The sequence below is a fragment of the Micromonospora sp. NPDC049004 genome (genome assembly GCF_040649315.1).
GTDB lineage: Bacteria > Actinomycetota > Actinomycetes > Mycobacteriales > Micromonosporaceae > Micromonospora.
On the sequence record NZ_JBEZFG010000001.1, the window covers coordinates 855,431 to 913,101 of the forward strand.

The window sequence follows — 57,671 nt, forward strand, 5'->3', positions numbered from 1 at the left end:
GGCCGCCGTCCCCGCCGCGGTGCACGCGGCCGTCGAACGGCTCGGCGGGCTCGACCTGCTGATCAACAACGCCGGGGTCGGTGGCCCCGCCCCGGCCGAGCTGCCACCCGACGAGGTGGTCCGCCAGCAGTTGGAGGTCAACCTGCTCGCCGCGTGGCGCACCACCGCCGCCGCGCTGCCCCCGCTGCTCGCCGCCCGCGGCCGGGTGATCTTCGTGGCCAGCCGGATGGCGGTGCTGCCGCTGCCGCTCGCCGCCGCGTACGGGGTCAGCAAACGGGCCCTCGTCGCGTACGCCGACGCGCTGCGCCACGAGGTGGGCACCCACGTCGGAGTGAGCGTGGTCTACCCGAGCATGGTGGCCTCACCGATCCACGACAGCACCGCCGAGGCCGGGCTGTCCCTGCGGGGAGTGTCCCGCCCGGAGCCCGTCGAGGGTGTCGTCGCGGCGATCCTGCGCGCCGCCACCGCCCGGCGGGCGCCCCGGGACGTGGCGACCACCCGACGCGGGCGGCTGGAGATGGCCGTCGGCCGGCACGCGCCCGCGCTTGCCGACCGGCTGGTACGCCGTACCCTCGCCGCCCGGCTCGCCGCCGGTGACCTGGACGCCGCGCCGCTGGCCGCCGGGATGCTGCGTCGCCACCGGGGGCGGTGACCGCCGGATCAGGGGGTGGCGATCGCGGCGCGGGAACGGTCGGTGGCGATGCGCACGGCCAGCGCGGCCAGGGCCGTGCCGGTCACCCAGCGCTGCACCCGCAGCCACACCGGTCGGCGGGCGAAGAACCCCGCGAGGGTGCCGGCGCTGAGCACGATCAGCGCGTTGACGCTCAGCGCGACGGTGATCTGGGTCAGGCCCAGCAGGAGGCTCTGCGCGGCCACGTGCCCCCGCGCCGGGTCGACGAACTGGGGCAGCAGCGACACGTACAGGATGGCGATCTTCGGGTTGAGCAGGTTGGTGACCAGGCCCATGGTGAACAGCCGTCGCGGCGGGTCCGGTGGCAGCGGCGCGGGCGTGAACGGCGACCCGCCGCCCGGGCGCAGCGTGCGCCACGCCAGCCACAGCAGGTAGCCGGCGCCGGCCAGCTTCACCACCGCGTACAGCGTCGGGACCAGGACGAACACGGCGGCCAGGCCGGCGACCGCGGTGGCCAGGTAGACGCCGAACCCGGCCGCCACCCCGAGCAGCGAGATCAGCCCGGCGCGGCGGCCCTGCGCGACCGAGCGGGAGACCAGGTAGACCATGTTCGGGCCGGGCGTGAGCACCAGCCCCAGCGCCACCAGGGCGATGCCCACCAGCGCACCAGTGCCGATCATGACGTTGCCCCCGTTCGCCGTCGCCTGAAGCAGAACCTAGACCGACCGACGAGCGCGGCCCAGGACCACCCGACCGATGGTGGCCTGCGAACCGGTCACGCGGGCGCAAACCGCCTCCCGGGAATGACCACCCGCGTGAACGCGCTGACCTGTGGACGTGTGTCGCCGGCCGGAGGCGGCGCGTTACGGTGGCCAGGGGAGGTGCCGCAGGGTGACCGAGGCGTGGGACGCGGCCGTGGAGGCGCAGATCCGGGGAGCCGTGCAACGCGGCGAGTTCGACAACCTGCCCGGCATGGGCAAGCCGATCCCCGGGCGCGGAACCGCGTACGACGAGTCGTGGTGGATCAAGAGTTTCCTGGAGCGCGAGAAGCTGCCCAGCGACCTGCTGCTGCCCACCCCGCTGCAACTGCGTCGGCGCATCGAGCAGGTCCCCGACGAGGTCCGTGGCCTGCCCACCGAGCAGTCCGTGCGCGACTTCGTGGGGCAGCTCAACACGCAGATCGTCGCCTGGCTGCGCAACCCCGAGGGGCCCCGGGTGGCCGTGCGGCCGGTGAACGCCGACGAGGTCGTGCGTCGCTGGCGTGCCGAGCGCGCCCGACCCAAGGTAACGGCCACCGGCACCGACCCGGTGGCCGTCACCGACCCGGCCATCGCGCCGCCCCGCCGGGCCCGCCGGAGCTGGTGGCTGCGCTGGCGCCGTCGGGGCTGAGAACGGATCAGTCCAGCGCCGCGCGCCAGACCCAGGACGTGCGCCGTGGGTGCCCGGGCAGCTCACCGCGACCGGTCAGCCACAGCAGCACGTCGGGCGCGACGCCGGCCGGGGCGTCCGGAAAGAGGCGCCGCAGCACCAGCGCGCACAGTCGCGGCGACGGCTGCCACGACACACCGAGGCCGACGGTGATGTCGTAGGTGTGCAGCAACGTCTCGGCCACCCCCATCGCGGCGAAGCCGGCCGGGTCGCAGGGGCCGAAGTGCCAGGCCCGCGCGTCCGGCGCGGCGGCGTCGACGGCGACGGCGAGCAGCTCCGCGCAGGCGCGCGCCACGTGGAGCACCCGCGCCGGGTCCGCGGTGGGGGAGACCCGCAGGTCGTACGGCAGGTAGCTGTCCTGGGCGAGGCCGGTGACCTGACCGGCGTACGCGAGCAGGTCATGCGCAATGTGCGCCGCGGTGGTCCAGCAGCTCCACGTCAGCGTGCCCGCGGGCACCGACCAGTCCCGGTCGCGGTGCGGCGCCAGCGCCCGCGTCATCTCGTCGGCCGCGTCGCGCAGGTCGGCGCCGGTCACCGCTGACAATCGTGGCCCCGGCGGCCAACCCCGTGAAGGGTCGATGCGTGCAAGAATCCATCCTCGCGATCGGGGGGAGGCGGTCACCATGTTGCCCAACCTGGTGGTAGACACGACCATACTGCCGCCGGCGGACCGGTTCGAGTTCTGGTACGCCCTGGTCGCCCAGGAGACGGTGCCCGTACACATCACCAGCGCACGGCTGGACGACTTCGTCGCGTACGCCCAGGCCATCGACCTCGGCCGCATCAGGTTGACCTCGCTGCGGTACCCCTCGCTGAACGCCAGCCGGCCCGCGGGGCTGGTCCGCCAAGCGGAGGCGGACATCTACCAGCTCACGCTGCCACTGACGGGTCGCAGCACCCTGGTCCAGGACCGCACCGAGACCACGCTCGTCGCCGCCAGCCAGTTCACCCTGCTGGACACCGCGCGCCCGTACATCGCCCGGCACCATACGGACGGCCCCGGTCTCGCCACGACGATCACCGTGCAGATCCCCTACTCGGCGCTGCCGTTGCCGCAGGATCGGCTGCGCCGTCTGCAGGCCACGCCGGTGCCGTCGCACCTCGGCGTCGCCGGGCTGTTGGTCCACCATCTGCGGAGCATCGCGGCGCATCCGGAGCAGTACGAGGCAGCGCAGGCCGAGATGCTGGGCGGCGTGGCGCTGGACCTGCTCGCCGCCACCCTCGCTCAGCACCTCGACACCGAGGACACCCTCTCGCCGGAGACCCGGCACACCGCGTTGCGTGCCCGCGTCGTGGACTTCATCGACCGCCATCTGGGCAGCGCCGAGCTCAACCCGCGGAGCGTCGCCGCCGCCCACCACATCTCGCTGCGATCGCTGCACCGCCTGTTCGAAGCGGAGGCGACGACTGCCGCCGAGCTCATCCGCGCCAAGCGTCTGGAGCGGTGCCGGCGGGATCTCGGCAACCCGCTGCACCTGCGGCACCCGGTCCACGTCATCGCCGCACGCTGGGGATTCACCGACAAGGCCCACTTCAGCCGGCTCTTTCGTGCCCGCTACGGACGTTCACCCCAGGCGTACCGGATGGCCATGCTGCGCCGGGAACAGTGACCCACTCGGCGGCCTTCCTGCGCACCGCCGGTGGGCGGCTAGCGTCGCCGGCGATCGGTCGGGTCGTCCGCCACGAAGTCACGGACAGCGGCGCGGATGCTCTCGCCGTACGGGTCGTCCGGTAACGGTGCCAGGTGTTCGCGGGCTCGGGCCAGGTACTCCCGGGCCGGGCCGGGATTGCCCAGCCGCCGGTGGCAGTCGGCGAGGTTGAGGTACAGCGACGGCAGGAACGCCTGCACCTGGAGCGAGGGCAGGTGCCGCTTGACGCGTTCGTCGGTCAGCGCGGACACCGCGGCCAGGGCCCGTTCGTCCCACCTCAGCTCCGCATCGAGGGTGTCCTGCAGGTCGGCGAGGTGGTGGGCCAGGGTGCAACGGTGCAGGGCGTCACCGGCGGGGCCGATCTCGTCCCACAGCGCGGTGAGCAGCTCACGGGCCTGGACGGGTGCGCCGGTATGGCCGAGCTGCACCGCCTCGATGATGCGGGTCATGGTCGGATCGGGTGTCGGCTGGTCGTTCACGTCGCCGATGCTCGGGCCTCGACCGGGTCGAGGGTCAAGCGGGCGACGCGGTTCAAAGAACTGGACGCGGTCAGGTACGGCTTGTAGCTTGCAGGTGACCGCGACACCGCCCGAGGAGGTGAGACCCATGAACGCTCGTTCGATGTGGGTGCTCCCCCTGCCGTCACGGTTGGGCGACTGACGTAGACGTCGCCGGGAGCGCCTCTCACCACAAGGCACTCCCGAAAGGCCATTTCTGTGCCCTCCTGCGTCACCGCCGAACCCACCACTGGCATCTTCGATGTGATCATCGTCGGCTGCGGGCCGACAGGTGCCATGCTCGCCGCCGAACTGCGCCTGCACGACGTGCGGGTCCTCGTCCTGGAGAAGGAGACCGAACCGCCGTCGGCCGTCCGTATCGTCGGCCTGCACATCCGCAGCCTCGAGCTGATGGCGATGCGCGGCCTGCTTTCCCGGCTGCTCGACCATGGGCGCAAGCGTCCGGCCGCCGGCTTCTTCGCCGCCATCAACAAACCCGCACCCACCGGGCTGGACTCCGCGTACGCCTATCTGCTGGGCATCCGGCAGCCGGTCATCGAACGTCTGCTCGAAGAACACGCGATCGCCCTGGGCGTGCAGGTCCGGCGCGGCCGGGCGGTCACCGGTCTCGCGCAGGACGACGACTGTGTGACAGTCGAGCTGTCCGACGGGCAACAGCTGCGGACGCGCTACCTCGTCGGTTGTGACGGCGCGCGCAGCGCGGTGCGCAAACTCCTGGGCGTCGGTTTCCCCGGCGAGCCCGCGCGAAACGACACGCTGATGGGCGAGATGGAAGTGGGTGTGCCGTCCGAGGAGATCGCCGCCGCGGTGGCCACGATCCGCGAGACCCAGCACCGATTCTGGGTCCGTCCCGTGGGTGTCGGCGTCTACAGTGTCGTGGTCCCCGCTGCGGGCGTCAGCGACCGTGCGCAACCGCCCACGCTTGAGGACTTCAGACACCAACTGCGGGCCGTGGCCGGAACCGATTTCGGCGTGCACTCCCCGCGCTGGATGTCCCGCTTCGGCGACGCCACCCGGCTGGTCGAGCGGTATCGGGTCGGGCGGGTGCTGCTGGCCGGCGACGCCGCCCACATCCACCCTCCCATCGGCGGGCAGGGCCTCAACCTGGGCGTCCAGGACGCGGTCAACCTCGGCTGGAAGCTGGCCGCGCAGGTCCGTGGCTGGGCGCCGGACACACTGCTGGACAGCTATCACGCCGAACGTCATCCGGTCGCCGCGGACGTGCTGGACAACACCCGCGCCCAGACCGAGCTGCTGTCCAGCGAACCGGGCGCGCGGGCCGTACGCCGGCTGCTCACCGAACTCATGGACTTCGACGAGGTGAACCGCCATCTCCTCGACAAGATCACCGGGGTCGCGATCCGCTACGACATCGGCGACGGCCCCGACCTGCTCGGCCGCCGCCTGCGCGACGTCCAGCTGCGGCACGGCAACCTCTACGCCCACCTGCACCGGGGCCGTGGCCTGCTGCTGGACCGCACCGAACGCCTCAGCGTGGGCGCCTGGTCGGACCGGGTCGACCACCTCGCGGACCCGACCGCGGACCTGGACGTTCCGGCACTGCTGATGCGCCCCGACGGTCACGTCGCCTGGATCGGCGACGACCAGCAGGACCTGGACGACCACCTGTCGCGCTGGTTCGGCGGGCCCGCCGACTAGGGTCGCCGACTCTGGCTAAAGACCGGCGTCGCGCCACGCGGCGGCGGGGTCGGGCGCTCGGCGTCAGTCCAGGACTGGCGTCGAGCGCCCGTCGTCCACGGTGTACGTGCCCGCGGAGATCACGCCGAGGGCCGTGGGCGTCAGGGTCAGTGAGACAACGCCGCCGGGCAGCACGCGCGCGCTCTGGTCAGAGGCCGCGAACGTCGCGGGCGCCGATCCGTCCGGGAACAGGCGTTTCCCGGTTCCGACAACGACCGGGTACTGCAGCAACCGGTAGAGGTCGACAAGTCCGGCCTGGTGCAGCGCCTGCACGAGCCTCCAACTGCCGTGGACCTGGAGCTCGCCTCCCGGAAGCTCCTTGAGCCGGCGCACGGCGTCGACGATGCCGGTGCGCAGGATCGTCGTCGGACTCCAATGGGCCTCCTCGTCGGTCAGCGTCTCGCTGACGACGTACTTCGGCAGACTGTTCAGTTTGGTGGCGATCAGGTTGCCGGGTTCGGTGACCTTCGGCCAGTACCCGCCGAGCAGGCCGTAGCTCGTGCGGCCGAAGAGGAACGCGTCGGCCGCACGGAACCAGCCCTCGACGACCTCGTTGGTGTGCGTGGATGCATGGGGGACGAGCCAGCCGCCACGGTCGAAGCCGCCCGAGCGGTCCTCGTCGGGAGCTCCCGGCCCCTGCATGACTCCGTCGAGGCTGACGAAGACGTTGACACTGAGAAGCACGGTTCTCCTCCGCATTGCGAGTCGGTGGCAGCCGCCGGGGTGACGGCAGACGGAGGCTAGCTGCCCGGCCGGCGACCGGTCTTGTACAGGAACGACATCGTCGGTCCGTCGTGCGTCCGCAGCCCTCGCGCGGTGTGCCCGACGTAGCGCCGCAGCGCATGTGCCAGGTGAGCCTGGTCGAAGTACCCCAGCGCCTCGACGACCGCGCACCAGTCGAGACCGTCGCGCAGCATGGTGGCCGCGGCACTCGCACGGTCGATCTGGGTCACGGCGGTCCGCGACAGGCCGGTGATCGCGCGGTGCTGCCGCTGGAGGGTCCGCGTTGACCGGTGACCATCGGGCTGTTCACTCTGCAAAGGCGACGGCACCAGCAGCCCTGCGTCGCGCAGGCACCGGACGAACTGCTCGACGTTGTCGTACGTCGGCGCTTCCCAGTCCTCGCCGCCGATGACCACCCGACCCGAGTCCGTCGCCGGGAAGGGCACGTAACCGTCGACGATCGAGGCCGCGGGATGCGGCCGAAGGACGGCGCCGAGCGTGAGTCGGATCCCGAGGAACTCGGCGTCCGGCGGAACCGGCGCGGTCGTCGCCCGTGTCTCCGGTCCGCGCAGACTGGCGAGGACACGCCCCTGCGTCCGCGTAATGATCAGGTGGCTGCACGTGCGCGCCGTCGACGTCATCGTGTCTGCGGCACCGCTGCGCGTACGCCACACACGGTCGACGATGCCCGCGTCCGCATCGGTTTTCGCGATGCTCGAATCGCAAGCCCAAGGCCCCTCCATCGCGTCTTGGCGTCGTCGGCTCCTGAGCGTAGAGGAGCGAGCAGCGGGCCGGTCGGCGCTTATTTGTGGTTTACCGGTAACGATAATCCGTTAATTCACCCCACAAAAAGGGCATACCGTGCGCGCACCATAATGACAGTTCCTGTGCGTAAAGGTTTAGGATGGTGTAGTCAGCCAGTGCAGCACGGACGGGTGTCCTGTTGGGCGCCCGCCAGCCATTTGCCCATGGACCCGGACCGATTTATCAGCGCGATCGCCCAGCTCGACGGCATGTCCCCAGCACTCGGCCCCACGAGCAGGCAGACCCGGTCGACGAAGCCCTCGACTATCAGCTCGTCGTGCAGGTCACCGAGGCCCCGGACCTGGGCAGTTGGCGGTGCGGATTGTGGCTGACGGAGGCGAGGCTAGACGCCCTCTAGGGGAGGTACGGTTAGCGGCTCCGACGCCAGGTAGTCGATGGCGCGACGCAGCGCCTCTCTGTTGTCCCGGAAGTGCCCGAGCGCCGAGTTGCACCCGCCACAAAGCAGACCACGAACGGTGCTGGTGCCGTGACAGTGATCCACCACCAAGCGGAACGCCTGCGCCGAAGGCCTGCCGTCCTTGCGGGGTCGGCCGGCTAGCGTCGCCGGGATCTCATCCTCATGGATGCCGCAGATGGCGCACCGATACCCCTGCTGTGACCTGAGTTCGTCGTAGAAGATCTCGGTGATCCGGTATTTGGACCAGAGATTCATTGCTCGATTGGATCCTGGACGCGCGTCTCTGCTGGCCTGGTTTACCCGACGGGTGTACTCACGGCAAGACTGACAGGAAAGCAGCGAGCAACCGGTCGCACTGAGGAAGGACTCTGTCGGCCGAAGTTGCCTACACCGCCCGCACTTCTTGGACGCATCCACGACCGCCAAGAGTACCGCTTCTTGGTGCTGCCCTCGGGTTCGAACCGCGGAGCGCTGGTTACGAGCAGCCGAGACGGCGATGTTGCTCATCGAGCACGCCGAAAACGCGGTGCTCGCGGTCGACCGCGAGGGTCGCCACCGTGATGGCTACGAGGGGTCAACCGCTGTCGCTGATACGGAAACCGCTGGTCAAAGCTGCTGGCGACCAAGGCCACCGGCTCAAGAACCAGCGTTCGCATGGGACCCTCGAGCGGTGTACCGATCGTCCTCCCTCGGTTGCTCAAGGGCTGCGTAGTGACCGTCCGATTGCTGGAAACGGCTCCCTGTCAAAAGGGTCGACCGTATTCGCGCAGTGGTCATCACCGAGGCAGGGCTTGATTCGACGATCCGGTTGAGCGGCAATCGCTGCGGCCACGTCACCTTCATGCTCTGGCGCCGAGCCATTGTGGAGCTGGGACCCTTCGGGCAGATCGGTGCGAACAGACCCCGGACACGGGCAAGGCGGTGGGGGACAGGGTCAGGTTGGGACGTACGCCGAGCGGGCCTGGGCGACCTCGGCGGCCTGGCGCTCGCGCCAGCGGCGCTGGCTGTCCCGGTTGCAGGCGCGGCACGTGCGGCGGTACCGGCCCGTCGACTCGTCGAGTTCGCGTTCGTGCCCGTTGCGGCAGGTCGGCGTCTGCGCTCGCGTGCGGCAGTTGTCGGCGTGGCTGACCTGCCGCAGATGGGTGGGTTCGACGCAGTCCCGCGCGGGGCAGAGGTGGTCGACCTCCAGGTGCGGGTCGTACCCGCCGACGAAGACGGCGTACGCCGCGATGTGCGCCCACGCGCGGCCCGCGACCTTCTGGTAGACGCCGCGCCGGGAGCCGTAGCCGCGGATGATCAGGCAGCCGTCGGCCTGGCGGACCGACCGCGCCAGCAGATACTCCCGCAGACTGTCCTCGGTGAAGTGTCGGGACAGACCCTTGACCCCGCTGAGCACACCGTCACCCTAGCTGGGGAGGCGGGCCGCCTGTTCGGGCAGGTCCACGTCGGTGTCGTCGGCGATGTCGGCGCAGGGGACCAGTCGTACCCTCTCGGCCTGTGCCCGCAGGTAGTCCCGCGCGCCCCGGTCTCCGGTGGCCGCCTCGGCCACGCCGGCCCAGTGCTGTCGGCCGAGCAGCACCGGATGCCCGCGCCTACCGTCCGCGTAGGTGGCAACGGCGAGGGAGTCGACGGTGGCGTCGAGGGCGACACGGCGTACCGCCTCGGGGGTGAGGCCGGGCATGTCGACCAGGGTGACCACGACTGCCACGGCCGGGCTGGCCGCCACGGCGGACAGCCCGGCCCGCAGGGATGAGCCCATGCCCGTCGCCCAGTCGTCGTTGAGGACCACGCCGGGCAGTCGCGTCCGGGAGCGCACCTCGTCGGCCTGCGCGCCGAGCACCACCACGACCGGTTGGCAGCCGGCGGCCGTGAGGATCGCCGCCGCGTGGTCCACCAGCAGTCGCCCCCGGTACGGCAGCAGGGCCTTCGGCATGCCGAGTCGACGCCCGGCGCCGGCCGCGAGGAGCAGTCCCGCCGTCACCATGGGCCGAGCGTAGTCAGCCCGGTGGCGAGCGGGATGAGCTTCAGGGGGTGAAACCCACCGGCCGGGACCGCTAGCATGCATCTCGTATCTACTGTCACGTATTTACGGTGAGGTGCCGGATGACACCGGACGAGACGTCGGCGTGGCAACGACTCTGCCCCCTGCCGATGGCCCAGCTCGACCCGCTGCCGGCCATCGCCCGGCACCTGGATCACCCCGACACCGCGCGCCGGCTCGCGGCGGCCGACGCCGGTCGCACCCCACCGGACGACGTCCTCGCCGACCTGCGGGAGATCGGCGTCGCCGCCGTGTACGACCCCGCCGGCGCCACCGCCGTGCACGTCAACGCCCTCAACGCGCAGGCCGCCCGGCACAGCGGAAGCCTCGCCATCACGCTCGGGGTCAACGCGCTGGCCCTGCTGCCGCTCTGCATCGCCGGCACGCCGCAGCAGCGCGACCGGGCCGGCGCGGTGCTGCGCAGCGGAGGCGCGGCCGCCATGCTGCTCACCGAGCTGGAGCACGGCAGCAACCTGGCCCGCACCGGCACCCGCGCCGACGCGGTCGACGGCGGATACCGGCTGACCGGGGAGAAGCACCTCATCAACGGCGGCACCCGGCACGACCTGCTGATCACCCTGGCCCGGCTCGCCGACACCGACCGCTTCGGCCTGTTCCTGGCCGCACGCGACGACACGGTGACGGCCCTGCCCCGGTGGCGGACACTGCCCGCCGTTGCCGCCGACATCTCCGGCGTACGGTTCGCCGGCACCCCGGCCCAACCGATCGGTACGCCGGGCGACGGGCTGACCATCCTGCAACTGACCCTGGCGCTGTCGCGCGGTGGTATCGGCTCACTCGCCTCCGGCGCCGCCAGCGGGGCGCTCGCTGCGGCCGTGGGGTACGCCCGCGAGCGCGACGTCTACGGCGAACCGATCGTGCACCTCGGCGCGATAGCCGAACACCTCGTGCGGGCGGCGGCCCTCGACGTGCTGGTCGCGGCGACCGCCGTGAAGGCCACCTTCCTCATCAACGCGCTCGGGCCGGCCGCCGCATACGCCGCCGCGGTGGCCAAGTACGCCTGCTGCGAGCTGGCCGAGCAGGCCGTCACCGAGGGCCGCGCGGTGCTGGGCTCACGGGCCCTCGTCGAGGAGTTCGGGTACGCCGCGCGGGTCCGTGACGTGCTCCTCTACGGCGTGTTCGACGGCACCCGCCACATCCTGCTGGACCAGTTGCAGTGGCGGTTGGAACGCTTCGCCGCCGGCTCCGACCGCTCCGGTGACGGCTATCCGGTGCTGGCCGACGCGTACTCCGGGACGCCGCAACCGCTGGTGCGGGCCGCGCGGCTGCGACTGCGGCCGTACGCGCCGGGGCCGGCGGCCCGCGCCGCGACGCTCGCCGCGCGCACCTGTCGTCCGGCGGTGGCCGCGCTCGGCGCGCTGTTCACCCGCCTTGTCGACCTGGTCGGGCAGGCCCGCCGCGACGGGCGGTGGGCTGCCGACCAGGCCTGGCGGTTCGCCGCCGCCGGCGTCCTCGCCGAGGCCGAGGCGCTGCTCGCCGCCGTCGAGCTGATCGACCCCGACTGTCGTGCCGTCGCCGGCCTGCCCGGGCGGGCCGCCGCCCGGGACGAGGCGGCACTGGGCTACGCGCTGGGTTGGCGCGGCGCGGACCTCGCCGCCCGGGTCGAGGTGCTCGCCGCCGACCTGCGTCCCGACCGCCCGGCCGGCCCGGCACACGGTCACCGGGATCTGGTCGTCGCGTTCGCGGGCGAGCTGGCGCCGGCCCGTACCGCCCTGCGCCACTGGCTGACCTCGCCACTGACCGAACCGGCCGGGCCGGCGACGGACGCGCCCGCAGGACCGTCGACACCGGACGAGCCCGACGGCATGACCGGCAGATCCGCCACGGCGGACCGGCTCGGCGCCGGGGTGCGGTGATGGCGGGTCGGGGCGCGTCACCGCAGCGGCGGCTGCGGGTGGCGGTCGACGTCGCCGGCGCGGATCTCGGGCCGGCGCCCGTCATCGCCGGCGCGCTGGCCGCGGCGGGCACTGTGGACATCGCGCTGGTCGGCCCGCAGGCGCTCATGCGCGACCTGCTGCCCGGCGGTGTCGCGCCGGCGGGCGTACGACTGGTGCACGCCCCGGACGTGGTCGGCATGGGTGAGGATCCGGTGGCCGCGACGTACGCCAAGCGGCGCTCCTCGCTCCTGGTCGCCGCCGGGGAGGTGGCGGCGGGCCGGGCGGACGCCATGGTGACCCCGGGCAACACCGGCGCGGCGGTGCTCGCGGCCGCCGTCCGGCTGGGTCGGGTGCCGGGGGTGAGCAACCCGGCCCTGGCCACGGTGCTGCCGGTGCCGGGCGCCGGTCCGACGGTGCTGCTGGACATCGGCGCTACGGCGGCGGCCGTGCCGGAGTGGCTTGTCGAGTTCGCGGTGCTGGGCGCGGAGTACGCGCGGGGACGGTTGGGGCTGGCCGAGCCGCGGATCGGTCTGCTGTCCAACGGGCACGAGGCGGTCAAGGGCGGGCCGGTCCGGCGCGACGCGCACCTCCTGCTGGCCACGATGCCCGGGTACAGCGGTCAGATCGAGGCGTACGACGTGCTCGGAGGCCGCATCGACGTCGCGGTGACCGACGGGTTCACCGGCGACGTGGCGTTGAAGATGTACGAGCGGACATTGGACGCCACCGTCGGCCTGGCGCTGGACGCGGTGCGGGCGTTCTCGCCCATCGGGGCGCTGGCGCGTGAGCGGCGGCGGCGGGTGACCCGCGCGGTGCGCGACGGGCTCGCGGCCGAGCCGGGGGGAGCGCTGCTCGGGGTACGCGGTGTGTGCGTGATCTGCCACGGAACGGCCACCGCCGTGGACGTCGAGTCGAGCGTGCGCATCGCCGGTGAGTGCGTCCGCTCGGGGGTGGTCGAGCGGATCGCCGTCGCGTTCGCGGCCTCGTCGCGCCAGCGACTACGCACCCGGCGCAGCCCGGTCGACGGATGAGTATTCGTTCTCGTATCTGGCTTTACACAGACAAGCGTTGATATGGTTCCGGCATTCCTGGCATGAGGGTGGTGCGATGTCACAACAGTTGATCCAGGTCAGCGATCTGCGCCGGTCGTTCGGCGCGACGGCGGCTGTCGACGGGGTGAGCTTCGAGGTGGCCGCGGGTGAGGTGGTCGGCCTGCTCGGCCCCAACGGCGCCGGCAAGACCACCACGATCCACTGTCTCACCACGCTGCTGAAGCCGGACTCCGGCACCGCCCGCGTCGCCGGCTTCGACGTCGTCGCCCAGGGCGCCGAGGTGCGCCGCAGCATCGCGGTCACCGGCCAGTTCGCGGCCCTCGACGAGCTGCTGACCGGCCGGGAGAACCTGGTGCTGTTCGGCCGGCTGCTCGGGTTGGGCCGGCAGGCGGCCGCCGCCCGCGCGGACGAGCTCGTCGACCGCTTCGACCTGGGTGAGGTGGCGGGCAAGGCGGTACGCACCTACTCCGGTGGCCTGCGCCGCCGCCTCGACCTGACCGCGAGCCTGGTGGTCGACCGGCAGGTGCTGATCCTCGACGAGCCGACCACCGGCCTGGACCCGCGCAGCCGGCGGGCGCTGTGGGAGGTCGTCCGGGAGCTGCGTGACGGCGGCACGGCCGTGCTGCTCACCACGCAGTATCTCGAGGAGGCCGACCAGTTGGCCGGACGGGTCCTGCTCATCGACCACGGCCGGGTCGCCGCCGAGGGCACCCCCGACGAGCTCAAGCGTCAGCTCGGCGGCGCGGTCTGCGAGGTGCGCATCGAGGACCCGCGGGCCCGGGCGGTCGCGGCCTCGCAGCTGCGGGCGGCGTTCGAGGGGCTGACCGAGGACGAGGACGTGCTGCGGCTGGCCGCCGGCTCCGGCACCCTGACCGAGGTGGTGCGGCGGCTGGAGTCGGCGGGTGTGGAGGCCGACGACGTCACCGTGCGGCGGCCCACCCTGGACGAGGTGTTCCTGTCCCTGACCGGGTCCGACGACACCGAGAAGGCGGACGCGGCGGGGGCCGGCCGGTGAGCACCGCGACCGCGGTGCCGGCCGGCGGGCTGCGGCAGTTCGCCGTCCTGGCCGCCCGCAACCTGCGCCAGGCCCGCGCGGGCCGGTCGGTCGGCCTGACAGTCGTGTTCCCGCTGACGTTCTTCGCCGGTTTCATGGTGGTCTTCCAGCGGCTGATGTCCGACTACGGGATCGCCTACGAGCAGTTCCTTCCGCCCGCGATCGTCGTGCAGACCACAGCCCTGGTCGCCATGTCGGCCTGCTACCTGATCGCCGGCGACGCCCGTAGCGGTCTGATCTCCCGGTACCGGACGCTGCCGATGAGCGCGGTAGTCGTTCCGGCGGCCCGGCTCGTGGTGGACGCCGCCCGCGCCGCCGTCGCGGTGGCGGTGATCCTCGTCGCCGCGGTGCTCGTCGGTTTCCGGTTCACCGCCGGGGCGGCCCGCGCCGCGGGCTTCGTCCTGCTGGCGGTCGGCTTCGCGGTGGTGCTCGCGGCCGGCTGCGCGGCACTGGGGCTGGGCGCCCGCGACCCCGAGCAGGTGTACTCGGCGCTGACCCTGCCGTACCTGGTGCTCACCACGGTCTCCACCGCCTTCGTCCCGGTCGACGCGTTTCCCGGCTGGCTGCAACCGGTGGTCGAGGTGTCACCGTTCTCCGCGCAGGTCGACGCGTTGCGGGCGCTGTCCACCGAGGGCGCCGACGCGAGGGTGTGGCCGGCGCTGGTCTGGTTGCTGGTCCTGGGGCTGCTGTTCGGCTCGGCCGCGGCACGTTCGTTTCGGAGGAGCCGATGAGTACCGTCACGCAGGCCTCGCTGTTCGCCGGGCGTAACCTTCGCCGTTTCTTCCGGGCGCCGCCCGCGCTGGTCTACTCGTTCGCGTTCCCGGTGCTGCTCCTGCTCACCCAGTACGCGGTGTTCGGCCGGATCGTCGGTGACGGCGACCGGCAGCACTACCTGGAGCGGTTGGCTCCGCTGGTGGTGCTGTCCACCGCCGCGTTCGGGTCGCCGTCGAGCGCCGTCGGTTTCCTGCGGGACCTGCGCGGCGGGCTGGTCGACCGGCTGCGCACCATGCCGGTGGCGCCGGGGGCGCTGCTGGCCGGTCGGGTCGTCGGTGACGTGCTGCGCATCGTCGGCATCGGAGCGCTCACCACTGGCGTGGCGATGCTGCTGGGTTTCCGGTTCCGGGAGGGGCCGCTGGCCGTCGTCGGCTTCTTCGCGGTGATCGCGCTGTTCGGTGTGCTGTGGGCGGCGATCGCGTTGTGGCGGGGCTCCGGCCCCGGTGACGAGGAGTCGCTGCCGCCGTCGCTGACCGGCCCGGCGACCCTGCTGTTCATCTTCTCCTCGGGGTTCGTGCCGGTGTCGGCGTTCCCCTCGGTGGTGCAGCCCGTGGTGCGGGCCAACCCGTTCTCGGTGGCCACCGAGGCGCTGGTCGGCCTGTCCAGCGGTGGGCCGGTGCGGTGGCCGGTGCTGCAGACCCTCGCGTGGGTGCTCGGACTGGGTGGGGTGTGCCTGCTGGTGGCGGTGCGCCGGTTCGGTCGCCGCGCCGACGGCTGAGACCGCGTCAGACGGGGCTGGCCATCCGGTAGAGCATCTGCTGCCCGCCGGTGGCCAGCAACAGCCCGCTGTCGGACCAGACGCGGGCGCGGGCGCCGAGCACGCCACCGGTGGCGGCGGCGGCCTCGCCCTCCACCAGCAGCCAGCCCGTGCCGTCGTCGCCGCCCTGGAAGCCCACGTACAGGTCCATGCTCGGGGCCATGAACGTGGTCCGCTCGAACGCCTGCACCACCGCCGGGAACTGCACCACGTCGACGGCGAAGACGAGCCGGGCCGCCGCCAGCCAGGGGTCCGCGTCGGCCGGCAGCTCCTCGTGCAGCCGCAGCCAGCCCCGGATGGTGGGCACACCGTCGCGTTGCGGCTGCCAGCCGCCGGCGGGCCAGCCGGACAGCCGTACCTCGTAGCACCGCTCCCAGATCGGCAGCACCGGCAGGCCGTCGCGGCGCATCAGCTCGACCAGGGTGGGCAGCTCGTCGGGCTTGGGCAGGTCCGGTGGCGGCATCCAGCGCCGTTCGGGGCCGATGAGGCCGGCGGCGATGGTCCAGACGTACGCGGCGAGCAGGATCCGGCCGCGCTGGCGCAGGGTGACGTGCAGGGCTGCGGCGCGGCGGGTGCCGTGCACGCGGGTGACCTCGACGTCGACCTCGCCGTAGCGCGGGGGCGCGAGGAACTGGCAGCTCAGGCTCACCGGCAGCATGGCGCCGGCCTCCTCGCCCGCCGCGCGCAGCGCGATCGCGGCCAGGTAACCGCCGTTGGGCCCCCACACCGACCAGTCCTCGCACAGGTGTGCCTGGTAGTGCCCGGCTGCGGTCTGTCGTACCGCGGCGTCGTCCGCGAGACTGGCCATCGAGGACCCCTTCCGGCGTCGGGACGCGTGAAAACAAGATACTGCAGATCAAAACCAGATACGAGTACGATGCGGCGCATGGATCTGCGTGACAGCGCCGAGGAGGCGGAGTTCCGGGCGGGCCTGCGGGCCTGGTTGGCGGGCGCGGTGCCGGTGACCGCCGGCCCGGACGGGGCGCCGCCGCAGGGTCGGTGGGGCGACATCGAGGCGGTGCGGTCGTTCACCCGCGCGCTGCACGCCGCCGGGTACGCGGGCCTGACCTGGCCGGCCGAGCACGGCGGGCGCGGGTTGTCCCCGGCCCACCAGGCGATCTACCTGGAGGAGACGGCCCGCGCCGAGGCCGCCGAGCACATCGGGGTCATCGGCCTGGGCATGGTCGGGCCGACAATCATCGCCCGCGGATCGCCCGAGCAGCGCGCCTGGTACCTGCCGCGCATCCTCACCGGGGACATCATCTTCTGCCAGGGCTTCTCCGAGCCGGAGGCCGGCAGCGACCTGTCCGCCGTGCGGACCGCCGCGCGCCGCGACGGCGACGAGCTGGTGGTGACCGGGCGCAAGGTGTGGTCGTCGTACGCGCACCTCGCCGACCACTGCCTGCTGCTGGCGCGCACCGACCCCGACCAGCGCCGCCACCGCGGGCTGACCTGCCTGCTGGTGGACCTGCGCTCGGCCGGCGTCACGGTGCGCCCGATCCGGCAGATGACCGGCGAGGCCGAGTTCGCCGAGATCGAGTTCGACGAGGTGCGGGTGCCGCTCGACGCGGTGGTCGGTGCGCTCGACGACGGGTGGCGGGTCGCGATGACCACCCTCGCCCACGAGCGGGGCACCTTCGGGTTCACCCTGACCGCCCGGCTGGACGTGGCGTTCCGCCGGCTGGTCGCGACCGCCAAGGCCCGTGGCCGTGACACCGACCCGGTCGTGCGCGACCAGATCGCCGCCCGCTACGTCGAGTTGGAGGGTCTGCGCTGGACCAACCGGCGTGCGCTGGCCGCGTTGGCGCGTACCGGGGTGCCCGGCCCCGAGACGTCGGTGATCAAGCTGCGCTGGTCGCAGGCGCACCAACGGCTCACCACCCTCGCCGTGCAGCTGCTCGGCGACGACGCCGAACCGGACGGTTGGGACCGCTACTGGCGGCACCAGATGCTGCGCAGCCGCGCCAACACCATCGAGGGCGGCACCTCCGAGGTGCTGCGCAACCTGGTCGCCGAGCGCGTACTGGGCCTGCCCCGGTCGTACTGACGCACCGACTCGCCCACGACGAGGGGAGACCTCATGGACTTCGCACTGACCGGGGAGCAGGAGGCGCTGCGGGACACCGCGGCGAAGTACCTCGCCGACGACCGGGCCACCGACGACGGCCGGGCGTGGGCCGAGGTCACCGACCTGGGCTGGCTCGACGCCGAGCTGGGCACCGTGGAGGTGGCGTTGCTCGCCGAACGGATGGGCTGGGCGCGCAGCCCGTCACCCTGGTGGGCCACCGTCGGCCTGGCCGGCCCGGCGTTGCGGGCGGCGGGCCGGCCCCTCGCCGCTCCCGCGACGCTGGCCTGGGCGTGGACGAACGGCCCCGGCGCCCTCGGCGAGGCGGTGGCCGCCGCCCGTGCGCCGGCGTTCACCCCGGGGGTCGGCTGTGCCGTCGCCGCCGACGGGACGCTCACCGGCCGCGCGATCCGTGTGCCACACGCGCTCGACGTGGTGGACCTGGTGGTGGTCGCGACCGGGCCGGGCGGGATCGAGCTGCGCCTGGTCGACGCGTCGGCGGCGCGGGCGACGTCGGCCGGGGCCGGCGGGCAGGCCCTGGACCCGAGCCGTCAGGTCTCGACTGTGGAGCTGACCGGCGTACCGTCGACGCTCCTCGTGGCGGCGGACGCTGCTGCCGACGTGCTCGCGCTGACCCGGCGGCGGACCCTGGCGCTGCTCGCCGCGGAGGCCGTCGGCGTGGCGGCGAGGGCGCTGAGCTGGGCCAGCGGGTACGCCGCCACCCGCACCCAGTTCGGAACGCCGATCGGTGCCAACCAGGCGGTCGCGCACCCCCTCGCGGAGTGCTACGGCCAGGTCGAGACGGCCCGGTCGCTGGCCTACCGGGCCGCGTGGGCGGTCGACGCCGAACCGGGCCAAGTCGCCGACCGGGCGGTGCTCACGGCAGGCGTGGCCGCCCGGGAGGCCGCGATGACCGCCTGCGAGGTGGCCATCCAGACGTACGGCGGCAGCGGCTTCACGTGGGAGCAGCCGCTGCACCACTGGTATCGCCGGGCGTGGTGGCTGGCGACCTTCGACGGCACCGTCGCCGGCACCCGGGCCGAGCTGGCCGGGCTGTTGCTGGACGACTGACCCCGCCGCGAAGCTCGTGGGCCGAGCCGGCCCCACGGCGGCGGAAGCTGCCCGCGCGCCGTGGGTCAGCGGTCGGTGGTCAGGACGAGCCGGGTCGGTAGGAGCCGAAGCTCCACAGGTTGCCCTCGGCGTCGCGGACCGAATAGCCCTGGCCGCCGTAGTCCTCGTCGCGGAGCTTCTGCACGACCTCGGCGCCGGCGGCGACGACCCGTTCGTAGTGCGCCGCCACGTCGTCGAGCACCACATAGGTCGCGGCTGGCCCGGTGTCCAGAACGAGTCGGCCGTCGCTGCCGTCCGTCTGGGAGGCGAGCATGACCATGCCGTTGCCCCAGGTCAGTTGCGCGTGACTGATGGAGTCGTCCGGGCCGGGGACGACCAGCTCGGCGCGGAAACCGACGACGTCGACCAGCCACTGGATGGCGGCCGGCGCGTCGCGGTAGCGCAGGGTGGGGATGACTTCCGGGCCTCTGCTCATACCCGAGAGTCTAATGAAGAATCGCGGATAGCACATGTGATGCGTCCTGGCATGTCGTGTGTTCGGCTACGCTGAGCCCATGCTTCGCTACGATTTCGTGGTCGTCGGTGCGGGCGCGGCCGGCGCGGTGCTCGCGGCCCGCCTGAGCGAGGATCCGGCCCGTTCCGTGCTGCTGCTGGAGGCGGGCCCCGACCTGGTCGGGGCCGCGGTGCCCGAGGCGTTGCGGACCGGTTCGGTGGAGGCCGAGGACGGCTTCGACTGGGATCTGCGGGCGACAGTCGTCGCCGGGCGGGAAGCGCCGCTGCGGCGGGGTCGGGTCGTCGGCGGCTCGACGCAGATCAACGACCGGGGCGCGATCCGGGCCCCGGCCGCCGACTTCGTCTCCTGGGGCGGCCGCGGCCTGCCGGAGTGGGACTGGCCGGCGGTGCTCCCGGCGTTTCGCCGGTTGGAGGCCGACCAGCAGTTCGGCGACAGTGACCACCACGGCGCCGACGGGCCCGTCCCGATCACCAGGTGGCCGCGCGGTGAGCTGACGCCGGCGATGGACGGCTTCCTGCAGGCCACGCTCGGCTTGGGCCACGACTACCAGGAGGACATGAACGCCCCCGACGCCGTCGGCATCGGGACGTACCCGCAGAATCGGCGCGACCGGCTGCGGATGTCCACCGCCCTCACCCACCTCGACCCGGCCCGGTCGCGGTCCAATCTGGTCGTTCGCGGCGACGCCGAGGTCGAGCGCGTGCTGCTCGACGACGGTCGGGCAGTGGGTGTGCAGGTCGCGGGGGAGCGGATCGACGCCGGGGAGGTCATCCTCTGCGCCGGCTCGCCGTACAGCCCGGCTCTGCTGCTGCGCTCGGGGATCGGCCCCGCCGACGAACTGCGCGCGGCCGGCGTCACGCCGCTCGTCGACCTGCCCGGCGTGGGCGCCGACGTGATCGACCAGCCCGGCGCGATCATCCTGGTGGTCCCCGAGCCGGAGACGATCGGCGGCGACTGGCCGCGTACGCAGCTCATCGCCCGGCTCGCCGGCATCCCGGGCCACGAGGCCGACCAGGCGTTCTACCTGAGCCTGTTCACCGGCATGAGCACGTCGCGGGGCCCCGGCGCGGGTCTGGACCGGATCATCGGCGTCGACCAGGTCAACACCGTGATGATCGGCGACATGGCGATGGCCTCGCGCGGGCGCATCTCGGTGCGCGACGCCGACGGGACGAGCCCGCCCGTTGTCGACCTCGGGTTCTACACCGCCGAGGGTGATCTGGCCCGGATGCGCGACGCGTACCGGCACGCGTGGGAGATCGCCAACCAGGCCGCCTTCACCAAGACTGTCGCCCGGTTCGCACTCGTCGACGACGCGGTGGTGGGCGACGACGAGCAGCTCGACCACCTGCTGCGCGCCACCACGTACAGCCGGTTGAACCTGGTCGGCGGCGCGCGGATGGGCGCGGCCGACGACCCGGGCGCGGTAGTGGACGGGCGGTGCCGGGTACGCGGCGTGGCCAACCTGCGGGTCGTCGACGCCAGCATCGTTCCGGTGCCGCTACGCGCGCCGGCCGCGTTGACCAGCATCATGATCGGCGAACGCGGGGCCGAGCTGATCGCGGGCTAGGGGTGTCGACACCCGCCCTAGCGGCGTAGCAGCGCCGACAGCGCGACGGCGGGGTTGCCCACCACCGCCCGCGCCACGGTGACGTAGCCGTCGAGCAGGCGTTCGGCGTCGGACGGGGCGAGCCGTGGCGTGTGGAACAGCACCACGCGCAGGCCGTCGCCGCGCGGGGCGAGCGCCAGCTCGGTGCCGAAGCGGCTCCCGATCGCCTCGGGGACGAGCAGCTCGAACTCGGTGTCGCCGACGCGTACGCGGTGGGACAGCTCCGCCATCATCTGGAACACCACGTCGTCGACCCGGCCGCCCAGGTTTGCGCTGCCGGTGGCGACGGCCTGGTAGGGCTGCTCCTGGTTGGCGAACGCGGCGGCGGTCGTCGCATGGGTCGCCTGGAGCAGGGCCGCGAAGGTGGCGAACGGTGGCAGCCGGGTGCGCAGCACGACCATGTTGGCGCAGAACCCGACAGTGCGTTGGCTCTCCGGCCGGGCACGGTTGGCGAACAGCGAGGCGACGGCGAGGTCACCCTGCCCGGTGACCCGGTGCAGGACGGCGTAGTAGACGGCCAGGGCCACGGTGAACAGCGTCGTACGGTGTCGCCGGGCCAGGGCGCGCAGCCCGCCGGCGACGTCGGCGTCGAGGTCCCGGGCCAGCACGCCCGGGGTGGCGTCCGGGGGCGGCTCGCGGTACGGCAGGCGCGGCAACCGCAGCCCGGTCAGCTGAGCGCGCCAGAACTCGCGTTGCCGGTCCAGCTCGGTGCCGGCCAACCGATCCTCCTGCCAGGTGACGAACTGCGGGTACTGCCAGCGCACCGGGGGCAGCTCGGCCCGCGCGTCGGCGTAGAGGGTGCGCAGCTCCTCGAAGAGCAGCCCGCACGACCACGCGTCGGTGACCAGGTGGTGCATGGTGAAGCACACGATCACCTCGTGGTCGCTGACCCGCCAGGCGGTGGCCCGGGTCGGCCACTGGGTGACGTCCACCCGGGTGGCCAGCTCGGTGGTGACGGCGGCGTCGGCGGCGGCGTGCGGATCCGGCTCGCCGCGCAGGTCGACGACCCGCAGCTCGACGGGTCGGGGGTCGTGCACGAGCTGGGACAGCCGTGGTCCGCGACCCACGACGGTGGTCCGCAGCGCCTCGTGCCGTGCGGTCAGCGCGGTGAGCGCCCGCTCCAGCGCGCTCAGGTCGACCGCGCCGGTGAGGCGGCACAGCAGCGGGCAGTTCAACGCCCCGTGGTCCGCCCGGTAGTGCTCGATGATGCCGAGCAGTCGCTGTCCCACGGAGGCCGGTACGGGTCGGGGGGCCACGCCACGACGGTACCGCCCGTCGTTGTATCTGTCATCAAGGGTCTGGCATCTTGTGTTCTCTCTCGGTACCTTGGGCGCATGTCTGGTCTGTCGGTGACCACCCCCGTGCGTGCGCAGCTGACGTGGCACTACGAGTCCGAGATGCCCCGGGTCCTCTCCCTGTACGAACGGGCCAAGAGCGCCCAGTGGAACGCCAGCACGGATGTCGACTGGTCGATCGAGGTGCCGTTCGGTGAGCCGCTGCCCGACGACTCCGCGTTCGCCATGGCGTCGTTCGAGGCGTCCCCGCTGGCGCGGCGCGGCCGGCCCATGTGGGACACGTTCCGCTGGGAACTCCAGTCGTGGATGGTGAGCCAGTTCCTGCACGGTGAGCAGGGCGCGCTGGTGGTCGCCGCGCGCCTGGTCGAGGTGGTGCCCGACCTCGACAGCAAGTACTACGCCGCGAGCCAGGCCGCCGACGAGGCCCGGCACGTCGAGGCGTTCTCCCGCTACCTGCGCGAGAAGGTGCCGCACCCGTACCCGATCAACCCGGCGCTGTCCGAGCTGATCGAGGACCTGCTCTCCGACTCCCGGTGGGACATCACCGCGCTGGGCATGCAGATCGTGGTCGAGGCCCTGGCGATGGCCGCGTTCCGGCTGGCCAACAGCACCTTCCACGACCGCCTCATCTGCGACATCACCCGCCTCGTAGCCCGCGACGAGGCCCGGCACGTGTCGTTCGGGGTGCTGTCGCTGGAGGGCATCTACCGCGAGATGACCAGCGCCGAACTCGCCGACCGCGAGGAGATGGTGCTCGACTCGGCGAGTCTCATGCGCCGCCGGTTCCTGCTCGAGGACGTCTGGGATCGCATCGAGGTCGACCGGGGCGAGGGCGTCGACTTCGCCGCCCACAACGAGCTGATGATCAAGTATCGGCAGGCCATCTTCGCCCGCGTGGTCACCGCGCTGGCCAACATCGGCCTGCTGACTCCCCGCGTCCGCGAGGGCCTGGAGCGGCTGGACCTCATCGGGTTCGCCGACCGCTCGATCCGCGTTCCCCGCGCCTGAGGAGTCGGGAGAAGACATGCCAGTGCCGACCACGCTGACCCTCGACGGCATGTGCGACGACGTCGCGTCGCTGCTCGACGAGCCGGTGTCGCCCGACGAGGATCTGCTGGAACGCGGCCTCGACTCGATCGGGCTGATGCGGCTCGCCGCCCGCTGGGCCGGCGCGGGTCTCACCTTCGCCCAGCTCATCGAGCTGCGCACCGTCCGGCAGTGGCACGCGCTGGCCCACCCGGCCTCGCCCACCGACGAACCGGCCGCCGACGCCGCCACCGCCGGCGACGACGACGACGAGGTGACGATCGACCCGGACGAGCCGTTCGCCCTGGCGACCATGCAGCACGCGTACTGGGTCGGGCGGGCCGGGGAGCAGGCCCTCGGCGGTGTGGGGGCGCACTTCTACAACGAGTTCGACGGCCGGCACGTGGACCCGGAGCGGCTGGACCGGGCCGTGAGAGCCCTGGTGCGACGCCACGACATGCTGCGCGCCCGCTTCCTCGACGACGGCCGGCAGCAGATCACCCCGGACGGCGCCTGGCCCGGCCTGACCGTGCACGACCTGCGTGACCTGCCGGCGTACGAGCGGGACCAGCGGCTCGCCGACCTGCGCGCCACCCTCTCGCACCGGACCCTGCGGGTCGACCGGGGCGAGGTGTTCGACATCCAGCTCTGCCTGCTGCCCGACGGGGCGAGCCGGGTGCACGTGGAGATCGAGATGCTGGTCGCCGACGCGCACAGTTTCCGGGTGCTCCTCGGCGACCTCGCCCATCTCTACCGCCGGCCCGACGAACCACTGCCACCCATCGGCTACAGCTATCCCGAGTATTTGGCCACCCACGAGCGGCGTCGGGCCGACGCCCGCGAGGCCGCCGCCGGCTACTGGCGCCAGCGGGTGCCCGACCTGCCCGGCGGGCCCGACCTGCCGGTGGCCGTGGCCCCCGAGCGGGTCAGCGGGCACCGGGTGACCCGCCACCACCACTGGCTCTCCGGCGCCGACCGGGACCGCCTCGCCGCCCGCGCGCGCGAGCACGGCGTCACCCTGTCGATGGTGTTCCTGACGGCCTTCGCCGAGGTCCTGGCCGCCTGGAGCAGCCGGCAACGCTTCCTGCTCAACCTGCCGCTGTACGACCGGACGCCGTACCACCCGGACGTGCCGTCGCTCAGCGGGGACTTCACCAACCTGCTGCTGCTGGAGGTCGACGCCACCGACGAGGTGCCGTTCGTCGACCGCGCCCGCCGCCTCGGCGAGCAGTTCGCCCGGGACGTGGCGCACAGCGCGTACTCCGGAGTGGACGTGCTGCGCGACCTGGCCCGCGCCCGCTCCGAGCAGGCCGTGCTCGCCCCGGTGGTGTTCACCAGCGCGCTCAGCCTCGGCGATCTGTTCGGCACCGACGTGCGGGAGTGCTTCGGCGACCCGGTGTGGACGTCGTCGCAGACCCCGCAGGTGTGGTTGGACAACCAGGTCACCGAGCGTGAGGGGGGCCTGTACCTCAACTGGGACGTGGTGGCGGAGCTGTTCCCGCCGGGTGTGTCGGAGGCGATGTTCGCCGCGTACGTCCGGCTGTTGACCTGCCTGATCGACGGGGACTGGGTCGCGTCACCGGGCGATCTGCTGCCGCCGGAGCAGCGGGCGGTCCGTGATCGGGTGAACGCGACGGCCGCGCCGATCACGCCCGGCCTGCTGCACGACGGGTTCTTTGCCTGCGCGGCCCGCCAGCCGGGTCGGGTGGCGTTGTGCGGTGACGGGGTGGCGGTGTCCTACGGGGACCTGGCCGCTCGGGCGTTGACGCTGGCCGGGGCCCTGTCGCGGGCCGGAGTCGCGCCGGGTGACGCGGTCGGGGTGTGCCTGCCCAAGGGCGTCGACCAGGTCGTCGCGGTGCTCGGCGTGCTCGCCGCCGGTGGCGTGTACGTGCCGGTCGGCGTCGACCAGCCCGCCGCCCGGCGGGGCCGGATCTGGCAGCGCGCCGGCGTCCGGACTGTCGTTGGCGTCGACGGGCTCGACCCGGCCGGTGACGGCGGCCCGCCCCTGGACGGGTGCGTGCCCGGGGACGCGGCGTCGCTGGCGTACGTCATCTTCACCTCCGGCTCGACAGGTGAGCCCAAGGGCGTCGAGGTGCCGCACCGCGCCGCCGGCACCACCATCGAGGCCATCCGCCAGCGGTTCGACATCGGCGCGGACGACCGGGTCCTGGCGGTGTCGGCGCTGGACTTCGACCTGTCGGTGTTCGACATCTTCGCGCTGCTCGGCGTCGGCGGGGCGGTCGTGCTGATCGGCGAGGAGCAGCGACGCGACGCGAACGCGTGGCGTCGGCTCGTCGACACGCACCGGGTCACCGTCTGGCAGTCGGTCCCCGCGCTGCTGGACATGCTGCTGACCGCCGCCGAGGCCGGCGGCGGGCTGAACCACCTCCGGCTCGCCCTGCTCGGCGGTGACTGGGTCGGCCTGGATCTGCGCGACCGCCTGGTGGCGCTGCGCCCGGACGCCCGGCTCGTCGCCCTGGGCGGCACCACCGAGACCGCCATCCACTCGACAGTCTTCGAAGTCGGTGAGGTGCCGGCGCACTGGCGGTCCATCCCGTACGGGGTGCCGCTGCCCAACCAGCGTTGTCGCGTGGTGGACGGGCGGGGGCGGGACTGTCCGGACTGGGTGGTGGGGGAGTTGTGGATCGGTGGGGCCGGGGTGGCGGCCGGCTACCGGGGCGATCCGGAGCGCACGGTGCAGCGGTTCGTGACGCACGACGGGGTGCGCTGGTATCGCACGGGTGACCTGGGGCGATACTGGCCGGACGGGACCCTGGAGTTTCTGGGGCGGGCGGACTTCCAGGTCAAGATCCGGGGCCATCGCATCGAGTTGGGTGAGGTCGAGGCAACGCTGACCGACTGTCCCGGGGTACGCGAGGCCGTGGTGGTGGCCGTGGGCACCAGCATCCGCCGGCTCGCCGCCGCCGTCGTCCCCGAGGCGTCCGACGTGGACCCGGAGACGGTGCGGGCGTTCGTCGTCGACCGGCTGCCCGCGTACATGGTGCCCGAGCACGTCGCCGTGCTCGACGCGCTGCCGTTGAGCGGCAACGGCAAGATCGACCGGCCGGCGGTGGCACGACGGCTCGCCGAGGGCACCGGCCGGTCCACCGCGTTCGAGCCGCCCGTCGGGCCGGTCGAGACGGCGCTGGCCACCCTCTGGGCCGACCTGCTCGGCGTACCTACCGTCGGCCGCGCCGACAGCTTCTTCACCCTCGGCGGGGACAGCCTGCTCGCCACCCGCCTGCTCGGGCGGATGCGCTCGGCCGGCCTGGCCGGCGGACAACTGCGCCGGCTCTTCGCCGAGCCGACGCTCGCCGGGTTCGCCGCCGGCGTACGCCTCGACACGGGCGCCGCCCTGACCGGAACCTTCGTGGCCGACCCGGCGCACCGCCACGAGCCGTTCCCGCCGACCGACGTGCAGCGGGCGTACTGGATGGGCCGCAGCGGCGACTTCGCCCTCGGCGAGGTCGGCTCCCACTGGTACTGGGAGTTCGACGGCGAGAACGTCGACCTCGATCGACTCACCGCGGCCTGGAACCGCCTCGTTCGCCGGCACGAGATGCTGCGGGCCGTCTTCGACGCCGACGGACGTCAACGCGTCCAACCCGAGGTGCCCGACGTGACCATCGAGGTCGGCGAGGGCGAGGCCGCCCTCACCGACCTGCGCGAACGGCTGTCGCACCGGATCGCCGACCCGACCCGCTGGCCGCTGGTGGCCATCGAGGCAGTCCGGTACGGCGAGCGCCGCGTCCGGCTGGCGTTCAGCTTCGACTACATCGTGCTCGACGCGCTCAGCATCGTGACCGTCTTCGCCGAGCTGTCCGCCCTCTACGTCGACCTCGACGCGCCGCTGCGCCCGATCGGCGTGTCGTTCCGCGACTACGTCCTCACCGCCCGGCCCGACGAGGCGACAGTCGAGGCCGACAGGCGCTACTGGTCGGCGCAGGCCGCGCAGCTGCCCCCCGCGCCGCGGTTGCCGCTCGCCGTCGACCCGGACCAGGTGCGCGCCCCCCGCTTCGTCCGCCACGCGGCACGACTCGGCCCCACCGAGTGGACCGCCCTGGTCGACGCCGCCCGCGCCCACGGGGTCAGCCCGGCCGCCGTGCTCGCCACCGCGTACGCCGAGGTGCTCTCGGCCTTCAGCGCGCGGCCGGACCTCACCCTCAACCTGACCCTCTTCGACCGCCGCGAGGTGCACCCCGACATCGACCACGTGCTCGGCGACTTCACCTCGCTGCTGCTCGTCCCGCACCGTCCCGGCGCGGCCGACGACTTCCTGACCGTGGTACGTCGCCTCCAGGAGCGCATGTGGGACGGCATGGAACACAACGCCGTCTCCGCCATCTGGGTGCTGCGGGAGATCGCCCGGCGCACCGGCGCCCCCGCCGCCATGCCCGTCGTCTTCACCAGCGCGCTGGGCATCAGCGACGAGCTCGTCAGCATGGCGCTGCCGTTCGGCGAGCAGATCTGGGGCGCCTCGCAGACCCCGCAGGTGTGGCTGGACAACCAGGTCATGGAACGCGACGGCGGCCTGAGCATCAACTGGGACGTGGTGGCCGAGCTGTTCCCGCCCGACGTGGTGGAGACGATGTTCGCCGCGTACGTCGAGCTGCTGACCACCCTGGCGGCCGGAAACTGGGCGCGGCAGGTGCCGGTCGGGCTCCCCGCCGCGCAGCGGACCGTGCGTGAGCGGGTGAACGCGACCGCCGCGCCGATCACGCCGGGTCTGCTGCACGACGGGTTCTTTGCCTGCGCGGCCCGCCAGCCGGGTCGGGTGGCGTTGTGCGGTGACGGGGTGGCGGTGTCCTACGGGGAGCTGGCCGCTCGGGCGTTGACGCTGGCCGGGGCGCTGACGCGCGCCGGGGTCGCGCCGGGTGACGCGGTGGGGGTGTGCCTGCCCAAGGGCGTCGACCAGGTCGTCGCGGTGCTCGGCGTGCTCGCCGCCGGTGGCGTGTACGTGCCGGTCGGCGTGGACCAGCCGTCGGTGCGCCGGGAGCGGATCCTCACCCGCGCCGACGTGAAGACCGTCGTCGGCGCGGACGGGCTCGACCCGGCCGGCGACGGCGGCCCGGCCCTGGACGGCTGCGTCCCGGTGGAGCCGGCGTCGCTGGCGTACGTCATCTTCACCTCCGGCTCCACCGGCGAGCCCAAGGGCGTCGAGGTGTCCCACGCGGCGGCCGTAAACACCATCGCGGCCGTCAACGACCGGCTGGGCCTCGGCCCGCACGACCGGGTCCTGGCCGTGTCGGCGCTGGACTTCGACCTGTCGGTGTACGACATCTTCGCGCTGCTCGGCGTCGGCGGGGCGGTGGTGCTGATCGGCGAGGAGCAGCGACGCGACGCCCGCGCCTGGCTGCGGCTCGTACGCGAGCACGACGTCACCATCTGGAACACCGTGCCCGCCCTGCTCGACATGCTGCTCACCGCCGCCGGCGACGAACCACTCGGCGCGTTGCGGCACGCTCTGGTCTCCGGCGACTGGGTCGGGCTGGACCTGCGGGACCGGCTGGTCGCCAGCCGACCGGACGCCCGGCTGACCGCCCTCGGCGGCGCCACCGAGGCGGGCATCTGGTCCAACGCGCTCGAGGTGGACGAGGTGCCGGCGCACTGGCGGTCCATCCCGTACGGCTTCCCGCTGCCCAACCAGCGCTATCGGGTCGTGGACGGGCGCGGGCGCGACTGCCCGGACTGGGTGGTGGGGGAGTTGTGGATCGGCGGGGCCGGGGTGGCGGCCGGCTACCGGGGCGATCCGGAGCGCACGGTGCAGCGGTTCGTGACGCACGACGGGGTGCGCTGGTATCGCACGGGTGACCTGGGCCGGTACTGGCCGGACGGGACCCTGGAGTTCCTGGGCCGGGCGGACTTCCAGGTCAAGATCCGGGGCCATCGCATCGAGTTGGGTGAGGTCGAGGCGGCTCTGACCGACTGTCCCGGCGTACGCGAGGCCGTGGTGGTGGCCGTGGGCACCACCACCCGCCGCCTCGCCGCAGCCGTCGTCCCCGAGCCGGGCGTCACCCTCGACCCGGCCGCCACCAGCGCGTTCGTCGTCGACCGGTTGCCCGCGTACATGGTGCCCGAGCACGTCGCCGTGCTCGACGCGCTGCCGTTGAGCGGCAACGGCAAGATCGACCGGCCGGCGGTGGCAACCCTGCTCGCCGGCGGCGACAGCGGACCGGCCGACGAGCCACCCCACGCCGGCCTGGAGAGCGACCTCGGCGCGCTCTGGGCCGAGCTGCTGAACTGTCCCGTTCCCGGCCGCACCCGCAACTTCTTCAGCCTCGGCGGGGACAGCCTGCTCGCCACCCGCCTGCTGGCCGCGCTGCGCGAACGCTACGGCGTCGACCTGCCGATGCGGGGCCTGCTCGACCGACCAACCATCGCGGACCTGGCCACCGCCGTGCAGCACGCCGCCGGCACGTACGAGGAAGGGGCCATATGAACGGGCAGGACCTCATCGCCGAGCTGGCGCAGGTCGGTGTGCAGCTCTGGGAGGAAGACGGCCAGCTCCGCTTCCGGGCCCCCACCGGCGTCCTCACCGACCAGCGCCGCGCCGCGCTCCGCCAGCACAAGGAGCAGGTGCTGGCCGTGCTGCGCGACGCCGCCGCGCCCACCGCAGTGCCGCACCCCGAGCAGCGGTACGAGCCGTTCCCGCTCACCGACGTGCAGAGCGCGTACCTGCTCGGGCGGGGCGACTCGTTCGCCTACGGCGGCGTCGGCTGCCACGGCTACGGCGAGCTGACGTTCACCGACCTGGACGTGGACCGGCTGGAACGCGCCTTGCACGAGGTCGTCGCCCGCCACGACATGCTGCGGGCCGTCGTCAACCGCGACGGCTCCCAGCAGGTACGACCCGACGTGCCGGCGTACCGCATGGAGGTGCGCGACGCCGACGCGGCCGGCCTCGACGACGCGGTGGCCGCCACCCGGGCGGAGCTGGACCACCGCCGGTACGACCCGCAGCAGTGGCCGCTGTTCGCGTTGCGGGTCACCCGCGGCCCGCACCGCAGCGTCCTGCACTTCTCGATCGACTTTCTGATCTGCGACTTCGTCAGCATCAACATCCTGCTCGACGAGCTGGGCCGCCGCTACGCCGGCGACCCGCCCACCGACGAGCTGACCCTGACGTTCCGCGACCACCTGCTGGCCACCGAACCGCTGCGCGGCGGCCCCCGCCACGACGCCGACCGGGACTGGTGGCTGGCCCGGCTCGACGACCTGCCCCCGGCGCCGGAGCTGCCGCTGCGCGGCGACGCCACGGCCGCGCCACCCCGCTTCCGTCGCCTCGACCTGCGGCTCGACCCGACCGAGTGGGCCGGGTTGCGTCAGCGCGCCGGGCAGCACGGCATCAGCCCGTCGGGCGCGGTGCTCGCCGCGTACGTCGAGGTGATCGCCGCGTGGAGCGTGCACCCGCGCTTCACCGTCGACGTCACCCTGCTCAACCGGACGCCGACGCACCCGCAGGTGGACCGGATCGTCGGCGACTTCACCTCCGTCAGCCTGCTCGCCGTGGAGCAGAGCCCGGACGCGCCGGTGCAGGAGCGAGCCAAGCGCATCCAGGCGCAGCTCTGGTCCGACCTGGACCACCGCCGGTTCTCCGGCGTCGACGTCGTCCGCGAACTGGCCCGCCGTCGGGGCGCCGACGCCGCGCTGATGCCCATCGTCTTCACCAGCGCCATCGGGCTCGGCGGCGACACCGGCGTGGAGGGCTTCGGCGAGCTGGGCTACGGCATCAGCCAGACCCCGCAGGTCTGGATCGACTGCCAGAACATCGAACGCTCCGGCGGGCTGGCCACCAACTGGGACGTCCGCGAGGGCGTCTTCCCCGACGGGTTGGCCGACGAGATGTTCGCCGCGTACACCGCGTTGCTGCGCCGGCTGGCGGCCACCGACGAGGCGTGGGAGGAGCTGGCCCCGGTGGCGCTGCCCGAGGCGAGCGCCCGCCGCCGCGCCGAGGTCAACGACACCGCCGCGCAGCTGCCCGACGGGCTGCTGCACGAGGGGGTGCTCGCCCAGGCGCTGCGAACCCCGGACCGGGTGGCCGTGGTGGCCGCCGACGGCACCCTCACCTACCGGCAGCTCACCGGCCGTGCCACAGCGGTGGCCGCGCGGCTGACCGAGACCGGCTGCCGGCCCGGGGACCTGGTCGCGGTGGTCGCCGACAAGGGCTGGCGGCAGGTGGTAGCGGTGTTTGGCGCGCTGCTGGCCGGTGCGGCGTACGTGCCCGTCGACACGAACCAGCCGCCCGTGCGCCGCGACCTGATCCTCGACGGCGCGGGCATCCGGCACGTCCTCACCGAGGCCGACCGGGTGGACGGCAACTGGCCCAAGGCGGTCACGCCGATCGCGGTGGACGACCTGGACGGGCCCGCGCCGACGGCCCTGCCGGCCCGCACGGTCGGCCCGGACGAACGCGCGTACGTCATCCACACCTCCGGCTCGACCGGCACCCCGAAGGGCGTGGTGATCACCCACCGGGCGGCCCTGAACACCGTGGCGGACATCAACACCCGGTTCGAGGTGACGCCGGACGACCGGGTCCTGGGCCTGGCCAGTCTGGGCTTCGACCTGTCGGTCTACGACCTGTTCGGCCCGCCGGCGGTCGGCGCGGCGCTGGTGCTGCCCGCACCGCAGCGCCGGGGCGACCCGACCCACTGGGCCGAGCTGGTGGCCGAGAACGAGGTCACCATCTGGAACTCGGTGCCGGCGCAGATGCAGATGCTCGCCGACTATCTCGCCGCCGCGCCGATGGTCCGGGTCCCCTCGTTGCGGCTGGCCCTGCTCAGCGGCGACTGGATCCCGGTCACCCTGCCGGACCAGATCCGCGAGCTCGTCCCCGGTCTGGCGGTGGTCAGCCTCGGCGGCGCGACCGAGGCCGCCATCTGGTCGATCATCCACCCGATCGGGCGGGTCGACCCCTCCTGGCGCAGCATCCCGTACGGGGTGCCGCTGACCAACCAGACCTGGCACGTCCGCGACGCCGCGCTGCGGCCTCGCCCGGACTGGGTCGCCGGGGAGCTGTACATCGGCGGGGCTGGGCTGGCGCTGGGCTACCTCGGCGACGAGGCGCGCACCGCCGAGCGGTTCGTCACCGACCCGTCCAGCGGCGAGCGGTTGTACCGCACCGGCGACCTGGGCCGCTACCTGCCCGACGGCACGATCGAGTTCCTCGGCCGGGAGGACTTCCAGGTCAAGATCCGCGGTCACCGGATCGAGCTGGCCGAGGTCGAGTCGGCGCTTCTGGCGCACCCGGGCGTGGGCGGGGCGATCGCCGTGGTCGACGGCGACCGTCCACTGGAGAGACGACTGGCCGCCGTCGTACGGCCCGCCGCCGTCGAGCCCGGCCCCGGGCAGCCGGTCGACCCGGCCGGGCCCATCGCGGCCGGGTCCGCGCTCGTCGCCGGCACCGACCTGGGCGCGTACGCGGCGTACCTGCACGAGCTGGACCAGCTCGGCCTCGCCGCCATGCTGGACACCCTGCGCGCCGCAGGTCTCGCGCTCGACGACCGCCCGCACCGCCTGGACGAGATGTACGCCGCCACCCGCGTCGCACCCCGGCACCGCCGGCTGCTGCGCCGCTGGCTGCGGGCACTCACCGACAGCGGGGTGCTGCGCCACGACGACGACGGCTACCGGCTTATCGGCGGGCCACCGCCGGCCGCACGGGCCTGGGACGCGGTGGCCGAGCGGGCGGCGGCGGTCGGGGAGTCCCCCGAGCTGGTCCGCTACTTCCAGGCCAGCGCCGCGGCGCTGCCGGCGCTGCTGCGCGGCGACGAGGACCCCCTCGCGCTGCTCTTTCCCGGTGGTGAGCTGGAGGTGTCGGACAACCTCTACGCCGACGCCCTGTTCAACAGGTGGGCCAACGCGGTCGCGGCGGCGACCGTCCGGTCACTGGCCGAGCGGCTGGACGGGCCGGTGCGGGTCGTCGAGGTCGGCGCCGGGTCCGGCGGTACGACCGCGGCCGTGCTCGACGCACTGGACGGTCTCGACGTCGACTACCTCTACACCGACCTGTCGGCGTTCTTCCTCGGCGCCGGCCGGCAACGCTTCGCCGACCGGCCGGGGCTGCGTTTCGCACAGCTCGACCTCGACGCCGACCTGGCCGGGCAGGGGATGGCGCCGAACAGCGCCGACATCGTGATCGCCGGCGACGTCCTGCACGCCACCCGGGACGTGCCGGCCACCCTCGCGCGGCTGCGCGGGCTGCTCGCCCCCGGCGGGCACCTGGTGCTGCTGGAGATGACCCGGGAGCACTACCAGATCATGACGTCGCTGGAGCTGCTGGTGCGGCTCGACGACGACCTGGGCGACTTCGCCGACCTGCGCCACGGCACCGACCGCACGTTCCTCACCGGCGACGAGTGGCGTGATCTGCTCGCCGCCGCCGGGGCGTCGCCCGTACTCGACCTGCCGCCGGCCGCCGACCCGATGGCCGGGCTGGGCATGCGGATCATCGCCGCGCGGGTGAAGGCCGACCGGCGGCGGGTGGTGCCCGACGAACTGCGGGAGCACCTTGCCGACCGGCTGCCCGACTACATGATCCCGAGCGTGGTGCAGGTGGTCGACGAGCTGCCCCGCACGGCCAACGGCAAGCTGGACCGGGCGGCCGTACGCGCACTGGTGACGGCCACGACGGCCGGTCCCGAGGCGACCGCCACCGCCCCGCTCACCGAGGTGGAGGAGCAGATCGCGGCCGTCTGGGCCGACGTGCTGCGGGTGGAACGGGTCGGGCGGGACGCGGACTTCTTCGCCCTCGGCGGTGACTCCCTGCTCGCCGCGAAACTCGCCGGTCAGCTCGCCGAACGGGTGCCGGCCGCCGCCGACGTGTTCTTCGACGAGCTGCTGCGCCGGATCCTGGAGCACCCGACCGTCGCGGACCTGGCCGATCACCTGGCCGCCGTCGGCGGCGTCCGACCCGACGAGGAGCCGGCCGTCAGCGACACCGGCGAGGTGGTGACGCTGGCCGGTGCGGGCCCGGCGCGCTACGTGCTGGTGCACGACGGCAGCGGCAGCCTCGACTCCTACGCCGGGCTGGCCGAGCGGTTGGCCACCGGCGGGACCGTGTGCGGGATCGTCGACGGTGGCCTGCACCGATACGCGGGTCTCGACCCGGCGCCGCTTGTGCAACGCCTCGCCGCCGACTACGCGACCGCGCTGGCCGAGCACGTGTCGACCGGGGAGCTGACGCTTGTGGGCCGGGGTGCGGCAGGGGTGCTGGCGTTGGAGCTGGCCCGGCAGCTCACCGAGTCCGGGGTGGACGTCGCCACCCTGGTGATCGCCGACCCGGTCGACGGCGACGGCTACGGCAGCTCCCCGTACGCGGGTGACGTCACGGTGCTGTGCGCGGCGGAGCCGGACCCGACGAGCGTCGACTGGTGGCGCGACGTGTGCCTGGGGGAGTTGACCGTGCGACGGGTGCCGGACGATCCGGGCGAGTGGGCCGGCCCGATCGCCGGGGACGGCTGACGTGGCCGCGACGATCGCCCTGGTGGGCGCCACCGGCGGGGTGGGCCGGCACGCCCTGGCCCACCTCCTGGCCTGGGGCGTGGACGTCGTCCGCGCCGGCGCCCGCGACCCGGGCCGGCTCGACGGCGACAACCCGCGCGTCCAGGTGCGGGCGGTGGACGTCACCGACCCGGCGAGCCTGGACGCGTTCTGCGCCGGCTGCCACACGGTCGTCAACTGCGCCGGACCGGCGGCCTCGATCGGCGACGCGGTGGCCCGCGCGGCGGCCCGCTGCGGCGCCGGCTACGTCGACGCGGCCGGCGACGACCCGCTGCACGCGGCCGTGTCCGCCCTGCCCGGGGCCGCCGACCGGGTCGCGCTGCTCTCCGCCGGCCTGATGCCCGGCCTGTCCGGGCTGCTCCCCGCCCACCTGGCCGCGCTGACGCCGGGGGCGCGGCGGATGACCGGGTACGTCGGGGGTCGCGACGGGTTCACGCCCGGCGCCGCCCTGGACTTCCTCGCCGCCGGCACCGTCGAGTACGGCGAGCCGTCGGCCGCGTGGCGCGACGGTGCGCGACGCAGCCGCGCCCTCGCCGCCCGGGCGGATGTGCCGGTGCCGTTCTTCGACGAGCCGGTGCTGGTGCAGCCGTACCTGAGCACCGAGACCGAGCGGGTCGCCCGCCGGCTCGGCCTCACCGACGTCGACTGGTGGTCGGCGTTCGCCGGCAGTCGGCTGCCGGCGGCGCTCGCCGCGGGCGCCCGCCGGGCGCGTGACGGCGCGTCGGCGGCGCAGCTCGCCGACGCGGCCGCCGAGCTGTGCCGGGCGGCCGAGCTGGACACCTTCGGTCGGCCCCGCTACCAGGTGCTGGTCGTCGAGCTGGCCGGCCCGGCGGGCGCGCGCGTGCTGGCCTGCCGGGGGACCGGCGCGAACGCGCTCACCGGCGCGGCGGTCGCCCTCGGCGCCCTGGCGGTCGCCGCCGGTGACGTGCCACCGGGCGTGCACCACCTGGCTGAGGCGGTGGACCCGGCGTGGGCGGTGGACGTGCTGCGCACGAGTCCGGCGGTCACGTCGCTGCGCGTCGAGGACGGCCCGCTGGGGTCGTACGACCTGATCGAGGAGGGGGTGGCGTGAAACCGAGAGTGCTGGTCGCCGGCACCAAGTTCGGCCAGGTGTACCTGCAGGCGTTCCGGCAGCCGGACTTCCCGTTCGAGCTGGCCGGGATCCTCGCCGGGGGCAGCGCCCGGTCGGTGGCCTGCGCGCGGCACTACGGGGTGCCGCTGTGGACCGACGTCGCCCAGGTGCCCGAGGACGTGACGCTGGCCTGCGTGGTCATCCGTGGTGGCCTGCTGGGCGGGCCGGGCGGCGAGGTGGCCCGGGCGCTGATGCAGCGGGGCCTGCACGTGTTGCAGGAGCATCCGTTGCACCACGACGAGCTTGTCGAATGCCTGCGCACCGCCGGCCGGGCCGGGGTCGTCTACCACCTGAACTCGTTCTACGTGCACACCGCGCCGGTGCGCCGGTTCCTCGCCGCCGCCCGGGCGTTGCTGGCCCGCCAGCCGGCCCGGTACGTCGACGCGGCCTGCGGCTTCCAGGTCGCGTACGCGCTGCTGGACATCCTCGGTCAGGCCCTCGGCGGCGTCCGACCGTGGGGCCTGGGCCCGGCGGTCGACCTGCCCGAGCAGGTACGCCGGCTGTCCCGGGTGGACGTGCCGTTCCGCAGCCTCGACGGGGTGCTCGCCGGTGTGCCGCTGACCCTGCGGGTGCAGAACCAGATGGACCCGGCGGACCCGGACAACTACGCGCACCTGCTGCACCGGGTGACCATCGGCACCGAGGCCGGCAACCTGACCCTGGTCGGCACGCACGGGCCCACGGTGTGGAGCCCTCGGCCGGACTTCCCGCAGCAGGTGCAGGACCGGGGGGTGGGCCGGCCGCACTTCGCCGACGGCGACGGCGACGGCGACGAACCGGACCACCTGGACGTGCCGAGCGCGCAGCCGCTGGCCGACGCGGTGGCGCCCAGCTACCGCCGCGTGTTCGAGGAGGTCTGGCCGGCCGGCGTCCGGTACGCGTTGGGCAACCTGCACGCCGCGGCGCTGGGCGGGAGGAAGCTGGGCCGCCACGGCCAGTACCACCTGAGCCTGTGCCAGCTGTGGCAGGACGTCACGGCCCGGCTGGGGCCACCCGAGCTGGTGCACTCCGTACCGCCGAAGATGTTCGTGGCGTCCGACGTGGCCGAGCTGGCCGACGCGGCGGCCGGGGCGGTCGACCCGCCGGTCGGCGCGGCGCCGCAGCGGATCGGCGCGCGCCCGTGACCCCCGTCGCGCGGACGTGGCTGCGCTGCTTCCGGCCGCTGCGCTGGCCCGGGCTGCGCCTGGTCTGCTTCCCGCACGCCGGCGGCAACGCCGCGTTCTACAGGTCCTGGTCGGCGCAGGTGCCCGACGACGTCGAGGTGCACGGCGTGCAGTACCCGGGCCGGATGGACCGGTCGGGCGAGCCGTTCGCGGCCGACCTGCCGAGCCTGGCCGACGGTGTCGCGCAGGCGGTCCGGGCCCTGCCGGCGGACGCGCCGGTGGTCCTGTTCGGGCACAGCCTCGGCGCGTCGGTGGCGTACGAGACGGCCCGCCGGTTGGAGGGGCCCGGCAGCGTGCTGCGGGCGCTTGTCGTGTCCGGTCGCCCCGGGCCGGGTCGGCTGCGCGCCACGAGCGTGCACCTCGCCGACGACGACACGCTGTGGGCGGAGACCGGCCGCCTCGGCGGCACCGGCCGCGAGGCTCTCGACCACGAGGGGGTACGCGCCATCGCGCTGCCGGTGCTGCGCGCCGACTACCGGATCGCCGAGACGTACCGCCCGCAGCCACCCGTGCCGCTGCGCGCGCCGGTGCTGGCCTGCGTCGGCACGGACGACCCCGAGGTCACCGCCGACGAGGCCGGCGACTGGGCGGCGCGCACCCGGGGCGGGTTCACCCTGCACACCTTCCCCGGCGGGCACTTCTACCTGCTGGCACGCCGCAACCAGCTCATCGACACCATCCTGCGCGCCACGCACCGCAGCCCGGTGCCCACCTGGTCGGCGGCCGGCCCGTGATCCCGGCGAGCGTGCACTACCACCGCGCCCGGGACCTCGCCGAGGCGCTGGAGCTGCGCCAGGCGTACGGCGACCAGCTGCGGCCACTGGCCGGCGGGCAGTCGCTGCTGCCGGCGCTCAAGCTGCGCCGCGACCGCGTCGACACCCTGCTGGACCTTGGCCGGGTCACCGAGCTGTCGTACGTGGCGTACCGCGACGACCACCTGGCCGTCGGCGCGCTGACCCGCTATCACCGGCTGCTGGACGACCCGCTGGTCGACAGGCACGCCCCGCTGCTGGCGGTGGCGGCCGCGGCGGTCGGTGACCCGCAGGTGCGACACCTGGGCACCGTGGGTGGGGCGCTCGCGCAGGCCGACCCGGCCGCGGACGTGCCGCTGGCCCTGGTCGCGCTGGACGCCGTGGTGGTGCTGCGCAGCGCGACGGGCGTACGGCAGGTGCCCGTCGCCGAGCTGGCCGTCGCGCCGGGTGTGACGGTCTGTCGGCCCGACGAACTCGTCACCGAGGTCCGGGTGCCGCTGCCCGGCCCGGCGCGGTGGCGCTACCTGACGTTCGCCCGGCCGGCGTTGGAGTGGTCGCTGGTGGCCGTCGCCGTCGCCGACTCCCGGGTGGCGCTGGCCGGGATGGGTCCGACCATCCGGCGCGCGTACGGGGTCGAGTCGGCCCTCGCGCAGGGCGCCGGTGTCGCGGTTGCGGCGGCGCGGGCCGACGAGGGGTGCGACCCGCCCGACGACGCGCGGGCCGCGGTCGCGTACCGGCGGCACCTCAGCCGGGTGCTGGTGGCCCGTGCCCTGACCGATCCCGGCACCACGGTGGAGGAACCACGATGAGCATCGACGCCCGGCCCGGCACGACTACCGTCGCCGTCAGCGCCACCGTCAACGGGCGCCCGGAGAGCCGCCGGGTGCCGGCGCGCACCCTGCTGGTGCACCTGCTGCGCGAGGAGTTGGGGCTGACCGCCGCGACGGTGGGCTGCGACACCTCCTCCTGCGGCGCCTGCACCGTGCTGTTCGACGGACGGTCGGTCAAGTCGTGCACCCTGCTGGCCGCGCAGGCCGACGGCGCCGACATCCGTACCGCCGAGGGGCTCGCCGACGGCGACCGGCTGCACCCGGTGCAGGAGGCGTTCCGGGAGCACCACGCCCTGCAGTGCGGCTTCTGCACCCCGGGGATGGTCCTCGCGGTGGTGAGCCTGCTTGCGGAGAACCCGGGGCCGCTCACCGAGCACGACGTGCGGCACGCCCTCAAGGGCAACCTGTGCCGCTGCACCGGCTACCACAACATCGTCCGTGCCGTGCTCGCCCTCGACGGGGCCCGACAGGCCGGCTGACCGCCAGAGATCGGAAGGGAGGCCGACCATGTCGGCGCGTTACGTACTCGGGGTGAACATCGGCTTCCACGACTCCAGCGCCGCGCTGGTCCGCGACGGCGCGCTCTGCGCTCTGGTCGAGCAGGAGCGGGTCAGCCGCCGCAAGCACGCGGTGGGCCAGCCGCCCGCCGAGGCGATCGCCGCGTGCCTGGCGATGGCGGGTATCAGCCCGCAGGAGGTGGACACCGTCGCCATCGGCTGGGACTTCCGGGACATCCCGCTGGGCCGCAACCGCCGGTTCACCACCGAGGGGCTGCGGGCCATGCTCTTTCCCGACGACGACGACCTGACCATGCCGGCGGTCCGCTGGGTGCCGCACCACGTCGCGCACGCGGCCAGCGCGGCGTACAGCTGCGACTGCGACGAGGCGGCGGTCCTGGTCCTCGACGGCGCCGGCGAGACGCAGTCGACCTCGATCGGCAGGTACGCCGACGGCGAGATCGAGATCCTGCGCGAGTGGCCCGTGGAGCAGTCGCTGGGCTTCTACTACAACGCCGCCGCCGAGTGGGCCGGGCTGGGCTACTGGGGCACCGGCAAGCTGATGGGCCTCGCCGCCTACGGCAGGCCCGGTCCCGGTGCGCCGGTGCGTGGAGTTCCCGGCGGGTACGAGCTGGTCCGCGGCACGCCCACCGCCGAGGTCCCCACCCGACGCGCCGCGACGCTCGGCCCGCTGATGGCCTACTACCCGGCCGTCGCCGAGTCACTCAAACCCGAGTTCGGCAAGCTGTTCCCGTACGCGCCGCGCACCGGCGAGGAACCCATCGCGTACGCGGACTTCGCCGCGACGATCCAGCAGGGGCTGGAGGAGACGGTGCTGTCCCTGGCCGCGGATCTGCGTCGACGGGTCGACACGCCGGTCCTGGCGCTCGCCGGTGGGGTGGCGATGAACTGCACGATGATCGGCGTGCTGGTGCGCAGTGGACTCTTCGACCGGGTCTACGTCCCGCCGGTGCCCACCGACGCGGGGGTGTCCCTGGGGGCGGCGCTTGTCGCGGCGCGGGAGTGCGGGGAGTTCACGCCCACCCGCCTCGACCACGCGTACTGGGGTCAGCCGATCACCACCGAGGCCGGCGAGGCGGCCGCCGCGCGCGCCGGCATGGCCCACCGTCGCCTCGGCGACGACGACCTGGCCCGCTGCGTCGCCGGGGAACTCGCCCGGGGCCGGATCGTGGGCTGGGCGCGCGGCCGGGGTGAGATCGGGCAGCGGGCGCTGGGCGCGCGCAGCCTGCTGGCCGATCCGCGAGCCCGGCGCAACCTGGAACGGCTCAACGTGCTCAAGGGCCGGGAGATGTGGCGTCCGGTGGCGCCCAGCATCCTCGCCGAGCACATCTCGGAGCTGATCGAGGGGCCGGTCGGGGAACCGTCGAGGTTCATGCTGGCCGCCGCGTCGCTGCGCCCGGACGCCCGGCTGCGGGTTCCGGCGGTGGCCCACGTGGACGGCTCCGCCCGCCCGCAGACCGTGCACCGCGACACCAACCCCGGCTACTGGGCGCTGATCGAGCAGTTCCGGCAGCTCACCGGCGTACCCGCGGTGGTCAACACGTCGTTCAACCTGGCCGGTGACCCGATCGTGAACTCGGCAGCCGACGCGGTCGACACGTTCGTCCGGGCCAAGGAGATCGACCTGCTGGTGCTCGGCGACGCGGTGGTGGCCCGCAGCGAGGCAGACCTGCCGGCGTGACGTGCGTGGGGCCGCCCGACCGGGCGGCCCCACGCCCTCCACCCCCACGCGATCTTGCAGTTTCTGTCGCGGATATGCGCGGAATACCCCGGATGTCGGGGCAGAAAGTGCAAGATCGCGGGGTGGAGGCAGGGTCAGGCGCGGGTCGTTCGGCGGTCGCGCCGCCACACCTGGCGGAGCCGGTCGACGAAGAAGTCCCGGTTCACCCAGTAGAACTCCAGCCAGATGTTGTCCGGGTCGCGCAGCCAGATCTGCGATCCCGCCTCGTGCTTGGAGGTGGTGATGCCGGAGTGCGCGACGCCGACGGCGTTCAGGTGGGTCACCCACTCGTCCAGGTCGGCGCGCTCGGGCACGTGGTAGGCCAGGTGATGCAGCCCGGGCCGCCGCTCGTCGAAGCGGTCGGCGTCGACGTCACCCTCGGCCTGGCCCTCGACGCAGCCCAGCACCACCGACGCGAACGACGCGGTGTGCAGCAGGGTGCGGAAGCGGAAGCCGGACTCGGGTGGCGTGACGTCGTTGACCACCACCATCTCGAACACCGAGCAGTAGAACGCGGTGCTGCGTTCCAGGTCGACGACTGTGAGGTTGATGTGGTTGCGGCCGTCCAGGCGTGGCATCGCCGGTCCCCTCAGGCCGTCCGGCCGGCCGTCGCGACGGCCGGTCTGCCGGTGCCCCGGTCTCCGTCGGGCGCGGGCACCGCAGGCACGGCCTCCAGGACCGACATCGACGAGGTCGGCGTGATCCGCGACAGCCGGAACCCGGCGTCGTCGAGCAGCGCGCGGAACTCCGGCTCGGTACGGGTCCGCCCGCCGAACAGCGCGAGCGCCTTGACGTCCATCACCTTGCCGGTGTCGTCGTGGTTGCCGTAGCGGCTCACCGACTCGACGATGACCAGCCGGCTGTCGGGCCGGGCGGCGGCGCGGACGTTGCGCAGGATCGCGGCAGCCTGCTCGTCCGGCCAGTCGTGAATGATCGTCTTGAGCAGGTACACGTCGGCGCCCTCGGGCAGCGGGTCGAAGAAGCTGCCGCCGCGGACCTCGCACCGGTCGGCGACACCCGCGCGGGCCAGCACGGCCGGCGCCTCGGTCACCACGTGCGGCAGGTCGAGCAGGATGGCGCGCAGCTCCCGGTGGCGGGCGAGCAGGCCGGCGACGAAGGTGCCGTGCCCGCTGCCCACGTCCACAAGCGTCCGGGCCGTGCCCAGATCCAGCGCCGGCGCCACGGTGCGCAGCACGAACGGGTTGACGCTCTCGGCCGACCGCTCGAACCGGACGCACTCGTAGGGGTGGTCGGCGAAGTGGTCGTAGTAGCGCGTGCCGCCGTGCACGTGCCCGAACGCGGTCTCGCCGGTGCGCAGGCTGTGCGTCAGCCGCGCCCACGAGTAGATGTCCGGCGGCATGAGGGGGAAGCACTCGCGTACCGAGAAGGGGTGGTCGCTGCGCAGCGGCTCGGCCAGTGGGGTGAGCCCGAAGACCTCGGGCGTGACCTCGGTGAAGATGCCCCGGCCGGCGAGCGCGCGCAGGCCACGGGTCAACGCGCCGGGGTCGGCGCCGACGCGCCGGGCCAGCACGTCGACAGGCAACGGACCCTCGATGAGCTGGTCGGCGACCGCGAGGTCACACATGACCCGGATGGTGAACGGAACGATGTAGTCGGCCAGTTCGGTGAGGCGGGTGACCGACGCGAGGTCGATGCGAGGCGTCACGGGCATGTTCGTACGGTATCCGGTCGAGCGTTGCGATACCAGATAGCATACGAGACACTTGATACGTGCATCTGAACCTGTTCACCCAGTGCTCGCCGTCACCGCAGTTCAAGGGGTTCTGGCGGCACCCCGCCGACCGCAGCGCCACCGGCTACCGCGATCTCGGCTACTGGGTCGAGCTGGGTCGCCGGCTGGAGGCCGCCTGCCTGGACGCGCTCTTCTTCGCCGACGTGCACGGCACCTACGACGTCTACCAGGGCTCCTGGAAGGCCGCCGTGCGGCACGCGGTGCAGATCCCGTCGATCGACCCGCTGCTGGTGCTGCCGGCGATCGCGGCCACCACCTCCCGGCTGGGCCTCGCCGTCACCTACTCGACGACGTACCACGCCCCGTACGAGTGCGCCCGGGTGTTCAGCTCGCTGGACCACCTCACCGGCGGGCGGGTGGCCTGGAACATCGTCACCTCGTATCTGCGGTCCGCGTCCGCGAACGGGCTCGGCTCGTACCTGGACCACGACGAGCGCTACGACCGGGCCGACGAGTACGTCGAGGTGGCCCGGCGGCTGTGGGAGGAGAGCTGGGACGACGACGCGGTCCGGCGCGACGTCGCGGCGAACGTCTTCACCGACCCGGACCGGGTGCGCGAGATCGGCCACGAGGGACGCTGGTTCTCCGTGCGGGGCCCGCACCAGTGCGAGCCGTCGCCGCAGCGCACCCCGGTGCTCTACCAGGCCGGGGCGTCCGGGCGGGGCATGACGTTCGCGGCGCGGCACGCCGAGGTGGTCTTCCTGACCATGGCGGACCCGGCCAGCGGAGCCTCGCAGGTGGCCCGGCTGCGCGCCGAGGTGGCCGCACACGGCCGTGACCCGCGCTCGGTCAAGGCGTTGCAGGGCAGCATGGTGATGGTCGCGCCGACCCGGGCGGAGGCCCGCCGGCGGGCCGAGGAGTACGTGGCGCTGTGGAGTGGCGAGGGCCAGCTCGCCAAGTGGTGTGGCTGGATGGACGTGGACCTCGCGGCGTACCCGGACGAGACGCCGGTGGCGGAGATCGCCGGGCAGGGCAGCCAGAGCTTCGTGGGTTTCCTGCGCCGGCTCGGGCCCGAGCGCACCTGGACCGTCGGCGACGTGCGCTACCTGGTGGCGACCGCCCGCCGGCCCCGCACCGGGGCGCCGGTGACCCTCTTCGGCACCGTCGAGCAGGTCGCCGACCGGATGGAGGAGTGGTGCGCGGTGGCCGACGTGGACGGTTTCAACCTGATCCCGTGCCCGACGACCCAGGGCATCGACGACATCTGCGACCTGCTGGTGCCGGAGTTGCAGCGCCGTGGACTGTTCCGCACCGCGTACGACCCGGCGGAGCGGACGCTGCGGGAGCGCTACTTCGGCGCGGGCGCCTCCGTGCCGGCCCGGGTGCCGGCCCGGGACACGCAGGCGCCGGCCGAACCCGCGCCGGCGCGCGGCTGACCCGCCGAGTTCACGGCCAGTTCGGAGCCCGCGGAATGCGCTGTCGCCGCTGTCGCGCCGTCAGAACATCGTGGTGTCGACGTCCGCGCCGGCCAGCAGCGCGCCGACCGTGGCGTAGCTGTCGCGGCTGTTGACGAAGTGCTGCGTAGCGGTGTTGATGTCGCGCAGCCGCCGTTGCAGCGGCGACGAGTCGAACACCGTCGACGCCCCGGCCAGCGCGTACGCCGTCTGCACGGCCTGGAGCGCGGTGGCCGTGACCTGCGTCGCGGTGGCCCGCAGGCAGGCGCGGTCCAGTGCGCTGAGCACCTCGCCGCGCCGCGCGGTCTCCCAGGCCCCGGCCGCCTCGCGGTGCAGCAGCGCCCGGGCCGCGCGCAGGGCCACGTGGGCCTCGCCCAGCCGGTCGTGGAACACCGGGGAGTCCGCCAGCGAGCGGGTGCTGAACGTCCGGCGGCGGCCGGCGGCGGCGTGTGCCGCCGCGTCGTGCACGGCCCCCTGGGCGATGCCGAGGTCGACGGCGGCGATGAGCAGCCCGGCCTGGGCGATGCGAAAGACCGTGCGGCGCACGTCGTCGCCGTCGCCGACCAGACTGAAGCCGCGGTGCTCGGGGCAGATCCGGCCGGCCGCCCGTACGTCCTGGCTGGCGGTGCCGCGCAGGCCCAGCACCTGCCAGGTGTCGACCTGCTCCAACTCGGCGGCGGGGAAGAGCACCATCCGGGTCAGCGGAGCCCCGTTGGGCAGGGTGCGGGGGGTCCGGCCGTCGAGCACGATGCAGTTCAGGTAGATCCAGCTGGCCTGGGGGCTGCCGGTCACGAACGGCCACTGGCCGTTGACCCGCCAGCCGCCCGCGCCATCCGGGGCGGCCCGGCCCTTCGGCGCGACCGCGCCGGCGCCCAGCACGTCCGGGCCGTGCGCGTAGATCTCGTCGCGGGCGGCCTCGGGAAAGCAGGCGAACAGCAGGTGGGCCAGGCCGACCTGGCCGATCAGCCAGCCGGTGGAGGCGTCCGCAGTGGAGAGCTGCTCGATGACGCGCAGCGCCTCACCCAGCGGCAGGTCCGCGCCACCGTACGCGGCAGGCACCAGCATCCGCAGGCAGCCCACGGCGCTCAGCTCGGCGAGAACGTCCTCGGGGACCCGGCCCGCCCGGTCAATCTCGGCCGCCCGCTCGGCGAGCGCGGGGAGCAGTCCGTCGACGCGGGGAAGCGTACTGGTCACGGTTGGACTCTATCGCCTTCCTCGTATCTTGTTTAGCCTTGTATCTGCTATCAATCTCGGATAGACGTACTGGGGAGGAGGTGACGGGCCGATGACCGAACGCGCCGCTGCGGAATCGCCGCTGCTGAGCTGGCTGGAGCATCCCCGGCCGGACCGGGGCGTGCACTTCGCCGCCGGCGGGGACGACTGGACCTTCCTGTCGTACGCCGAGCTGGCCGACCGGACCCGGGTGATCCTGGCCGGCCTGCGGGCGGTCGGGGTGGTCCCCGGTGACGTGGTGTCCATCGTCGAGCCCGCCGGCCCCGACTTCGTGGCCACGCTGTTCGCCGCGATGGCCGCCGGAGCGGCGCCCTCACCGATCGCCCCGCCGCTGAACTTCCAGGACCGCGCGGTCTACGGCGAGCACGTGTCGGGCCTCCTGCGCGCCGCCGCGCCCCGGGTCGTGGTGTGCGCGTCCACCCTCACCGCCGCGATCGCGCCGCTGGCCGCCGCCGCCGGCGTCGGGCGCGTGCTGAGCGCCGACGAGCTGGCCGACGCCGCCGACGGCTCCCGCGCAACGGTCGCGGCGCCCGGCCCGCTCGCGCTGCTGCAGTTCACGTCCGGCTCCAGCGGCCGCGCTCGCGGCGTGCAGGTGCCGCACGCCGCGCTGGCCGCCAACGTCGCGGCGATCAGGCGGTGGCTGGCGATGACCCCCGACGACCCCACCGCGTCCTGGCTGCCGGTGCACCACGACATGGGCCTCATCGGCTGCCTCGTCACACCGGTGGTCAACACCAGCGACCTGTGGCTGATGCCGCCGGAGGAGTTCGTCCGCAACCCCGGGCGCTACCTGCGCTGCTTCGGGGAGCGTGGCGCGCGGCTGACGTCGATGCCGAACTTCGGGCTGGAGTACATCGTCCGCCGCGTACGCCCCGAGGCGCTGACCGGGCTGGACTTCTCCGCCTGGCGTGCGGTCATCGTCGGCGCCGAACGCGTCGACGCCGAGGCGCTGCGCCGCTTCTGCGCGCTGCTCGGCCCGCACGGCTTCGACAGCCGCGCGCTGCTGCCCGCGTACGGGCTGGCGGAGGCGACCCTGGCCGTCACCGGGCTGCCGCTCGACGAGCTGTACCACGCCGTCGAGCTGCGCCCCGACCGGCTACGGCTGGGCGCACGGGCCGTCCCGGAGCCGGGCGAGGACGTCGACGGGGGCGTCGAGGCGTACCCGGTGGTGGGCTGCGGCCGACCGCTGACCGGGGTACGGGTGCGGATCGTGGACGAGGCCGGCACGCCCCTGCCCGACGGGGTGGTCGGCGAGATCGAGGTGCACGGCCCGTCCGTCGCGCAGGGGTACGTCAACGCCGACGACTCGGCGTCGCAGACCGCGCTGGGCGGTGGGGTGCTGCGCACCGCCGACGCCGGGTTCCTGCACGACGGGCAGTTGCACGTGCTGGGCCGCCTCGGCGACAGCATGAAGGTACGCGGCCGGGCGGTCTTCGCCGAGGACCTCGAATGGGCCATCTGCCGCCCCGGCGTGCCGGCGCAGCGAATGGCCGCGTTGCTGGGCCACCGGGGCGGCACCGCGACAGTCGTGGCCGTGTTCGAGCAGGCCCAGCCGGAGTGGCTGGCCCAGGCGGAGCGGGAGCTGCGCCGCCGGGCGGAGGGCGCGCAGGTCGTCATCGTGGACGCGCCACGCGGCACCATCGCCCGCACCTCCAGTGGCAAACCCAAACGACGCCAGCTGTGGCAGGCGTTCGTCGATGACCGGCTGCCCGGCACCGTGGTCACCACGGGAGCGGCCGGTCAGCGGGACCAGACCGAGCAGACGACGACGGCGTCCTGAGGGACGTTCGGACAGGAGGCAGGGAATGACCGACGCGACCAGGTCGACGACAGCCGAGGTGCGGACCGAGGCGGAGGTGCGGGACTCGGTGACGGCGATCGTCACCGAACTGGCGCCCAACCCGGAGCAGACCGAGGGGGCGGGTGACTCGCGGCTGGTCGAGGACCTCGGCTTCCACTCCCTCGCGCTGCTGGAGTTGGCCTTCACCCTGGAGGACGAGTTCGAGCTGCCGCCGATCGACGAGACGACCGCCCGCAAGATCGTCACGATCGACGCGGTGGTGGAGCACGTGAAGGACATCCTGCGCTCGCGCGGCGAGCTGGCCAGTTGACCGGCCGCCCGGGGAACGCACCGGGCGCGGCGACACTGCGCGGTCCGACGCCTGGTGAGTCGGACCAGCGGGCCCGGGCGTTGTCGCTGCGGCTGTTCCTGGCCATGCTGCACACCCAGGAGCTGCTGGCCGGCTACCTCGGTGCCCGCCTGGGGCTGTACGAGGCGCTCGATCGCGGTCCGGCCGCCGTGGCGGAGCTGTGCGCGCGTACCGGGATCGACACCCGGTACGCGCGCGAGTGGCTGGAACAGCAGGCCGTCGCCGGGTTCATCGAGGTGGACGACGTGACGGCCGCTCCCGAGCGGCGGGTCTACCGGCTGCCGCCGGGGCACGCCGAGGTGCTGCTCGCCTCGGACAGCCCGCTGTCGCTGGTGTCGCTGACCATGCTGCCGCTGGGCGGGGTGGCCGGCGCGTTGCCGGCGCTGCTCGACGCGTACCGCACCGGCGCCGGGGTGCCCGACGAGGTGTACGGCGACGACTGGCGGCACGGGCACTCGGGCGCCAACCGGGCGCTGTTCACGTACTCCCTGCCCGGCTGGCTCTCCTCGGCGCTGCCGCAGGTGCACCAGCGGCTCGCCGCCGCGCCGGGCCGGATCGCCGACATCGGCTGCGGCGCGGGCTGGGCGGCGATCGCGCTGGCCGGCGCGTACCCCCTCGCCGAGGTCGACGGCTACGACCTGGACGCACCGACGGTGGCCGCCGCGCAGGCGAACGCCGCGGCCGCCGGCGTGGCCGACCGGGTGCGGTTCCACCGGCGCGACGCCGTGGACCCGGAGCTGGCCGGCCGGTACGACCTGGTCTGCGTCTTCGACGCGCTGCACGAGATGAGCCAGCCGGTGTCGGTGCTGCGGGCGTGCCGGCGGCTGCGCGCCGACGGCGGCGCGGTGCTGGTGCTCGACGCCAAGGTGGCGCACCGGTTCGTCGCGCCCGGCGACGAGATCGAGCGTTTCCAGTACGCCACAAGCGTGCTGCACTGCCTGCCGGCCGGGCTGGCCGGGCCCGACTCGACGGCCAGCGGCACGGTCCTGCGCCCCGCGCAGGTTCGCCGGTTCGCCACCGAGGCCGGCTTCGCCGACGTGCAGATCGTGCCGGTGGACGACAGGTTCCACCGGCTGTACCACCTGAGCGGCTGAAGCGGGGCGGGGGAGGGCGGCGACGCCGTCCCCCGCGCCGGCTCAGCCCGCCAGCTCGGCGCCGAGGGCCCGCTTGTCCACCTTGCCCACCGGGGTGTGCGGCAGCGCCGTGCGCAGCTCCAACCGGTCCGGCAGCTTGTACGCGGCCAGCCCCCGCCCGGTGAGGAAGTCCCGCAGCTGGCCCAGGGTGGGGGCGTCGGCGCGGGGCACCACCACCGCGCAGGTCTTCTCGCCCAGGACCCGGTCGGGGACGGCGAGCACGGCGACCTCGCGGACCGCCGGGTGGGCGAGCAGGTGCTCCTCGACCTCGCCGGCCGGCACCTTCTCGCCGCCCCGGTTGACGACCTCCTTGATCCGGCCGACCACGACCAGCTCACCCGTCGGGGTCCAGCGGACCAGGTCACCGGTGCGCAGGAAGCCGTCCGGGGTGAAGGTGTGCGCGTTGTACTCCGGCACCCGGTAGTAGCCGCGCAGGGTGGTCGGGCCGCGCACGATCAACTCACCGACCTCGCCGGCCGCGACCTGCCGGCCGGTGTCGTCGACCACCTGGAACTCGTCCGCGGCCGACAGGGGCCGCCCCTGGGTGTGCGCGGCCAGCTCCGGCGGGTCGTCCGGGCGGGTGCAGCAGATCGGGCCCTCGGCCATGCCGAAGAAGTGCGCCAGCCGGATCCCCAGCTCCCGGGTCACCCGCTCGGCGACCGCCGGGCTGAGGTTGGCGCCACCGACCTCGACCACCAGGCCGTTCAGGTCGGCGCCGAGCACCGGCGCGAGGTCGGCCCACAGCGGCAGAAAGGGCGGCATCAGCGTGGTCAGGGTGACCCGCTCGCGGGCGATCAGTCGGAACGCCTCATCCGGGCTGGGACTGCCGGCCAGCACGGCGGTGGCGCCGACCCGCAGCGCACCGAGGACGCCGGGGCAGCCGAGCGCCGCGTTGTGGGCGACCGGCAGCGCGGCGAGGTACACCCCGTCCGGCCCGAAACCCATCGCCGCGGCGGTCGCCCGCAGCTGGTACGCGTAGTCGTCGTGGGTGCGGGGGATCAGCTTCGGCAGTCCGGTCGAGCCCCCGGAGAGCAGGAAGAACGCGACCTCCGACGGGTCCGGGGCGCTCAGCGGCACCGGATCGGCGTCCACGTCGGACAGGGCGGTGAACTCGCCGGGGTCCCCGACGACGAACACCTCCCGCAGCGACGGCGTCTCGGCCCGTACGTCGGCCGCGAGCTTGCGCAGGTCGTAGCCCTGGACCTGGTCGACCGTCACGTACGCGACCGCCTCGGTGTGGGCGCACAGGTGGCCGATCTCCGCGCGCCGGTGCGCCGGCAGGGCCAGCACGGGCAGCGCGCCCAGGCGGAACAGGGCCAGGCACAGCACCACGAACTCGACGCTGTTGGGCAGTTGGACCACCACCCGGTCGTGCCGGCCGATGCCGTGGGCGCGCAGCCCGGCGGCCATCCGGTCGGCCCGGCGGTCGAGGTCGCCGTAGCTGACCCGCTGCCCGTCGGTGACCAGCGCGGCGCGCTCCGGGTCGGTCCGTGCCCACTCCCGGCCCAGGTCGGCGAGGGATTCGCCGCGCCAGTAGCCCTGCGCGCGGTAGCGCTCGGCCAGCTCCCGCGGCCAGCTCACACATCCGTCCAGCATCTCGTGCCTCCCGTGAACGACGGTGACAGCGACCCGCTCACAAGCTAGTGTGCAGATACACGAGATACAAGACACGTGATAGTGGAGGCGGTTGATGCTGGCGGCGCGGCCCCGTACCGACCTCGGTGCGCTGACCCGGCTCACCGAACTCGCCGACTACATCGTGCCGTTCACCATCCGGGTGATCGCCCAGCTCGGCGTCGCCGACCAGCTCGTCGACGGGCCGCGCCCGGTGAGCGAGCTGGCCGAGGCCACCGGCGCGCACGCCCCGTCGCTGCTGCGCGCCCTGCGGGCACTGGCCGGCAAGGGCATCTTCACCGAGGTCGAGCCCGAGGTGTTCGGCCTGACCAAACTCGCCGAGCCGCTGCGCACCGACCACCCGCTGTCGCTGCGCGACGCGTACCCCCTGATGGCCGCGGACGTGCGCGCCTGGGCCGGGCTCACCCGGTGCCTGCGCACCGGGGAGGCCGCCTTCCCCCGCGTCCACGGCACCGACTACTGGTCCTACCTGGCCGGGCATCGGGCCGACAGCCTCGCCGTCGACCGCTGGATGTCGAGCCTGACCCGGCTGCACCTGCGCACCGTGCTGCCGGCGTGGCCGTGGGCGCAGGCCGGCCACGTCGTCGACGTCGGCGGCGGTGACGGCGCGTTCCTGGCCGGCCTGCTCAGCCGCTGCCCGCACCTGAACGGCACCCTGCTCGACCTGCCCCACGTGGTGGCGGCCGCGCCGGCCCTGCTCGACCGGGCCGGGGTGGCCGACAGGTGCCGGATCGTGGCCGGCAGCTTCTTCGATCCACTGCCGGCCGGCGCCGACCTGTACGTGCTCAAGACGATCCTGCCCGGCTGGGAGGACGCCGACGCCACGATCATCCTGCGCCGGATCGCCGCGGCGATGGGCCCGCAGAGCCGGCTGTTGCTGCTGGAAGCGATCATCCCCACCGGCGACGTCTTCGACGTCGCCAAGCTCGTCGACCTGCACACCCTGGTGCTCACCGGCGGTCGGCACCGCACCCGCGACGACCTCGTCGACCTGTTGGCCGGCACCGGTCTGCGGCTGGACCGGGTCGTCGCCACACCCACGCTCACCGTGATCGCCGCCGGTCCCGCCGGGCCGCAGCTGACATCCCCCTAGGAGGTATCGATGGCCCCGAGCCGACCCCGGATCGACATCGAGTCGGTGTTCCGACTGACCGAGCTGGCCGACTACATCGTGCCGTTCACCGTGCGCGCGGTCGCCGAGCTGGGCGTCGCCGACCAGCTCGTCGACGGGCCGCGGCCGGTGAGCGAGCTGGCCGAGGCCACCGGCGCGCACGCCCCGTCGCTGCTGCGCGCCCTGCGGGCACTGGCCGGCAAGGGCATCTTCACCGAGGTCGAGCCCGAGGTGTTCGGCCTGACCAAACTCGCCGAGCCGCTGCGCACCGACCACCCGCTGTCGCTGCGCGACGCGTACCCGCTGCTCGAACCCGACATCGAGGCGTGGGCCCACTTCGACCACAGCATCCGCACCGGTCAGGCGTCGTTCGACCAGGTCCACCCCGAGGGCTACTGGCCGTACATGGCCGCCCATCCGCACGACAGCGCCCGCTTCGACGCCTCCCAGCAGGCGGCCACGCGGCTGGAGCTGCGGGCCGCGCTGCCCGCGTACCCGTGGGGTGAGCTGACCACAGTCGTCGACGTCGGCGGCGGCAACGGCGCCTTCCTCGGCGGCATCATGGCCCGTTTCCCGCAGTTGCAGGGCACCCTGTTCGACCTGCCACACGTGGTCGCCGAGGCCGAACCGGTGCTGCAGAAGCTCGGCGTGGCCCAGCGTTGCACGGTGACCGGCGGCAGCTTCTTCGAGACCATCCCGGCCGGCGCGGACGCGTACCTGCTCAAGCGGATCCTCTACGGCTGGGACGACGACAACGCCGTACGGCTGCTGAGCGCCGTGCGCGCGGCGATGCGGCCCGACAGCCGGCTGCTGGTGCTGGAGCCGGTGGTCGAGGCCGGCGACCGCTTCGACGTGGGCCGCCTCTACGACCTGCTCCTGCTGGCCATGGTCGGCGGCGGCGCGCGCTCGCGCGAGCACATCGAACGGCTGCTGGACGCCGCCGACCTGCGGCTGGCGCGCAGCGTGCCCACCATGATGTTCCCCATCCTCGAGATCGTCGCGAAGACGGAGGCGTGAGCGATGCGACTGGTCGTGGACTTCTCCCGCTGCGAGAGCAACGCGGTCTGCGTGGGGCAGGCCCCGGAGGTGTTCGACGTCGGTGAGGACGACCGTCTGCACATCACCGAACAGCCGCTGGAAGGCTCGCTTGCCAACCGGGTACGCGAGGCCGCCCGCCGCTGCCCGAAGCAGGCGCTGTCCGTCGTGGACGACTGACGACGCGCCCGATCCCGGCACGCCCGAGCCCGGCACGCCCGAGCCCGGCACGCCCGGTGCCTGCACCGGGTCGAGGACGTCGGGGCTACGCCTGCGCATCGGATCCTTTGCTCTGCTTCAACGGAGGCAACACCCGGTGTCCGGATACCGGACGCGTGGTGTTGCGTGGGTTGAAGCAGAGCAAAGGACGGGCCTGAGCATCCCCCGCCGCCCGTCGCCCGCGGCCCGCCGGCCGCGGAGCGCGGTGGCGTCGGCGCTAGCGGACGGCGTACGCCTCCTGGATGGCCGTCCAGACCCGCTCGGCGGTCACCGGCATGTCGATGTGCCGCACGCCCAGGTGGCGGACGGCGTCGACCACGGCGTTCTGCACCGCCGGCGGGAACCCGACCGCCCCCGACTCGCCCAGGCCCTTGGCGCCCAACGCGTTCACCGGGGTGGGGGTCTGCATCGCGACCGTCTCGAAGGAGGGCAGCTCGGCCGCGCCGATCATGGCGTACCGGTGCAGGTCACCGTGCAGGGGTGTGCCGTCGGCGGCGAAGCGGATCTCCTCCACCAGCGCCTGGCCGGCGCCCTGCGCCAGGCCGCCGTGCACCTGCCCCTCGGCCAGCAGCGGGTTGAGCAGCACGCCCGCGTCGTCGACGGCCACCGCCCGGCGCAGGGTCACCTGACCGGTCTCGGTGTCGACCAGCACCACCGCCAGGTGCGCGCCGAACGGGCAGGTCGCGGCGGACGGCTGGAAGGTCGCCTCCACGGACAGGTCGTTGGCGGAGGCCAGCTCGGCCCAGTAGACGACGTGCCCGGCCGTCGAGCGGAAACGTCCCGCGGTGTACTCCACCTCGTCGCGGGCCACGCCCAGGTGTCCGGCCGCCGCGTCCCGGCCCCGCTCCACCAGGGCCAGGGCCGCCTCGCGGACGGCCATGCCGCCGGTCTGCAACGACCGGGACCCGCCGGTGCCGCCGCCCGCGCCGATCGTCGCGGTGTCGGAGTGGCGGACGTCGACGCGGGCCAGCGCCACGGCGAGCACGTCGGCGGCGAGCATCGCCCACGCGGTGACGTGGCCCTGCCCGTGCGGGCAGGTGCCGGACCCAACCGTGAACCGGCCGGTGTCGTCGACGCGGATCGAGGCGTACTCGCTGCGGGTGTCCGCGCCGGTGATCTCCACGAAGGTGGACAGGCCGATGCCGAGCTGCTGGACGTCGCCGCGCTCGCGGCGGGCCGCCTGTTCGGCGCGCAACGCCGGGTAGTCGGCCTCGGCGAGCACCCGCTCCAGCGCCGCCGGATAGTCGCCGGTGTCGTAGCGGGCGCGCGTGATCGTCGTGACCGGGAAGCTCTCCGGCGGCAGCAGGTTGCGCCGGCGCACCTCGGCCGGGTCCAGGCCGATCTCCGCCGCGTACACGTCGACCATCCGCTCCAGCGCGGCGACGGCCTCCGGCTGCCCGGCGCCCCGGTACGACACGACGGGGGTGGTCGTGGTGGTGACGCTGGACGAGCTGAACTTCGCCCGGCTGATCGCGTACGGGCCGGTGAGCATCGTCCGGGTCCAGAACGGCAGGATCGCGCCGATGCGCGGGTACGCCCCGGCGTCCTGCACGACCTCCAGCGCGTAGGACACGATCCGCCCGTCGCGGGTGCCGCCCAGCTCGGCGCTCTGGTGCTGGGCGCGGCCGTGCCCGGCGGCGGTCATGCTCTCGCTGCGGGTCTCCGCCCAGCGCACCGGGCGGCCGAGTCGACGGCTGGCCCAGGCGACGAGGACGTCCTCCCGGCTGGCGAACGCCTTGGAGCCGAACGCCCCGCCGACGTCGCCGTTGACCACCTGGACCCGGTCCTCCGGCTCGCCGAGGGCCGCCGCGAGCTGGCCCCGCCACAGGTGCACGGCCTGGCTGCCGGCGCGGTAGCGCAGTCCGTCCGGCCCCCACTCGGCCTGCCCGGCGCGGGCCTCCAGCGGGCAGGGCGCCACCCGGGGGTTGCGCATCCGCTGCCGGACGACCACCTCGGCGCCCTCGTGCAGCTCGGCGCGGCCGGCCGGGCGTCGGAAGCCCAGTTTGAGCACCATGTTCGTGCCGGCCTCGGGGTGCAGCACCAGCTCGTCGGTGACGGCCTCCTCGGGGTCGACGAGCACCGGCAGGGGCGCGATGTCGGCCGCGACGAGGGCGGCGGCGTCGACCGCCTCGGCGCGGCTGGTCGCCAGCACCGCGGCGACGGGTTCGCCGACGAAGCGCACCACGTCGTCGGCGAGCACCGGGGTGGTCATCTTCTGGTTCAGCACCCCGGCCTCGGGCGGCAGCGGCGCCAGGTCCACGTCCGCCGCCGTGAACACCGCGACCACGCCGGGCGCCCGGCGCGCGGCCTCGGTGTCCACGCGCCGCAACCGGCCGTGGGCCACCGTCGAGCGGACGACGACCAGCTCCAGCGAGCCGGGCACGAGCACGTCGTCGACGTACGTGCCGCCGGTGGTGAGCAGGGCGCGGTCCTCGGTGCGCCGGACCGGTCGTCCGATCAGTGACATCTGCGACTCCTGGTTCCGCCCGCTCAGGCAGGGGTGACGGCGAGCGGGATCGACGCGTACGACCGGAAGAGGGCGCTGGGCTCGCGGACCGGTTCGGCGGCCAGGTCGATGTCGGTGAGCCGGCGCGCGAGCCGTTCGAAGACGACAGCTCCCTCGATGCGGGCCAGCGCGGCACCGAGGCAGCCGCGTACGCCCCCGCCGAAGCCGACGTGCGGGTTGGGGTGCCGGCCGATGTCGATGCGACCGGGGTCCGCGAAGACGTCCTCGTCGTGGTTGGCGCAGCCGAGCAGGAGAAAGACCGACCGGCCGGGCCGGATCACCCGGTCGCCGACCGGGATCGGCGCCAACGCCAGCCGCGCCGTGTACTGGATCGGGGCGTCGAACCGGACGAACTCCTCGGCGGCGGTGGCGGCCAGCGACGGGTCGGCGCGCAGCCGACGCCACTCGTCGGGCCGGTCGGCCAGGGCGATGCTGCCGGTGCAGACCATGTTCATTGTCGTCTCGTAGCCGGTGAAGCAGAGAAAGACGATGTTGTCGACGACCTCTTCGATGCCCTCGGCGGGGTCGGCCACGGCGAGCATCCGGTCGAGCAGGTCGCCGTCGGGGTCGGCGCGTCGGTCGGCGAGCAGGTCGCGGACGTACCCGCGCAGCCAGGCGAGGGCCTCGTCGGCCGCCGCGCGGTCGGCCTCGGGCAGGAACGGCGTGAAGGCCCGGCCGAGTGCCGCCGAGCGGGGCCACACCTCGGCGCGGGTGCGGGCGGCCGGCAGGCCGATCAGTTCGCACACGACTGTCGCGGCGACCGGAAAGGCCAGGTCGGCGACGGCGTCCAGGCGGCCGGTGTCCAGGGTCGGGGCGAGCAGCTCGTCGACGAGGTCGCCGATGCGGCTGGCGGTGCGCCGGGCCACGCCGGGGCTGAACGCGCGGACGATCTGCTGGTGCAGCCGGCTGTGGTCGTCCGGGTCGCGGGTGGGGATGATGCGGCGGAACACCTCGCGGGAGAGGTCCTGCGCCATCCGGAACTGCGGGTCGTCCTCCGGGAAGGTGTTGCTCAGTCGGCGGTCGCGCAGCAGCGCGGCCACGTCCCGGTGCCGGGTCACGCCCCAGCTCGCCGGCCCGAAACGGCACAGCGGGCCGGCCGCGCGCATCCGCGCGTACGTCGGGTAGGGGTCGGCGACGACCTCGGGCGCGAGCGGGTCCATCCGCGCCGGCAGGACGCGACCGGCGGGGCTCACGGCCGCACCGCCACGGGCACGCTGGCGTACGAGCGCAGCGTCCCGTCGGTCTGCCGGCGGGCCGGGCCGGCCGGGGTCAGCGTGCCGAAGGTGCGCAGCAGGGTCTCGAACGCGACCTGTGCCTCCACCCGGGCCAGGTAGCCGCCGAGGCAGTGGTGGATGCCGCCGCCGAAGGACAGGTGCGGGTTCTGGGCGCGGGTGATGTCGAGGCGGTCCGGCGCGGCGAACTGGTCGGGGTCGCGGTTGGCGCTGCCCAGCAGCAGGATCAGCACGCGTCCGGCGCGGATGGTGCGATCGCCGACGTCCAGATCCTCGCGGGCGAGGCGGGCGACGCCCTGGATCGGGGCGTCGTAGCGCAGGAACTCCTCGACGGCCCGGGGGGTCAGGGTCGGGTCCGACCGGAGCAGGGCGAGCTGGTCGGGGTGGTCGAGCAGGGCGGCCACCCCGGTGGCGATCAGGTTGGTGGTGGTCTCGAAGCCGGCGAAGAAGGCGAAGACCGCGTTGTCCACGATCTCGTCGTCGCCGAGCACGGCGCCGTCGTCGTCGGTCGCGGCCAGCATCCGGGACAGCAGATCCTCGCCGGGTTCGGCGCGACGCCGCTGCAGGATCTCACCGAGGTAGCCGCGCAGCCACTCGACCGCCCGGTCGGCGGCCGGCCGGTCGTCGTCGGGCACGATCGCGGCGAACGCCTTGCTCAGGTCCAGCGCGTACGGGCGGATGCGCTCGTGGTCGGCCGGCGGGATGCCCATCAGGGCGCAGACCACCATCACCGGCAGGGGAAAAGCGAGATCCGAGACGGCGTCGAAACCTCCGGTGCTCCTCGCCGGGGCGAGCAGCTCGGTGACCATCTGCTCGATGCGGGGGCGTAGCCGGCGCACCAGGGCGGGGCTGAACGCCTTGGCCATCAGGCGCCGCAGTCGACCGTGCTCGGGCGGGTCGCGGTAGAGGATGATGCTGCCGAAGAAGTCGCCGGCCGCGCCGTCGCCGGCCGACATCCGGTGGTAGGCGGCCGGGAACTCGCTGCCCAGGCGCGGGTCGCGGACGAGCCGGGCGACGTCGGCGTAGCGGGTGACACCCCAGCTGCCCGGGCCCATCCGGCACAGCGGGCCGGCCGCTCGCAGCGCCGCGTAGGTGGGGTAGGGGTCGGCCACCACTGCGGGGTCACGGGCGTCGAATCTCGGCGGCATGCCGGTACGGGCCGAGGTCATGCCCGCCAGTATGCGCAACCAAAGATACGAGAAACAAGTACTTCCGAGATACGCGAAACACTATTAGGCTTCCGAGCCATGACCGAGACCGTGGTGAGCGCTGACCCCCGGATCATCGCGATGGAGTTGCTGATGAAGGCCCCGGCCACCGTCAGCAGCCCGTACCCGCACTACCACGCGCTGCGGACCGCGGCGCCGAAGTACCGGATGGAACAGCCCGGTCAGGGTGTGGGTTGGGTGCTCACCGCGTACGACGACTGCCGGGCCGCGCTGCGCAACCCGTCGCTGGACAAGTCCGCGCAACGCCCCCGCATGGGCGACTCCCGGGGCCGCGAGGGCGCCCGCACCCTGCTGTTCCTCGACGGGCCGGAGCACACCCGGCTGCGCGGGCTGGTCAGCCGGGTGTTCACCCCGCGACGCACCGAGACCCTGCGCCCCCGACTGACCACCTTCGTCGAC

General features: G+C 73.7%; 47 protein-coding genes (2 of these 47 running past the window's edge). 29 read left to right on the top strand and 18 right to left on the bottom strand.

The annotated features are described in order from the left end of the window. Positions 1-652, top strand: the 3' portion of a protein-coding gene (locus AB0B97_RS03845) for an SDR family oxidoreductase (RefSeq protein WP_234590396.1). 167 nt of this gene lie to the left of the window's left edge; the window shows 652 of its 819 coding nt (coding positions 168-819); the start codon falls outside the window, past its left edge; it ends in the stop codon at positions 650-652. An 8-nt stretch (positions 653-660) separates the two neighbouring features. Here AB0B97_RS03845 and AB0B97_RS03850 read toward each other — a convergent pair whose 3' ends face one another. After that, positions 661-1,311 (bottom strand): LysE family translocator, encoded by a 651-nt coding sequence (locus tag AB0B97_RS03850; RefSeq protein WP_357490363.1) that lies wholly within the window; start codon positions 1,309-1,311, stop codon positions 661-663. A 211-nt stretch (positions 1,312-1,522) separates the two neighbouring features. Here AB0B97_RS03850 and AB0B97_RS03855 point away from each other — a divergent pair, with 211 nt between their 5' ends. Next, entirely contained in the window at positions 1,523-2,020 is a 498-nt protein-coding gene (locus tag AB0B97_RS03855) for a DUF1992 domain-containing protein (RefSeq protein WP_357490365.1), read from the top strand. A gap of 7 nt (positions 2,021-2,027) precedes the next feature. Here AB0B97_RS03855 and AB0B97_RS03860 read toward each other — a convergent pair whose 3' ends face one another. Next, entirely contained in the window at positions 2,028-2,594 is a 567-nt protein-coding gene (locus tag AB0B97_RS03860) for a maleylpyruvate isomerase N-terminal domain-containing protein (RefSeq protein WP_357490367.1), read from the bottom strand. A 103-nt stretch (positions 2,595-2,697) separates the two neighbouring features. Between AB0B97_RS03860 and AB0B97_RS03865 the strand changes: the two genes are divergently transcribed. After that, positions 2,698-3,669 (top strand): helix-turn-helix domain-containing protein, encoded by a 972-nt coding sequence (locus tag AB0B97_RS03865; protein WP_357490369.1) that lies wholly within the window; start codon positions 2,698-2,700, stop codon positions 3,667-3,669. Positions 3,670-3,707: 38 nt separating this feature from the next. Here AB0B97_RS03865 and AB0B97_RS03870 read toward each other — a convergent pair whose 3' ends face one another. After that, on the bottom strand, positions 3,708-4,157 hold the full coding sequence (locus tag AB0B97_RS03870; protein WP_357490622.1) for a hypothetical protein: 450 nt from the start codon (positions 4,155-4,157) through the stop codon (positions 3,708-3,710). 303 nt (positions 4,158-4,460) lie between these two features. On the opposite strand from AB0B97_RS03870, the gene rox reads away from it, so the two are divergent. Then, on the top strand, positions 4,461-5,885 hold the full coding sequence (gene rox / locus AB0B97_RS03875) for a rifampin monooxygenase (protein ID WP_357490624.1): 1,425 nt from the start codon (positions 4,461-4,463) through the stop codon (positions 5,883-5,885). A gap of 63 nt (positions 5,886-5,948) precedes the next feature. On the opposite strand, the gene AB0B97_RS03880 is transcribed toward rox, so the two are convergent. From AB0B97_RS03880 to AB0B97_RS03900, 5 genes are all read right to left on the bottom strand, one after another. After that, the gene (locus tag AB0B97_RS03880) at positions 5,949-6,608 is read right to left on the bottom strand and encodes a dihydrofolate reductase family protein (RefSeq protein ID WP_234590373.1); all 660 of its coding nucleotides are present in this window, start codon (positions 6,606-6,608) and stop codon (positions 5,949-5,951) included. 56 nt (positions 6,609-6,664) lie between these two features. Beyond that, entirely contained in the window at positions 6,665-7,288 is a 624-nt protein-coding gene (locus AB0B97_RS03885) for an AraC family transcriptional regulator (protein WP_357490371.1), read from the bottom strand. Positions 7,289-7,794: 506 nt separating this feature from the next. Beyond that, positions 7,795-8,124, bottom strand: a complete 330-nt coding sequence (locus AB0B97_RS03890) for an endonuclease VII domain-containing protein (protein WP_357490373.1) — start codon at positions 8,122-8,124, stop codon at positions 7,795-7,797. Between the two features lie 679 nt (positions 8,125-8,803). Next, positions 8,804-9,265 (bottom strand): HNH endonuclease, encoded by a 462-nt coding sequence (locus tag AB0B97_RS03895; protein WP_357490375.1) that lies wholly within the window; start codon positions 9,263-9,265, stop codon positions 8,804-8,806. Positions 9,266-9,274: 9 nt separating this feature from the next. Then, the gene (locus AB0B97_RS03900; RefSeq protein ID WP_357490377.1) at positions 9,275-9,853 is read right to left on the bottom strand and encodes an NTP transferase domain-containing protein; all 579 of its coding nucleotides are present in this window, start codon (positions 9,851-9,853) and stop codon (positions 9,275-9,277) included. A gap of 119 nt (positions 9,854-9,972) precedes the next feature. Here AB0B97_RS03900 and AB0B97_RS03905 point away from each other — a divergent pair, with 119 nt between their 5' ends. The 5 genes from AB0B97_RS03905 to AB0B97_RS03925 all read left to right on the top strand — a co-directional run bounded on the left by AB0B97_RS03905 (position 9,973) and on the right by AB0B97_RS03925 (position 15,406). Continuing rightward, entirely contained in the window at positions 9,973-11,787 is a 1,815-nt protein-coding gene (locus tag AB0B97_RS03905; RefSeq protein WP_357490379.1) for an acyl-CoA dehydrogenase family protein, read from the top strand. Beyond that, positions 11,787-12,839, top strand: coding sequence for a phosphate acyltransferase PlsX (locus AB0B97_RS03910; protein ID WP_357490381.1), 1,053 nt, complete (start codon positions 11,787-11,789; stop codon positions 12,837-12,839). Before AB0B97_RS03905 ends, AB0B97_RS03910 begins: the two co-directional genes overlap by 1 nt. Positions 12,840-12,915: 76 nt before the next feature. Continuing rightward, positions 12,916-13,875 carry an ATP-binding cassette domain-containing protein gene (locus tag AB0B97_RS03915; protein WP_357490383.1) on the top strand — a complete coding sequence of 320 codons (960 nt, stop codon included), beginning with the start codon at positions 12,916-12,918 and terminating at the stop codon, positions 13,873-13,875. Beyond that, entirely contained in the window at positions 13,872-14,645 is a 774-nt protein-coding gene (locus tag AB0B97_RS03920) for an ABC transporter permease (protein WP_357490385.1), read from the top strand. Before AB0B97_RS03915 ends, AB0B97_RS03920 begins: the two co-directional genes overlap by 4 nt. After that, complete coding sequence (locus AB0B97_RS03925; protein WP_234589578.1) at positions 14,642-15,406, top strand: ABC transporter permease; 765 nt, start codon at positions 14,642-14,644, stop codon at positions 15,404-15,406. The genes AB0B97_RS03920 and AB0B97_RS03925 overlap by 4 nt, the downstream gene beginning before the upstream one ends. Before the next feature lie 7 nt (positions 15,407-15,413). Here AB0B97_RS03925 and AB0B97_RS03930 read toward each other — a convergent pair whose 3' ends face one another. Further along, a complete protein-coding gene (locus AB0B97_RS03930; protein ID WP_357490387.1) occupies positions 15,414-16,253 on the bottom strand; it encodes a thioesterase family protein in 840 nt (279 codons plus the stop codon). A gap of 78 nt (positions 16,254-16,331) precedes the next feature. Here AB0B97_RS03930 and AB0B97_RS03935 point away from each other — a divergent pair, with 78 nt between their 5' ends. Together AB0B97_RS03935 and AB0B97_RS03940 are read left to right on the top strand one after the other, a co-directional pair. Further along, on the top strand, positions 16,332-17,492 hold the full coding sequence (locus AB0B97_RS03935) for an acyl-CoA dehydrogenase family protein (protein ID WP_357490389.1): 1,161 nt from the start codon (positions 16,332-16,334) through the stop codon (positions 17,490-17,492). 33 nt (positions 17,493-17,525) lie between these two features. Next, positions 17,526-18,581 (top strand): acyl-CoA dehydrogenase family protein, encoded by a 1,056-nt coding sequence (locus tag AB0B97_RS03940; protein ID WP_357490391.1) that lies wholly within the window; start codon positions 17,526-17,528, stop codon positions 18,579-18,581. A gap of 79 nt (positions 18,582-18,660) precedes the next feature. Here AB0B97_RS03940 and AB0B97_RS03945 read toward each other — a convergent pair whose 3' ends face one another. Further along, complete coding sequence (locus AB0B97_RS03945) at positions 18,661-19,056, bottom strand: VOC family protein (protein ID WP_344360591.1); 396 nt, start codon at positions 19,054-19,056, stop codon at positions 18,661-18,663. A 79-nt stretch (positions 19,057-19,135) separates the two neighbouring features. Between AB0B97_RS03945 and AB0B97_RS03950 the strand changes: the two genes are divergently transcribed. After that, positions 19,136-20,665: a GMC family oxidoreductase N-terminal domain-containing protein gene (locus tag AB0B97_RS03950; RefSeq protein ID WP_357490393.1), complete on the top strand. Its 1,530-nt coding sequence runs from the start codon at positions 19,136-19,138 to the stop codon at positions 20,663-20,665. A 17-nt stretch (positions 20,666-20,682) separates the two neighbouring features. Here AB0B97_RS03950 and AB0B97_RS03955 read toward each other — a convergent pair whose 3' ends face one another. After that, positions 20,683-21,960, bottom strand: coding sequence for a condensation domain-containing protein (locus AB0B97_RS03955; RefSeq protein ID WP_357490395.1), 1,278 nt, complete (start codon positions 21,958-21,960; stop codon positions 20,683-20,685). Between the two features lie 78 nt (positions 21,961-22,038). Here AB0B97_RS03955 and AB0B97_RS03960 point away from each other — a divergent pair, with 78 nt between their 5' ends. From AB0B97_RS03960 to AB0B97_RS04000, 9 genes are read left to right on the top strand one after another with little or no spacing between them, the layout of a single operon-like run. Next, positions 22,039-23,007 carry a ferritin-like domain-containing protein gene (locus AB0B97_RS03960; protein ID WP_234589604.1) on the top strand — a complete coding sequence of 323 codons (969 nt, stop codon included), beginning with the start codon at positions 22,039-22,041 and terminating at the stop codon, positions 23,005-23,007. 16 nt (positions 23,008-23,023) lie between these two features. Then, positions 23,024-29,464 (top strand): amino acid adenylation domain-containing protein, encoded by a 6,441-nt coding sequence (locus AB0B97_RS03965; RefSeq protein WP_357490397.1) that lies wholly within the window; start codon positions 23,024-23,026, stop codon positions 29,462-29,464. Beyond that, entirely contained in the window at positions 29,461-34,488 is a 5,028-nt protein-coding gene (locus AB0B97_RS03970) for an amino acid adenylation domain-containing protein (protein WP_357490398.1), read from the top strand. Before AB0B97_RS03965 ends, AB0B97_RS03970 begins: the two co-directional genes overlap by 4 nt. A gap of 1 nt (position 34,489) precedes the next feature. Further along, positions 34,490-35,599, top strand: coding sequence for an NAD(P)H-binding protein (locus AB0B97_RS03975; protein WP_357490400.1), 1,110 nt, complete (start codon positions 34,490-34,492; stop codon positions 35,597-35,599). Beyond that, positions 35,596-36,783 (top strand): Gfo/Idh/MocA family oxidoreductase, encoded by a 1,188-nt coding sequence (locus tag AB0B97_RS03980; RefSeq protein ID WP_357490402.1) that lies wholly within the window; start codon positions 35,596-35,598, stop codon positions 36,781-36,783. The genes AB0B97_RS03975 and AB0B97_RS03980 overlap by 4 nt, the downstream gene beginning before the upstream one ends. Next, complete coding sequence (locus AB0B97_RS03985; RefSeq protein WP_357490404.1) at positions 36,780-37,556, top strand: alpha/beta fold hydrolase; 777 nt, start codon at positions 36,780-36,782, stop codon at positions 37,554-37,556. The genes AB0B97_RS03980 and AB0B97_RS03985 overlap by 4 nt, the downstream gene beginning before the upstream one ends. Further along, positions 37,553-38,383, top strand: coding sequence for an FAD binding domain-containing protein (locus AB0B97_RS03990; protein ID WP_357490406.1), 831 nt, complete (start codon positions 37,553-37,555; stop codon positions 38,381-38,383). The genes AB0B97_RS03985 and AB0B97_RS03990 overlap by 4 nt, the downstream gene beginning before the upstream one ends. Further along, entirely contained in the window at positions 38,380-38,883 is a 504-nt protein-coding gene (locus AB0B97_RS03995; protein WP_357490408.1) for a (2Fe-2S)-binding protein, read from the top strand. Before AB0B97_RS03990 ends, AB0B97_RS03995 begins: the two co-directional genes overlap by 4 nt. Positions 38,884-38,911: 28 nt before the next feature. Beyond that, the gene (locus AB0B97_RS04000; protein WP_357490409.1) at positions 38,912-40,603 is read left to right on the top strand and encodes a carbamoyltransferase C-terminal domain-containing protein; all 1,692 of its coding nucleotides are present in this window, start codon (positions 38,912-38,914) and stop codon (positions 40,601-40,603) included. A 134-nt stretch (positions 40,604-40,737) separates the two neighbouring features. On the opposite strand, the gene AB0B97_RS04005 is transcribed toward AB0B97_RS04000, so the two are convergent. Both AB0B97_RS04005 and AB0B97_RS04010 read right to left on the bottom strand, forming a co-directional pair. Next, on the bottom strand, positions 40,738-41,220 hold the full coding sequence (locus AB0B97_RS04005) for a VOC family protein (protein ID WP_357490411.1): 483 nt from the start codon (positions 41,218-41,220) through the stop codon (positions 40,738-40,740). Between the two features lie 11 nt (positions 41,221-41,231). Continuing rightward, entirely contained in the window at positions 41,232-42,314 is a 1,083-nt protein-coding gene (locus AB0B97_RS04010; protein ID WP_357490413.1) for a methyltransferase, read from the bottom strand. A gap of 59 nt (positions 42,315-42,373) precedes the next feature. On the opposite strand from AB0B97_RS04010, the gene AB0B97_RS04015 reads away from it, so the two are divergent. Further along, entirely contained in the window at positions 42,374-43,771 is a 1,398-nt protein-coding gene (locus AB0B97_RS04015; protein WP_357490415.1) for an LLM class flavin-dependent oxidoreductase, read from the top strand. 60 nt (positions 43,772-43,831) lie between these two features. Here AB0B97_RS04015 and AB0B97_RS04020 read toward each other — a convergent pair whose 3' ends face one another. Beyond that, positions 43,832-44,983 (bottom strand): acyl-CoA dehydrogenase family protein, encoded by a 1,152-nt coding sequence (locus AB0B97_RS04020; RefSeq protein WP_357490417.1) that lies wholly within the window; start codon positions 44,981-44,983, stop codon positions 43,832-43,834. Between the two features lie 91 nt (positions 44,984-45,074). Here AB0B97_RS04020 and AB0B97_RS04025 point away from each other — a divergent pair, with 91 nt between their 5' ends. Genes AB0B97_RS04025 through AB0B97_RS04035 form a run of 3 tightly spaced genes read left to right on the top strand, consistent with a single transcriptional unit; the run spans position 45,075 to position 48,266 of the window. Continuing rightward, positions 45,075-46,802, top strand: a complete 1,728-nt coding sequence (locus AB0B97_RS04025; protein ID WP_357490418.1) for an AMP-binding protein — start codon at positions 45,075-45,077, stop codon at positions 46,800-46,802. 25 nt (positions 46,803-46,827) lie between these two features. Then, positions 46,828-47,133, top strand: a complete 306-nt coding sequence (locus AB0B97_RS04030) for a phosphopantetheine-binding protein (protein ID WP_007460186.1) — start codon at positions 46,828-46,830, stop codon at positions 47,131-47,133. Then, a complete protein-coding gene (locus AB0B97_RS04035; RefSeq protein WP_357490420.1) occupies positions 47,130-48,266 on the top strand; it encodes a class I SAM-dependent methyltransferase in 1,137 nt (378 codons plus the stop codon). Before AB0B97_RS04030 ends, AB0B97_RS04035 begins: the two co-directional genes overlap by 4 nt. A 42-nt stretch (positions 48,267-48,308) precedes the next feature. Here the strand turns inward: AB0B97_RS04035 and AB0B97_RS04040 are convergent, their stop codons facing one another. Continuing rightward, complete coding sequence (locus AB0B97_RS04040; RefSeq protein ID WP_357490421.1) at positions 48,309-49,901, bottom strand: AMP-binding protein; 1,593 nt, start codon at positions 49,899-49,901, stop codon at positions 48,309-48,311. A gap of 94 nt (positions 49,902-49,995) precedes the next feature. On the opposite strand from AB0B97_RS04040, the gene AB0B97_RS04045 reads away from it, so the two are divergent. Genes AB0B97_RS04045 through AB0B97_RS04055 form a run of 3 tightly spaced genes read left to right on the top strand, consistent with a single transcriptional unit; the run spans position 49,996 to position 52,266 of the window. Next, positions 49,996-51,033 carry a methyltransferase gene (locus AB0B97_RS04045; RefSeq protein ID WP_357490423.1) on the top strand — a complete coding sequence of 346 codons (1,038 nt, stop codon included), beginning with the start codon at positions 49,996-49,998 and terminating at the stop codon, positions 51,031-51,033. A gap of 9 nt (positions 51,034-51,042) precedes the next feature. Next, a complete protein-coding gene (locus AB0B97_RS04050; protein ID WP_357490424.1) occupies positions 51,043-52,068 on the top strand; it encodes a methyltransferase in 1,026 nt (341 codons plus the stop codon). A 3-nt stretch (positions 52,069-52,071) separates the two neighbouring features. Continuing rightward, positions 52,072-52,266 (top strand): ferredoxin, encoded by a 195-nt coding sequence (locus AB0B97_RS04055; protein WP_234584997.1) that lies wholly within the window; start codon positions 52,072-52,074, stop codon positions 52,264-52,266. A gap of 256 nt (positions 52,267-52,522) precedes the next feature. On the opposite strand, the gene AB0B97_RS04060 is transcribed toward AB0B97_RS04055, so the two are convergent. Genes AB0B97_RS04060 through AB0B97_RS04070 form a run of 3 tightly spaced genes read right to left on the bottom strand, consistent with a single transcriptional unit; the run spans position 52,523 to position 57,212 of the window. After that, positions 52,523-54,772 carry a xanthine dehydrogenase family protein molybdopterin-binding subunit gene (locus AB0B97_RS04060; RefSeq protein WP_357490426.1) on the bottom strand — a complete coding sequence of 750 codons (2,250 nt, stop codon included), beginning with the start codon at positions 54,770-54,772 and terminating at the stop codon, positions 52,523-52,525. A gap of 23 nt (positions 54,773-54,795) precedes the next feature. After that, on the bottom strand, positions 54,796-56,004 hold the full coding sequence (locus tag AB0B97_RS04065) for a cytochrome P450 (protein WP_357490428.1): 1,209 nt from the start codon (positions 56,002-56,004) through the stop codon (positions 54,796-54,798). Continuing rightward, on the bottom strand, positions 56,001-57,212 hold the full coding sequence (locus AB0B97_RS04070; protein ID WP_357490429.1) for a cytochrome P450: 1,212 nt from the start codon (positions 57,210-57,212) through the stop codon (positions 56,001-56,003). Before AB0B97_RS04070 ends, AB0B97_RS04065 begins: the two co-directional genes overlap by 4 nt. A gap of 78 nt (positions 57,213-57,290) precedes the next feature. On the opposite strand from AB0B97_RS04070, the gene AB0B97_RS04075 reads away from it, so the two are divergent. Beyond that, positions 57,291-57,671: the 5' portion of a cytochrome P450 gene (locus tag AB0B97_RS04075; RefSeq protein ID WP_234585006.1), read on the top strand. 894 nt of this gene lie beyond the right edge of the window; 381 of the gene's 1,275 nt are visible here — the first part of the coding sequence; the start codon lies at positions 57,291-57,293; its stop codon lies beyond the right edge, outside the window.

Bases quoted from the DNA above. Each gene is read 5' to 3' on its own strand.
- AB0B97_RS03850 (WP_357490363.1), bottom strand. From the start codon at position 1,311: ATGATCGGCACTGGTGCGCTGGTGGGCATCGCCCTGGTGGCGCTGGGG.
- AB0B97_RS03870 (WP_357490622.1), bottom strand. From the start codon at position 4,157: ATGACCCGCATCATCGAGGCGGTGCAGCTCGGCCATACCGGCGCACCC.
- AB0B97_RS03885 (WP_357490371.1), bottom strand. From the start codon at position 7,288: ATGACGTCGACGGCGCGCACGTGCAGCCACCTGATCATTACGCGGACG.
- AB0B97_RS03890 (WP_357490373.1), bottom strand. From the start codon at position 8,124: ATGAATCTCTGGTCCAAATACCGGATCACCGAGATCTTCTACGACGAA.
- AB0B97_RS03900 (WP_357490377.1), bottom strand. From the start codon at position 9,853: ATGGTGACGGCGGGACTGCTCCTCGCGGCCGGCGCCGGGCGTCGACTC.
- AB0B97_RS03905 (WP_357490379.1), top strand. From the start codon at position 9,973: ATGACACCGGACGAGACGTCGGCGTGGCAACGACTCTGCCCCCTGCCG.
- AB0B97_RS03910 (WP_357490381.1), top strand. From the start codon at position 11,787: ATGGCGGGTCGGGGCGCGTCACCGCAGCGGCGGCTGCGGGTGGCGGTC.
- AB0B97_RS03915 (WP_357490383.1), top strand. From the start codon at position 12,916: ATGTCACAACAGTTGATCCAGGTCAGCGATCTGCGCCGGTCGTTCGGC.
- AB0B97_RS03925 (WP_234589578.1), top strand. From the start codon at position 14,642: ATGAGTACCGTCACGCAGGCCTCGCTGTTCGCCGGGCGTAACCTTCGC.
- AB0B97_RS03930 (WP_357490387.1), bottom strand. From the start codon at position 16,253: ATGGCCAGTCTCGCGGACGACGCCGCGGTACGACAGACCGCAGCCGGG.
- AB0B97_RS03935 (WP_357490389.1), top strand. From the start codon at position 16,332: ATGGATCTGCGTGACAGCGCCGAGGAGGCGGAGTTCCGGGCGGGCCTG.
- AB0B97_RS03940 (WP_357490391.1), top strand. From the start codon at position 17,526: ATGGACTTCGCACTGACCGGGGAGCAGGAGGCGCTGCGGGACACCGCG.
- AB0B97_RS03945 (WP_344360591.1), bottom strand. From the start codon at position 19,056: ATGAGCAGAGGCCCGGAAGTCATCCCCACCCTGCGCTACCGCGACGCG.
- AB0B97_RS03950 (WP_357490393.1), top strand. From the start codon at position 19,136: ATGCTTCGCTACGATTTCGTGGTCGTCGGTGCGGGCGCGGCCGGCGCG.
- AB0B97_RS03960 (WP_234589604.1), top strand. From the start codon at position 22,039: ATGTCTGGTCTGTCGGTGACCACCCCCGTGCGTGCGCAGCTGACGTGG.
- AB0B97_RS03965 (WP_357490397.1), top strand. From the start codon at position 23,024: ATGCCAGTGCCGACCACGCTGACCCTCGACGGCATGTGCGACGACGTC.
- AB0B97_RS03970 (WP_357490398.1), top strand. From the start codon at position 29,461: ATGAACGGGCAGGACCTCATCGCCGAGCTGGCGCAGGTCGGTGTGCAG.
- AB0B97_RS03995 (WP_357490408.1), top strand. From the start codon at position 38,380: ATGAGCATCGACGCCCGGCCCGGCACGACTACCGTCGCCGTCAGCGCC.
- AB0B97_RS04000 (WP_357490409.1), top strand. From the start codon at position 38,912: ATGTCGGCGCGTTACGTACTCGGGGTGAACATCGGCTTCCACGACTCC.
- AB0B97_RS04005 (WP_357490411.1), bottom strand. From the start codon at position 41,220: ATGCCACGCCTGGACGGCCGCAACCACATCAACCTCACAGTCGTCGAC.
- AB0B97_RS04010 (WP_357490413.1), bottom strand. From the start codon at position 42,314: ATGCCCGTGACGCCTCGCATCGACCTCGCGTCGGTCACCCGCCTCACC.
- AB0B97_RS04025 (WP_357490418.1), top strand. From the start codon at position 45,075: ATGACCGAACGCGCCGCTGCGGAATCGCCGCTGCTGAGCTGGCTGGAG.
- AB0B97_RS04030 (WP_007460186.1), top strand. From the start codon at position 46,828: ATGACCGACGCGACCAGGTCGACGACAGCCGAGGTGCGGACCGAGGCG.
- AB0B97_RS04040 (WP_357490421.1), bottom strand. From the start codon at position 49,901: ATGCTGGACGGATGTGTGAGCTGGCCGCGGGAGCTGGCCGAGCGCTAC.
- AB0B97_RS04045 (WP_357490423.1), top strand. From the start codon at position 49,996: ATGCTGGCGGCGCGGCCCCGTACCGACCTCGGTGCGCTGACCCGGCTC.
- AB0B97_RS04050 (WP_357490424.1), top strand. From the start codon at position 51,043: ATGGCCCCGAGCCGACCCCGGATCGACATCGAGTCGGTGTTCCGACTG.
- AB0B97_RS04055 (WP_234584997.1), top strand. From the start codon at position 52,072: ATGCGACTGGTCGTGGACTTCTCCCGCTGCGAGAGCAACGCGGTCTGC.
- AB0B97_RS04060 (WP_357490426.1), bottom strand. From the start codon at position 54,772: ATGTCACTGATCGGACGACCGGTCCGGCGCACCGAGGACCGCGCCCTG.
- AB0B97_RS04070 (WP_357490429.1), bottom strand. From the start codon at position 57,212: ATGACCTCGGCCCGTACCGGCATGCCGCCGAGATTCGACGCCCGTGAC.